This is a genomic window from Intestinimonas butyriciproducens (assembly GCF_016901775.1).
Lineage (GTDB): Bacteria > Bacillota > Clostridia > Oscillospirales > Butyricicoccaceae > Pseudobutyricicoccus.
In genome coordinates this window covers 1-42,787 of the sequence record NZ_JACJKW010000022.1, presented here as the reverse complement: position 1 = coordinate 42,787, position 42,787 = coordinate 1, and the positions used below count along the sequence as shown (strand labels likewise).

Sequence of the window (42,787 nt, the reverse complement as noted above, 5' to 3'; positions counted from 1 at the left end):
GAAGGAAGGAGGTATCCAATATGGCGGTATTCCGCATTGAGAAAACCCGCGATTACACGGTGATGTCCAACCATCACCTGCGGGACAAGTCGCTCTCGCTGAAAGCGAAAGGCCTTCTCTCCCTCATGCTCTCCTTGCCGGAGGAATGGGACTATACCACCAAGGGGCTGGCTCGGATCTGCAAAGATGGCGTTGACAGCATCTGCGCCGGGGTGCGGGAGCTGGAGGAACACGGCTATGTGATCCGCCAGCGGGTCCGCAACGCAAACGGTCAGCTCGGCGCCATCGAGTACACCATCCTGGAGCAGCCCAGACCGCCGGAACTAAAACCGGAAAAACCTGAACGGGAAAATCCAGTCTTGGATAATCTTGAACAGGCTTCCCCTGTCTTGGAAGAACCTGAACAGGGAAACCCCGCACAATTAAATACTAATAGATCAAGTAAAGAAAAATCAAAAAAAGATCTATCAAGTACGGAAGGATCAAATCCTATCCTATCAAGCCCCCAAACCCCCAGGGGCTCGGACCGGAAGGGACGGGACCGGATGCGGGAGCGGGAAAGCTATCGGGAATTGATTTTGGAGAACATCGAGTATGACTGCCTCATCCGAAACCATCCGCTTGACCGGGACCGTCTGGACGAGCTGGTGGAGCTCATGGTGGACACGGTGTGCTCTAACCGGGAGACCATCCGCATTGCCGGGGACGACTATCCGGCGGAGGTGGTCAAGTCCCGGTTCCTGAAGCTGGACAGCTCCCATATCGAGTATGTACTGGACCGGATGCGGGAGAACACCACCTATACTGTGGACTCCGCAAATTATGAACTGGTTTATGCCGCACCTCTTACCCCCGGCGAAACGCTGGAAACGATCTATCGGGATCTGAACATGGACCGGCCGGATAATTTTCACGGCCACTCTCTATCGGTTTCGGATGTAGTCGTACTGCGGGAGTATGGTAAGGAGACCGCTCATTACTGCGACCGCTTCGGCTTTTCGCAAGTGCCGGAGTTTCTGCGGGAGCAGCAGCGGGAACTTATTCCAGATGCCCTGGAGACCGGCGAAACGGTGTGAACCCCCAGGGGCACCTTCCATGTGACGGATATGAGCCGGGAGCAGATGGAGGCGGCCGGGTACGGCCTGCACCACCAGTCTGACGATGGAAAGTATCTTATCATGGACAACGGCGCCAGAGCTTTTGCTGTTCTGGCGGAGCATCCGGAAAAAGAGAACCCTCTGCGCACCGCCGAGATGACCCTGGAGGACGACTACGGGATGATCGACGGGGTGCTGAACAACGGCCGCAAAGGTGAGGAGCAGGAGAAGGCCCAGGGCGAAGCGCATAGGGGCGCCCCGGAGAAGCGCCCTTCCATCCGGGAGCGGCTGGCGGAGGCCAAACGGGAGTGCGGCGAGCGCAAGCCCCCGGACAGGGCCCAGCAGAAGAAGCCCCCGGAGCATGACCTGTGAGCCGGAGCAAGAAGTGGCGGCTGGAATGGTCCTTCTTCCTCGGGGAGAACGGCCGCCGCAGATATAACAAGATCTGCAAGGGTTGTGTCCATCCCTGCAAGCAGAGCTTCCGGGCAGTCCTCATCGCCTGTCCCCATTACCAGTCCGCACGCTCGAAAAAATGCGGGAATAGGGGTTGAAAACGGGCTGAAAAATCGCCTGTGGCGGCTTTTCCGGGAGCCGCCCTTATGATTTCCCCATGTGGGCCTCTCCCTCTGATTTGAGGGGGGACAAAGAGGCTGTTTTGAACACTTTTCCATAACAGAGTGGGAGCGCCGCCTTCGGTTTAGGCCGAGGGTGACGCTCCCGCTTCTTTTTTTGTTCTCTTTTTTCTCTTTCAATCAGGATCGGACGGGAAGGATATTCGCCGTAGTAGGCGCTGTGGGAATGTGCGTAAACGGTCATGCTTGCGGAACTGTGGGAAACGATGTTTGCGGGCTGTGGGAAAGCCGGCGGCTTTTCCATCGGGCCGTGAATATCTGTTTTCCATCGGCGGAGCGGCCGTTTTCCACATTTCCATAGTGCAAAATCGCAGGAAGGCATCAATGGTGCATTGCTTTTTCACGCGGGATAAGGTATACTGAATATATATCGGTTAGTTATTGCTAACCTTATGATTACTTACAAGTGAAAGGGGGATATATGTGAATTGGACACGCACCATCCTGGACGGGATTGCCATGGCGGCCTATTTTAACCTGTTCGCCGCGGCGGTGGCGCTGTATAGGCCCCGGCTGATGTTTCCCTGCTATCCGACCGCCATCATCAAGGCGGCAAAAGATCCGCCGACAAAGGCCGAAAACCGTTTTTACCGGCTTTGGATCTGCTTCGGGGAGTTGCTGCCCCTCCTTCTTTATGGTGCGGTCAGCACTGTGGAGGGCGGGACAACCGGCTTCTGGCGTTTGGCCCTGACGGGATATATCCAGTGGATGGTCGTCAATGTCTGTGATCTGCTTTTTCTGGACTTCTGGCTGATACAGAAAAAAGCAAAACGCCGTTTTATCATCTCAGGAACCGAAGGGCACCCAGGCTATGGGTTCAAAGCCTGGATGAAGGAATACGCTCTGCCGGAGCATCTGCTCCAGTGGCCGCTCTTGCTGTGCCCCCTCATGGCGGCGGCCCAGGCGGGATTGTGTCTGCTGCTGCAAAAAATTTGATCATAAGGAGATGGTTCAAATGAAGCAAAATCAAGTTCAGCAAAAAGAGATCCGCCTTGGGACGCATGGGGAGAATTACGGGAGCTGGATGTCAAACCCTGTTTTCTATGTGCTAGGCGCCCTTTTGGCGCTGTCTGTGGTACTGGCGGTGCTGTCATTTACAGTGTTCCATATCACGGTGCTTGGCGTGGTGTTTGTGATAGCCGCAGCGATCCTGCTGGCGCTGCTCCTGTGGTGCGCCTGGATACGGCGGCAGTATGCCTTTGGGGGGCGGCGGCATGATGGATCGGACTCACCTGGTTGTCCTCTCCCATCTGGATTTTGACGGGCAAGGGCAGCTTCTGGAAGTAGGCTGCGGCTCCGGGCCATTGTCCATCCGGGCGGCCCTGATGTGGCCGGAGGCAAAAGTAACGGGCATCGACTATTGGGGCGCGGCCTACGGCTACGGCCAGGCCATGTGCGAGAAAAACGCCGCAAGCGAGGGCGCGGCGGCCCGGTGCGTATTCAAGCATGGGGACGCGAACAAGCTGGACTTCCCGGACAAGAGTTTCGACGCCGTGGTGAGCAACTATGTCTACCACAATGTAATGGGTGCGGACAAGCAGGCTCTGCTGTTGGAGACCCTGCGGATGCTGAAAAAAGGCGGCGTGTTCGCCCTCAACGATGAGATGAAGCCCCACATGTACGGGAACATGGAGGCCTTCGCCCAGGAACTGCGGGACATGGGATATGCGGATGTACGGCTCATCGACACGGCCCAGGAGGCTTTCGGTTCCCGCCGCCGGGCGGCCATGATGATGCTGGGCGACTCCCGGATGCTGGTGGGGCGGAAGTAAGACGGAGGTTTGTCATGAACTATACATATTGTGAAAGGCTGATGTGGGTTGCCATCGCTCCTGCCGCATTTCGGTATCTGGCAAGGCAGGAGTTGGGATGGGATATTTCTGCGTTAAAGCAGCTCTCTAAGCAGATTTACCGGCAAATGGTATCCCGTACCCCGGATATTGGCTCCATGATGGAAAACCCGTTACGGGTCTGCCTGACTGGTGGAATTCTATGGCTGTCTATCTATAAGGCGGCAGAAGGAAAAATGAGTGAAAAGTGCTTTGAGGGCATGGTAAGTGCCAGTATGCGTTCTCCTCTGGTTGTGACCGCCTTCCGGGGCAAAGCCAAGACTGCATTTACATTGAAGGCTCAATATAAGCGAGCAGCGACTGCATCTTTGGCGGATGCAGATAGGAACCCCTTTCAGTGGAATGCCGAGGTCATCTTCGGCCGGGATGCAGAGGAATATACGATCCTTTACCACCAGTGCGGTCTGTGTGCCCTGGGCCGACAGGAGGGCCTTCCTCATCTGGTTCCCTATCTATGCGCTCTGGACACGATGTCCGTCGACTGGATGGGTGGGCGGCTCTACCGTACCAAAACACTGGCTGCTGGCGGAGACTGTTGTGACTTTTATATCTGCAAAAAGGGTTCCCGTTGGGACAAAGAACGGCAGGGAAAATAGAAAGAGGAAGATTTGATGACGCTTGCAGAATTTCGCCGGGTTTATCCAACCGCTGCCTTCACGGTCAGCAGCGGGAAACTCTTTACCTATCGCTACTATCAAAATCCCCAGGCCAAAGCCACGCTGGTCCTGCTCACGGGCGGCATTGGGCTGTCCGACCTGTTTTATAAGCACTTTGCCCGGTTCGCCAGGGATTTTTCGGTGCTGACCTTTGACTATCAGCTCCAGTTCGGGGACAACGGCGAGTTTGCCGATGCCGTGGCTGAACTACTCCGCCACCTGAAGGAAAAGGTCTGGCTGGTGGGACAGTCCCTGGGCGGCGTAGTGGCCCAGGTCATCGCCTCCCGCCACCCGGAAGTGGTGGAGGGGCTGGTCCTCTCCAACACCTGCTCGCTGTCCGGCAACATGAGCAAGGCCGGGTATCAGGATCTGATGAAGATAATCGAAAGCCAGCGGAAGTTCAAAAAATGGCTTGCCTTCCTGCCGTTTCCGCTCATCAAGCGGATGATGAGATGGGCGGTGATGAAAAAGAAAACCGATGGCTTTACAGCCCAGGAAAAGGCCGCTATGGAGGAACTGTGCGGCGCTATGATGGAACTGCTCACCAAGCCCTATGAACAGCACATGATTGACTTTCTCTGTGACGCAGAACACTACTTTGGCATGACCCGCAATGATTTTGCCCCGTGGGAGGGGCGGGTGCTGCTGATTTTGTCCGAGGACGACACCACCTTCACCCCGGCCTGCCGGGAGGACCTGATCGCCCTGATGCCAAGTCCCACGGTGGTCACCGACCTGACCGGCGGCCACCTGGCGCTGATGGTGCGGCTGGAACAGTATGCGGATCTGGTAACAAAATTTATTCTGGAGCGGACACCATGAGGAGAGCCGGCTGGTCAATGCCAGCCGGCTCTCTATCATTTGTCCATCTCAATATCCCACGATCAGGCGGTAGATGGTGAGGGGCACATACCATGCCGCCACCAGCAGGCGCCACACCAGGACGAAGCCGCCGATGATGCCGCCGATCACGAAGTTCAGAACAAACAGGGCGGCGCCGCCGCCCAGGGAGTCGCCGCCCGGCACGATCCACACGCACATCCGATGGATGCCGAAGGGCAGGCCGCAGAGTATCCAGAGCCAGAGAAGATCCAGCTCTCCATTCCTGATGCAGGCGGATTTGAAAATACAGTACAGCAGCCCGGCGATGGCGACGGGCAAAACTGCCTTCTTGAAAAATTCCTTAACGGCCTCGGTTCTCGTCATTGGCGGCACCTCCATTCCTGCCTCCCATTATACAGATAAAATCAGACCGCGCCCAGGGGCCTTTGAAAAGTCCGGCAAAGCGCACAATCCTACCTATTCCAGTTCGTGATTCCGCTGCCTCTGCGGTTCGGCTTCCCTTGGCTTTTCCAGCAGGGCCTCCACATTCTGGCGGAGGGTGTCGTACTCCCGCTCCTCCCGCTGGGCCTTCCGATATTCCGATTGCAGGGCGGTCCGCCTGGCGGTGAGTTCGTCCATCTCGGCCCGGAGCCGCTTGGTGGCGGGCAGTGGAACGGCATTCAGGCGTTTCAATTCCCTTGCCGCCGCCTCGAACAGGATGATCTCGCCCTCATGTCCCCGGAGGAACTTCTCCTTGTCCCTGGACTGGCGGTATTCCTCATACAGGGGACGGAGCTGGCGATAGGTGGCGGCGTGCTTCATGGTGAGGGTCAGCCGCTCCATTTCCTTCTCTGTTGCCCGGAGGTCTGCCTTCGCCCTGGCGGTGGCGGCCTCCGCCCCGTCGCACCGCTCGGACAGGTCTTCCAAACTTCCGATGCCATGCTCCGTCAGGAAGTTCAGCGTTTCCGCCGCCCGCTTCAAGTTCTCGATGGCCGTCCAATGCTTGTAGCCGGCGCTCTGCTGGGCTTTGATGTTGTTTTGGATGTCGATGAGCAGGCTGGGCTTCCCGGTGCGCTGCTTCGGCTGGCGGGAGGGGCTTGGCCTGCCGGCGATCCGGGCGGTCAGGGCCTCCTCGGCGTAGTCGGCACCCAGGGTCTTCAGACGGGTGAACCGCTCCTGGCCCGGCGCCCTGGCGGATATGTACTTGCCCCGTTTCAGTTCGTACCCTTCCCGCTGGAGGCGGCGGAGCAGGTCCTCCAGGTCAGAGCAGCCGGGCAGGAGCCGGTCGATGGCGGCGCGCAGCTTCGCCTTGTAGCTGGTGCCGTTCTGTTCTGCCTGGTGCTCGATGTAGCTCTTGCCCTTGTCACGGCCGGGATCGATGACAGATAGGCCATGCTCCTTGCAGATACGGTCGCTGGTGCGGCGGATAAAGTGGTAACTCCGCTTATTGGAGTGATAATGCTTGTGGTCCTGAAAGCTGACCGCATTGAAAATCAGGTGATTATGGACGTGATTCCTGTCTATGTGGGTGGTAAGGACAAATTCATATTTGCCGCCCAGGACCTCCCGCGCCAGCTCCATGCCGATCCGGTGGGCCTCCTCCGGCGTGACCTCCCCAGGTTCAAACGCCTGGATGAGATGTCGGCCCAGGTTCGTGCCCTTGTCGATGGCATGGCGGCGGGTCCAGGCAAATTCGATGTCGGCGGTCTCCGCAGTGCAGCCGAAGGAGGACACCAGCAGCTTCCCATCCGTCTTGTCGGGATTGCAGATATAGTCGATGGCCGCTTTCAGCGTTGACTTAATAGGATGCGTCTTTGTAACTGCCATATCTGCTCCAATCTCTCCAGGATCTCCTCCATATCGGCTTGATAGGTTGGGCCGCCGGCGTTCACCCTCTTGGCGATTTGATTGATGTTCCGGCCGATGGAGCCCAGGGCCTTTGTCATCTCCTTGATGTCGGTGGTGTCCACCTGAATAATGTATCCGTCAATCGCCATCTTCCGCAGATATGCCCCATACCGCTTTGTGGGAAGCTGCGCCATCTTCTCGTCGATGAGCCGCTTCTCCTCCTCCGTCACCCAGAACTTCATCTGGATGTTCCGCTTTCTGTTTACCATTCCGCTTCGCCTCCGTTTCTTATAAGGGTCTGGGACTATCCCAGCAAGCAATTTTCGTGTTTAGGGGCAGGGGTCCCCCTAAACCGAAAATCCGCCAGTGGGTACTCGCTGGCTGTGCTTGCTACCGAAACCCTACCCTCGTATTTACCCTCTACTAATACTACAATTTGAAATGGAGATTTTGGCTATTTCCATCTAAAAATCTTTAACGTCATGGGCCTTTATCAAAATTTGACACAGAAAAAATTATCACATATACTTAATAGCAGTTAGTTATGGCGAACTGAAGGGAGGAATGGGTAGTGCTGACCTATGAAAAACAAGCACTCTCTGGCGCGATTGAAGTATTATTGCGGTCTGAATTACCAGATGAATTTGAAGGAACAAAGCTATACGGCTCTCCCGAAGAAGATGAACTGCGGCAGGATTGCAAAATTTTCCGACTGTCGAATGAAACAGGGTATGGACGGATCACTGTTTATCATGTTTTTCCGGGTATCGAGCTTTACTACAACGATATGCACATAGGCTATTGCAATCAAAATCAGGCCACTGCAAAAAATATGATAGAGATTAACCACTGCCTGATTGGACGTTTCGAGTGCAGTTTCGGTGAAAATAGCTGCTGCTATATGGCGGAAGGCGATTTGTCGATCAGCTCCATGATGAAGAAAAAGTCAAATTCGTGTTTTCCGCTGAACCACTATCACGGTATTTCTATCATCATCAATCTGGATGAATTGCTGCCGGAAGTACGGCAAATCATGGAGCTATTGAATATTGATTTGCATTACATACAAAAATATATTTGCGAAGGAAACCGTTGTTGTATCATGCGGGCCAATCCATCTATTGAACATATCTTTTCTGAACTTTATCATATCAGGGAAAAAAGAAAACCGGGATACATGAAAATCAAAACACTCGAATTGCTCCTGTTTTTGAGTGATCTCAACACAGCGGAGGAAGTTTTGCAGACGGATTATTTCAACCAAAATCAAGTTGCATTGATTAAGGCAGTAGCGTCCTATATTACGGAGGACTTGACAGCACATCACACGATTGAGCAGCTTTCCCAGAAATTCGAGATTTCTACAACAGCATTGAAAAAGTGCTTTCGAGGCGTCTATGGAACCTCTGTCTATTCTTATCTTCGTACCTATCGGCTTCAAGTCGCCAAAAAATTGTTGCTGGAAACCGAGTTATCAGTAACGGAGATTGCAAGTAAAATCGGATATGAAAATCCGAATAAATTTACTTCTGCCTTCAAGGAAACGTATGGCAGTTCTCCAACGGAATTCAGAAAGAGTGTCCGTTTGGATAGAAACGAGTCCGTATGGAGTGGCGAAGAAATCTGAGTTGCATTAAAATATCCTTTGTCAGATAAAAGCAGAAAGATCGCTTGAAGCTGGCCTATTTTTTGAATAGTCGGTTAGGTATTGCTAACTTTCTGCAAGACAAAGGAGGATTTCCAAATGGAAAATGAAAAATCGACAGGCAGCAAGTACACTGTCAAAGACGCGGCAATCATCGGTATCTTCTGTGCGGTCATGTTCGTTGTATTTATGGTCTATTCGACCCTGACCGGCGCTTCACTGTTCTATTCCATGATTTTTAACGCCGCAGGTGCGGCACTTATCCTCGCACCGTTCTATGTTTATATGTGCATGAAAGTCGGCAAGCATGGCCCCGCTCTTGTCTACAATATCATGTGGGCAATTATCGCCGGATTGATGATGGGGCCATTTATGATTCCGTGGTTTTTGGGCGGCGGTATCATCGCAGAGCTTTCCATGTGCGGAAAGGATGCCTACCATGACATTAAGCGTGTGTCCATTTCGTGGGTAATCACGGCATTGGTTCGCGCTGCACATGGTATGTCAGAAATTTGGTTTTTCAAAGACGCATTTCTTGCCACCGGCGTCAGTGAGCAGCAGGTTCAGGTTCAGACCCAGTATTACACCGATCCGAAGTATGTTATTTTGAGCCTGGCTGTCACCGCTATCCTGGCCGTCCTTGGCTGCATGATTAGCAACAAACTGATTGTGAAGCACTTCAGAAAGAGTGGCGCGATTAAATAAACTATGAGCATAAAATTTGATTTTCGGACCAAATTGCTTGTCATAGTTCTCACTATGTCGCTTGTGGCGGTGCTCACAAGCGACATTTTGATATACACACTTTTGGGCGTTTTGAGCGTGTATTTGATTATTCAGGGCTTTGGCAGGCAGACAATAAAATATCTAATCGTCTGCGGTGTTTTTATCGTGTTAAGGCTGCTTTCAGGAGGACAGGGCATTACCATTCTTATGCCGGAAATGTTCTTGTTCATGGTGCTGCGTATTTTGATGATGGTTATGGCGGCGCAGCCTGTGATTGGTATGCCACCAGGAGAAGTAGTGGCCGTTTTCAAGAAAATCCATGCTCCCGATGGAATTGCTTTACCCGTAACCTTCATGCTGCGTTTCTTCCCTACTGTGCGCAGTGAATTTTCTGATGTGTTTGCCTCACTTCGGCTGCGGAAACTACTGTCATGGAAACATCCTCTGGACGCAATGGAGTATATTGTTACGCCTGTTATTTTCCGTTCATCCAGAATAGCTGAAGAACTCGCAGCTTCTGCTGAAAGCAGGGGGATTTCCAATCCGGGAAAACATACCTGCCGCAGGAAGATAGAATTTCAAAAAAGAGATTGGATTATGTGCGTGGTTGCTGTTTGCGTAACCGCACTCTATTTTGTGCTGGAAAGGACGGTAGCATAATGGTAAATGATAAAGCAAGGCGATCCGTTATCCAGTTTGAAGATGTATCTTTTGAATATCCGGGAGCCGAAACAGAAAGTATCCATCATATCAGCCTCGATATAAAAAAGGGCGAGTTCCTTGTTCTGACTGGAGGGAGCGGCTGCGGAAAGACAACTTTAACACGATTGATAAACGGGTTAGCTGAACAATTTTATGAAGGCACAGTGAAAGGGCGAGTCACACTGCTGGGACGCAGCATATCGGAATATCCTCTGTATGAAATTGGGAAAATGGTGGGATCAATTTTTCAAGATCCAAAGAGCCAGTTTTTTGCCAGTATTACAGAGGATGAAATTGCGTTCGGGTGTGAAAACTATGGCGTTCCGTATGAAGAACTGGATGGACGGGTTTCAAGTGCGATCAAATGTATTAACGGAGATATGCTGCGCGGGAAAGAAATTTATCCCATGTCCAGCGGAGAAAAACAGAAAATAGCGGTGGCCTCCGTCAATGCTGTTGACCCGGAAATTTATGTGTTTGATGAACCTTCGGCCAATTTGGATATGTATTCCGTTGAGGCGCTTAAAAATTTGATGGGTGGACTAAAAGCGGAAGGCCACACAATCATTGTTGCTGAACACCGGCTTTATTATCTTACTGACCTTGCAGACCGTTTTCTTTATATGGAAAACGGGAGCATAAAAGAAGAATGGACGGCGGGAGAACTGCTCTCTATTCCAGAAGAAAAAAGACGAGCCATAGGAATACGGGCGGCAGATTTACACCATATTGAAGTAGATATTCCCCCTACAAAAGAAAAAGATATGACGATGGAGGTGAAAAATTTAGCTTTTTCCTATCGCAAACATCCGGTTTTCCACGATATATCTTTTCGGGCGTATGCTGGCGACCTGATTGCGATTGTAGGCCATAACGGAATAGGAAAAACCACTTTGTCGAATATTCTTTGTGGTATGCAAAAGGAAAAAGAGGGTCAGGTCATATATAACGGGACAAAGGTATCTAAAGGCAAAAGGAAGAATTTTGCCTACTTTGTTATGCAAAATACAGATTGCCAGTTGTTTGGGGACAGCGTAGAAGAAGAACTGCTATTGAACGGAAAAGGAAGTACCCAGGAGCAGCGGGATAATCTGCTGAAATTGTATGGCTTGTTTGAATGGAAAGAACGGCATCCCGCTACTCTTTCCGGCGGGCAGAAACAGCGTCTTACTCTTGCAGTATCGGATTGGATAGATACCCCCGTTTTGATTTTGGATGAGCCTACCAGCGGTCTTGATTTCAAAAATATGATGAGAATATCGGAGCATTTGAAAGCTCTGGCGCAAAAAGGAAAGACCATTTTAATCATTACCCACGATTATGAATTTGCCGCTATGACTTGCAATCGGGTTCTGCATTTCGTTGATGAAGGTCATGTAGAAACATTTCCGTTACAGGAAAATTTGTCCCGCTTATATTCCTGCCTTATGTGTCAATGAATTATGTGTCTGATTGGATAGATACGCTCTGTATGGAGTGGCAGAAACAACCGAATGATTTTATGATAATAGACGGGTTAGAAGATGCTAACCCGTCTATTATTGCGAAAGGAGCCTTGCTTATGGATAAGCAAAAAAATGGAGAACTGTCCAGAATGTTCGGATATGCAGGGAAATTCCATGTTTTGACCGTTTTGGGATGTGTTCTCTCCGGGATCAGTACCATTTTATCTATGCTGCCTTTTGTTTGCATTTGGCTCGTCATCCGCGATTTAATCCAGGCTTTTGCTGCCGGGGATATATCTCTTGCAACGGGGAGCGCCTATTATGCGTGGATGGCGGTTGTGTTTGCAGCGGCAAGCATTTTAATTTATTTTATCGCCCTGAACTGTACTCATCTGGCGGCGTTTCGTACAGCCACCAATATGAGAAAATCTGCAATTCATCATATCGTGGCGCTGCCGTTGGGGTATTTCAGCCAAAATGCAAGCGGACGGCTCAGAAAAATCATTGATGATAATGCAGGACTTACAGAAGGGTTTCTGGCCCATCAGCTTCCCGATCTGACCGGAGCCGCAGTTATGCCGGTTGCCGTCATTATTTTGATTTTCCTTTTTGACTGGCGGCTGGGAATTTGCTGCCTGATACCTATGGGAATCAGTGTCATCTTTCTCAAACAGATGATGGGCGGAGATAATGCGCAGTTTATGGGCAAGTATATGACTGCACTGGAAACAATGAATAAAGAAGCTGTGGAGTATATTCGCGGTATTCCTGTTGTAAAAGTATTTCAGCAGACTATTTATTCCTTCAAAAATTTTCACGCTGCAATAGAAGAATACGAACAATTTGCTTCCGGGTATGCCTTAAAATGCCGTATTCCTCTTACTGGATTTACAGTAACACTGAACGGCACATTTGTTTTACTTATTCCAGTCGCCATGTTTATTTTGTCCGGGGTCAGCGGCCAGGCGGCTTATGAAAATGTTGTGCTGGATTTTCTGTTTTACAGTTTGTTTACTCCTGTCTGTGCAACTATGATGAACCGTATCATGTTTGCCAGCGAGCAGCTTATGGCGGCTAAAAGCGCAGTCAGCCGGGTGGATGAAATTTTGCAGGAACAGCCCTTGAAGGAGCCAGAGCAGCCCCTGATCCCGGCAGATGCTTCGATTGTGTTTTCGGATGTTTCCTTCGCCTATCCAGGGGCCAAAGAGAAGGCCTTAGACCATATCAGCTTTGAGGTTCCGGCAGGAAAAACAGTGGCGCTTGTTGGTGCCTCTGGCAGCGGTAAAAGTACAGCAGCAAGTCTCATTCCCCGATTTTATGATGTTCAGTCAGGTACCGTTACGATTGGCGGCGTGGATGTACGCAATATTGAGAAGCAGGAACTGATGGAAAGGGTTGCTTTCGTGTTTCAGAATACCCGTCTGTTCAAGGACACCTTGCTGAATAATATTAAGGCGGCCCGCCCGGACGCTACCAGGGAAGAAGTCCTGAAAGCGGCTGAAGAAGCACAATGCAAAGATATTATTGACCGCCTCCCGGATGGGCTTGATACGCTCGTTGGAACAGGAGGCACATATCTCTCAGGAGGTGAAAATCAAAGGATTGCTCTTGCAAGGGCAATCTTAAAAGACGCCCCTATTATTGTACTGGATGAAGCCACAGCATTTGCAGATGCCGAAAATGAACATCAGATACAGCTCGCTTTTGAGCGGCTGACCCAAAACAAAACGGTTCTGATGATTGCCCACCGGCTCTCTACGATACAAGACGCAGACCTTATCCTGGTGTTCAAGGAGGGGCAGATTGCAGAAAGAGGTACGCATGAAGAATTGGCAGCCTTAAATGGTATTTATTCTTCTATGTGGAAGGATTACCAGACCTCGATTGCCTGGAAGGTCGGAAAGGAGGATGAGCAGCATGATTAAGGCGTTAAAAAAGAAGTATGCGTTAAGCGATCAGGGTGCAAAAGACCTGATAAAAGGGATCGTTTATTCGGTGCTGGCCAATATCAGCCTTATGTTTCCTGTTATTCTTCTGGCTATCGTCCTCAATCAGCTTCTTGCGCCTGTTTTGGGAGCGAGTGCGCCAGAGATCAGTGCCGCCGTTTACACTGTGATTGGAATTGTGATTTTAGCTGTTGTTTTTATATTCCACTATTGCCAGTACACTGCAACATATCTCGGAACCTATGACGAAAGTGCAAGGAGGCGTATCGGTCTTGCGGAAAAATTGCGCACCCTTCCACTGACCTTCTTCCACCAGCGTGATCTTGCTGACCTGACAAGCACTATTATGGGAGACTGTGCAAACTTTGAGCACGCATTTTCCCATACGGTTCCACAATTCTTTGGAGCAGTTATCTCTACGGGGATTGTTTGTATCGGTTTGCTGATTTTCAACTGGCAAATGGGCCTGGCTCTTCTCTGGGTAGCCCCGATTTCATTTGCAATCGTTATTCTGTCACGGAAATGGCAGGAAAAACTCAGCAAAAAGCACATGAACGCAAGACTGGAGCTTGCAGAAGGCATTCAGGAATGTTTGGAAACTGTACAGGATATAAAAGCCTGCAATCAGGAAGAAGATTATCTTCGCAAATTGGACGCAAAGATGGATGCTGCGGAAAAAGCACAAATTTCATCCGAAATGACAACGGCAAGTCTGCTGACAACCGGCCAGATGTTTTTGCGGCTCGGTTTGGCAACGGTGATTGTAGTAGGTAATAGTCTTGTGGTAAGTGGAGATACCTCTCTGTTTACCTATATTCTGTTTTTGATTGCTGCCTCCCGCCTGTACGATCCGCTTTCCGGGGCGATGTCAAATATGGCAGAGCTGTTTTCTGTACAGCTTCAGGTGAACCGCTTGAAAGAAATAGAGGAATACCCGGAAGAAACCGGCGAGAAGAATATCCATACAAACGGGTACGATATTACATTCGATCATGTCCAGTTTTCTTACGAAAAGGGCAAACCGGTACTGAGGGATGTTTCGTTTACTGCAAAGCAGGGACAGGTCACAGCATTGGTTGGCCCGTCCGGCGGCGGCAAAAGTACAGTCGCAAAACTGGCAGCCAAATTTTATCCTCTGGACGGAGGAAGAATACTGTTGGGCGGAACCGATATTGCTCCGCTAAATTCAACCATGTTGATGAAAAACTTCTCTATCGTTTTTCAAGATGTTGTGCTGTTTAATAACACCATCATGGAAAATATTCGTGTCGGTAAAAAGGACGCAACGGACGAGGAAGTGGTTGCCGCAGCTAAAGCAGCGCAGTGTGATGAATTTATTTCAAAATTGCCGGACGGCTATCAGACGGTGATCGGAGAAAACGGTTCAACACTATCTGGCGGTGAGTGCCAGCGCCTTTCTATCGCACGCGCTCTTTTGAAAGACGCTCCTGTTATTCTTTTGGATGAAGCTACTGCCTCTCTTGATGTAGACAACGAAACAGAAATTCAAAATGCAATATCCAGGCTGGTAAAAGGCAAGACGGTTCTTATTATCGCTCATAGAATGAGGACGGTGGAGGCTGCCGATAGTATCGTTGTATTGTCAGATGGTATTGTAGCCGAAAACGGAACTCACGAAGAACTTATGAAAGAAAATGGCCTCTATCGTAGGCTGGTCGATTTGCAGACAGCTTCTGCAAATTGGAAGTTAAGCGTTTAATTCATAAAAGGAGGTACTGATGAAACTTCATGCGTCCGGGGAGGACTATCTGGAAACCATCCTTGTTCTCCAAAAGAAACTCGGTATGGTACGCTCCGTAGATGTGGCCCGGCACCTGGAGGTCACAAAGCCCAGCGTGTGCCATGCGGTGGCGACCCTGCGGGACGGGGGGTTCCTGACAATGGACAGCGACTATTTTCTGCACCTGACCGATGCGGGGCGAGAGGTGGCGGAGCGGATCTACGAAAAGCACCGCTTCTTTACTGACCGGCTGATTGAAGTCAGCGTAGACCCGGAAACAGCGGAACGGGACGCCTGCCGGATGGAGCATGTCATCAGCCAGGAATCCTTCGAGCATCTGCGCGATGCCTATAAAACAAAAAAAGAATGATATGCCCGCATAGCAGACGGGTAAAACAGTAACGCGGCCGGGCACATCGAACCCGACCGCGTTACTCGTCTTTCTGGAAGGTTTCCGCCTGTTTGCAGAGCGCGATAAATTTTTCGATCTCTGCTTCGCTTTTCCCGGCAAAGAAGTCCACAACTGTTTTCGAGACTGTCTGATTTACCATTTCCGGGAAGATGGCGGCGTCCACGCTGATATTCAATTCTTTGGTGACAAGGACCACCGTTTCAAATTTCGGATTACTCTGGCAGGTCTCCAAATCTATGATCGTGCGGGAGTTCATACCGAGGCGTTCAGCTAACTGCTTCTGCGTTAGATGCTGCCGCTTCCGTTCTGACCGCACCTTCCATGCAAATAGATCCAGCGGATTGTTTACTACACATCATCTCTACATCATTGTAGGGTGTGCTTCCGCTCATATAAATAACCATAGAACCCATATTAAATGAGTTATAACTCATGTTTTGGAGTAAAGGGAGATATGGATGAGAGCACCAACACAGAGGAGGTCAAAATAAGGCGGGATTTACCGCTTATGCGGCGGACGCCCATGTCACTACAAAAAATATTCTAATAACGCAGCAGCGAGCCATGCTCATGGAAGTGAGTTATGGCTCGCTTTTTATATATCAGGGCTCACCCATATTGTTTCCCGCTCTTTTGAGCGCCGGCGCCTGGGTGTGGGATGCCGCTCCCCGCCCCGTTTCGTTCCGACCCACTGGCCTGAACGAAACGAAAGGAGCTTATCTATGAGCGGCAAGAAATTTACATATAATCCCCCCACAGCGAAGCCAAAACGGCCCTCCGCTGAACGAGTAGTGAGCGAAAGGGGAAGAAAAGAACTGCCTCCCGGCACGAAGGGAGGTGAGAACTTGAAACCTGACCGCCACTACGAGCACAAGCAGCACGCCTTTGAAAGCTACTGCAAGAAGGTGCTGAAATACGAGGCGTACAACGGCTATCGTGAGATCAGGCGCCGCCAGAAGTGTGAGGCACTGTTCAGCGAACTGTCAGAGGAGGAATTGGCCCAGCTTGCAGTTTATGACCGCTACTCGTGGGAATACACGACCTTCCCTGTGGGAGGGGCCGTGATTCTGATCGAGGATGACCGGCTGGCCGAGGCGCTTCTGGCGCTGCCCCAGGAGGACCGGGACATCTTTATGATGCACTGGTTCCTGAACATGGTAGATCGCGAGATCGCCGAGTACATGAACATGGCCCGCCGGACGGTCAACACCCGCAGGCAAAAAGCCTATCGGCTGCTGAAGGAGCTGATGGGAGGTGAAGCGGATGACTAAATCTGCGAATATGCGGGCGTCACTGATCCCTTATCCGGTGATCGCCGCCGCTGTCGGAGGCAATCCCGAAGCGGTGAACCGGGTGATCCAGCACTATTCCGGCTATATTGCTGCGCTGTCCATGAGGACAAGCTATGACAAAAACGGCTTTCCTCACTCCTTGGTGGATGAAGATATGCGCAGGCGGCTGGAAACGAAGCTGATTATCTCCATCCTGGGCTTTGATCTAAACTAGGCTCATTCCAGCGATGGAAGGGAGCTTACCATCATGTCAGAGAAAAGACGCGATAGCAAAGGTCGAATTTTAAGGACTGGAGAGAGCCAGAGAAAAGACGGAAGATACGCTTACAAGTACACGGACGCCTGCGGTAAAACTCAATTCGTGTATGCCTGGAAACTGGTGCCCACCGACAAGACCCCCACGGGCAAGCGGGACGATGTTTCACTCCGTGAGAAGGTGAAGGAGATCCTGCGTGACATTAACGATGGGATCGACACCATTGGCAAGAAGATGACGGTCTGCCAGCTTTACGCCCGGCAGAACAGCCATCGGAAGAATATCAAGCGGAGCACCGAGAAGGGCCGGGAATACCTGATGTCCGTTCTGAAAGAGGACCCCCTGGGCTCCCGAAGCATTGACAGTGTGAAGCTGTCGGACGCCAAGGAATGGGCCATCAGGATGAGCGAAAAGGGCTACGCCTACAAAACCATCAGCAACTGGAAACGGTCTTTGAAGGCGGCCTTCTACACGGCGATCGAGGATGACTGCATCCGCAAAAATCCCTTCAACTTCGCCATAGCCGATGTCCTGGAGGATGACACGGAGGAAAAAGCCGCGCTGACCCAGGAGCAGGAGGACCGCCTCCTGGCCTTCGCCGGCAGCGATCCGGTCTACCGGAAGTATTGTGATGAGATCATCATTCTGCTGGGGACCGGACTCCGCGTTTCCGAGTTATGCGGATTGACAACGGACCTGGATTTTGAAAACCGCTGCATCCATGTGGACCACCAGCTCCTGCGGGACAGTGAGCTCGGCTACTATGTGGACGAGCCCAAGACCAAAAAGGGTGCGCGGCAGATCCCCATGAGCGAGAAGGTCTACCAGGCGTTGAAGCGGGCTGTGAAGAACAGAGGTAAGGCCGCCCCGGTCAATATCGGGGGCTACACCAACTTCCTGTTCCTCAACCAGAGCGGCCTTCCCAAAACGGCGTCCTGTTACGAGAGTATGTTCCAGGGGCTTGTCAGGAAGTACAACAAGCACCACAAGCCAGAAGAAGCCCTGCCGAACATCACGCCCCATACCATGCGCCATACATTCTGCACCCGCCTCGCCCACGCTGGGATGAACCCCAAAGACCTGCAATACATCATGGGACATTCCAATATCACCATGACGCTGAACTATTACGCTCACGCGGATTACGCCTCTGCGAAGGCGGCGATGGACAGGCTGGCGGCGTAGTAGTAAACCGCCGTTTCTACTACGGTTTTACTACTTTTCAACGCCAAGTGAGGCTCCGAAATGCCATGATATGCGGGGTATCTTCCGAAACGCAAAATGCCGGAAATGCTTGACATTCCAAGCCTTTCCGACATTTGCGGAGATTTGAAAAGATAATCAGAAAATCGGTAGAACTTTTCAAAATAAAAATCCCCGCCCCGAAGCAATGCTCCAAGGCAGGGAAATGGATTTTAATCCAGACCGATCAAAGAGTAAACTCCTGGTGACGGGTCACATGGCAGCCGATGTTGACGGCGCAGGGCAGGCCGGCAATATGGGTGCCGAAGGCCATGACCCGCACTTTCAGCGCGGTGACTGTGCCGCCCCAGCCCTGGGGGCCGATGCCCAGCTTGTTGGCCTTTTCGGTGATCTCCTTCTCCAGGTCGGCATAGAACTCGTCCTGGGCAGGCGCATCCAGGGGAGTGCACACCGCTTTTTTCGCCAGATAGGCCGCCTTTTCAAAGGTGCCGCCCAGGCCCACACCCACGATCATGGGAGGACAGGGATTGGAACCGGCCTTGGACATGGTATCCACAATAAAGCCCACCACATCTTCCCGTGTGGCGGCGGGGGTAAACATCTTGATGGCGCTCATATTTTCGCTGCCAAAGCCCTTGGGGGCCACGGTGATGTGGATCTGATCCCCGGGAACAATGCTGGTATGAATGATGGCAGGGGTGTTGTCGTTGGTGTTCACCCGGCGCATGGGGTCGGAGACCACGCTCAGACGGAGATAGCCGTCCACATAACCCCGGCGGACGCCTTCGTTGATGGCGGTTTCAAAATCGCCGTCCACAATGTGGCAGTCCTGGCCGATCTCGGCAAAAATCACCGCCATACCGGTATCCTGGCAAACAGGAACTTCTTTTTTGGCGGCCAGGGCAGCGTTGTCCAGCATCTTATCAAAAATCTGGCGGCCCAGGGGAGATTTTTCCTCCTCCTTGCCCTTTTTGAAAGACTCGATCACATCATCCGGCAGGCGGCAGTTGGCCGCGATGCAGGCTTCCTTCACCTTTTCTGTAATCAGCTTGGCAGAAATCTCACGCATAACTCACAATCGTCCTTTCCAGCCGGCAAAGCCGGTTTTTACATGACAAAATATGACAAAACTTCCTATGGACAACAATAGATGCCCATGGTAAGATAAAGCTGTGAGAAGGAGTTCTCACACACCGTTCATATCTTTATCCCCACAACCCTATTCGGCGCGCTTTTCTCGGAAAGGCGCGCCCCTTTTTTTGGGTTTTCAGGGCTCATGGGCTATTGGGCCGTGTTTTCGGTTGTCCCACAAGGGACGAGAAAACGGCCGCAAAAATCCGGTATAATAACCGCTTTGCGGTTTTATACCATGAAGCGAAGCGACATGGTATATTGGCCGTGTTTTCGGTTGTCCCACAAGGGACGAGAAAACGGCCGCAAAAATCCGGTATAATAACCGCTTTGCGGTTATTATACCATGAAGCGAAGCGACATGGTATATTGGCTGTGTTTTCGGTTGTCCCGCTTGCGGGACGAGAAAACGGCCGCAAAATCCGGTATAATAATCGCTTCGCGGTTATTATACCCCAAACAAAAAGAAAGCGCAACCGCTGGGGCCGCGCTTTTGGGGACTATCTGCCTCTGCGTCTGGAGCTGCGTTTTTCACCGAAGGCCCGGGAATCGGAGATTCTGCTCTCGCTGGCCTGCATGAAATGCTTGAGCTTATCTTCAAAGGAAAGATCGCTGGTTTTCTGCAATGTGCTGCGCACCGGAGCCGGCATGGTCTGCCGGGGGCGCTGGGACCGCTCAGGGCGTTTTTCCGGCAAGGCTTTTTTGATGGACAGATTGATCCGCCCCTGCTCGTCGATAGCGATCAATTTGACCTTGACCTCCTGTCCCTCTGTGAGGAACTGCTTGATGTCCTCCACATAGGTGTTGGCAATCTCCGAGATGTGGACCATCCCGCTTTTGCCGCCGGGCAGCGCCACGAAGGCGCCAAACTTGGTGATTCCTGTGACCTTTCCATCATAGATGGTTCCCACTGTTAACTCCATATCCGCTTTGTAACCCTCTCCGTTTTATTTGCTTGCAATGTCCACAAAGACCCGTTCGCCAGGGGAGACATAGCCCAGTTGGTCCCGGGCGATGCGGGCCACATACTGGTCGGAATCCTGACTCTCCAAAAGAGCCTCTGTTTCGGCGTTGCGCAGCTGCTGCTCTTCCACCTGTTGTTCCAGCTGGGTCTTTTCTTCCTTCTTCTGGCTGATCTGCAGCTGAAGGGACACCATGGTAAAGGTGGCATAGGCGGCAAACACCGCCACGGCGATCTTGGTCAGACCGCCCACTTTCTTTTTCTTTTTCATTGGCCATTCCTCAGTCCGGCCGGGGCCAAAGAGCTCCCGATGGGTGTATATTGCGTTCCGGCTCAGGGCCGCATGGAAAAAAGCGCATCCATCCTCCTTTGGAAGATGCACACTATAATAATAAAAAAAATTCACAAAAAAGTCAAATACTTTATTTGGATCTGCGCCGGTGTTTTCTCTGAAAATCCCCGGACTTCCGCCGGAAAAAAGCGAAAAATCCTTGGATTTTCCAAAGCATTCTGCGAACGGTGGGAGAACACAAAGCGGCATACAGCGCCCCGCCCAGGATCGCTCCCAAAGGCAGATATCCCCGGATGACGCCCCGGCTCTCGCCAAAGACCAACAGGAAAAAGCCCGCACTTCCCATCAGACAGAAAAACAGGTCCAGCAAAGCGGCGAGAAAGGCCCCACCGCCGCCCAGGCGGCGAAAAAAGGCCAGCACATCATACAAAAGCCCTAAAACCAGCCCCAGCACCGCCGCATGGAGAAAAGCCTGGGTCTGCTGGGCCAGCACCGCCTCCAGCATTTAAAACAGCCGGGACCAGAAGCCCCGCCGGCGCAGCTGCTCTTCCTCATAGACCATGGCCTCGATCTGTCCGGCAATGGAAATCTCCCCCATCTCCAGGTTGAGCTTTTCCACATGGAGCTGCTGGCCGCCCACGGTAAGAATGCCCATACTGGTCACCAGGGACACCTGGTTTTCGTCAAAGCTGATGACTTCCGATACCCCCGACACACTGAGGTGCTCCCGGTTTTCCAGGATCACATTGTGCGGTGCCAGGTCCATCCTTCTGTACTCTTCGTTTTTCATATACGGCCGCCCCTTTCCAGATTCATACCACAACTATATGGAAGGAAAGGGGCGTTTAGACCTTTTTTCTTTTTACTGGATCTCCTGATACAGCAGCTCGGCCTGGTCCTTGCCCACATGCTCCGGCGTCTGGAGCACCTTCACCTTCAGGGTGCGCTGGCCAAAGGCCAGTTCCAGCACATCCCCTACCTTCACCTGATAGCTGGCCTTGGCCGGCTTGCCGTTGACCATCACCCGCCCCACATCACAGGCATCGTTGGCCACAGTGCGCCGCTTGATCAGCCGGGCTACCTTGAGATATTTATCCAACCGCATTTTTCTTTCTCCTCTCTGTGCAAAAAGGCAGCCCGGTTTCCCGTGCTGCCTCAGCGTGTCAAAAAAGGGGCAAAACCACTTTTTGCGTTTTTGCAGGTTCTTATTTGGCCACCTGATCCTTCAGAGCCTTGCCGGCCTTGAAAACAGGATACTTGCTGGCAGGGATCTTGATCTCTTCCCGGGTCTTGGGGTTGCGGCCCACACGGGCGGCCCGCTCCTTCACTTCGAAAGAACCAAAGCCGATCAGCTGGATCTTGTCGCCCTGGACCAGAGCTTCGGTCACAGACTCCACCATGGCATTGAGAGCGGCTTCGGCATCCTTTTTGGAAAGTTCAGCTTTTTCGGCAATGGCCGCGATCAATTCTGTCTTGTTCATTTTAAAACTCCTCCTTTATGCTTCCGTCTGCCTCTCGGTCTTACAGACGGTGCTCCCTGTCTCCTGCCACAACCGGGCCAGTTCCTGGGAAGAAAGCTGGCTCAGAGGGGCCGGAGCAATGTTTTCCAGTTCCTCAAATTTTTCCATAAACCGCCTGGCTTCACAGGTCAGCGCTTCTTCGGCGGAAAGCCCCTGCTCTCCGGCCTGAAGGGCCGCTGCAAACAAGAGCCGGCCCAACGCCTGGTCTGTTTGCTCTCCTTTCCCCAGCTGCTCCATCGCCTGCTCCATTTCCTCCATGGGGCTTTGGACGGATGCCAGGGAGAAGCCGCCTTTTCTGGCCCGGCTCTGAAGCTTCTGGACATACATCAGGGCCGGCAGGGCCTGGGGAACCTGACGCAGCGTGTCGGACGCACTGCTCTGTCCCTTTTCCTGCCGCTTGATGGCGTCCCAGTTTTTCAGCACCTCTTGGGAAGTATCGGCCGAAACGGTGCCAAAAATGTGGGGATGACGGCGAATCAGTTTCTGACAGACCTCATCCAGCACATCCTCCAGCCCGAACAGCCCTTCCTCCCGGGCGATCTGGGCATGGAAGACCACCTGCATCATCACATCCCCCAATTCCTCCCGAAGATTGGCTGTGTCCTTATGGTCGATGGCATCCACCGCCTCATAGACCTCTTCGAGAAAATTATTCCGGATGCTTTCGTGGGTCTGCTCCCTGTCCCAGGGGCATCCCTCCGGCGAACGGAGAATTGCCATGATCTCCACCAGATCTTCAAAGCCATAGCGGTCTTTTGGTTTAAAATTTATCATATTATGCCTTCCTTTGCAAGCATTATTTCCTGATTTTACTGTTTTTTGCCGATTTTATACGGTTTTTCACAAAAACCCGATCAATGGTCCCCCGTTTATTTGAGCCGCAGGATTTTTGCCATCTTTTTCCCGCCGGGAAGCAGCAGGATATCCTCTCTGGGCAGCGCTCCCACCGCCAGCAGCATCAGTCCATAAAAAGCCGCCCCCGAAAGAGTCAGGGCACCAAATCCCCATTTGGGGCCCAGGGCCCCCTCCACAGGCAGACGGAGTAAAATCAAAAACGCCCCCATCAGTCCTGCAGCCAGAGCCGGACGGAAAAATACCTTATCCCAGGAAACGCCCATCCCGGCCCGGCGGAGGGCCCGCAGATTGAGCAGAGTGATGAGCCCATAGCAGCACACGGTACCCCAGGGAGCGCCGCCGATATGAACCGTGGGTTTTGCTGTAAGCACCCATGTGACCCCCAATTTGCACAAAGCTCCGGCTGTCAGGGTATAAACCGGGGTGCGCATCCGTCCCATGGCCTGCAGGATGGCATTGGTCATGGTGGTCATGGCCACGAAAAATACCCCCGGGCTGAGGATGGTCAAAAGAGGCGCTCCCAGAGCGCAATCCTGGGGCCGGGCAAAATAGATCAGCTCCAGCAAGGGCCGTCCCAGCAGACAGAACCCCACTCCGGCCGGCAGGGAGAGCAGGGCGGCAAATTCCAGAGCCGAATCGGAAAGCCTGCGGGCCAGCATCCTGTTTTTCCGGGAAAGAGCTCCGCTGAGGGGCGGGATCAGGCTGACTCCCAAAGCCGTAATCAAGGTCTGGGGCAGGTGAAACAGGGTGGCCACCATGTTATAAGTGCCATAAAGCCCGCCGGAAGCCTGTTGGGAAAAACCGATGTCCTGAAGCCTGTTCATCACAATGGCCATATCCATCAGATTGGAAAGACTGAGCACCAAAGATCCGGCCATCACCGGCAGGGAAATGGCCAGAAGCCGCACCAGGCACCTTCCCGCAGACAGCCCATGGCCCTTGTTTTCATCCCCTTCCTCCCCAGGATGAAGGAGCAGATACAGGCACCCCAGCAGACTGCCCACCGTCACGCCGCCGATGGCCCCGGCAGAGGCCTGGGCGGGAGAGCAGCCCCGGTTCAGCAAAAATACCGCCGCTCCATAGCCTACCGCCAATTTGCCCACAGCCTCCAGCACCTGAGATACCGCCGTGGGCACCATATCCCCCAGCCCCTGGTGATAGCCCCGGATCACCGCGGCCACCGACACCAAAAACAAAGAAGGAGCCACTGCCCGCACCGCCGGGGCGGCCTGGGGACTGCCCACCAGCGCCGCCACCTTTGGCGCTGCTGCCCACAGTCCGGCGGAAAGCAACAGTCCCACCAGGGAGAAGGTACCGAGAGCCACCCGAAAGATCCGTCTTCCCTCCCCGGGGCACCCCCGTCCCCGGGCTTCGGCCACCATTTTGGAAATGGCCACCGGCAGCCCGGCGGTGGACAGGAGGAACAAGGCAGAATAAATCTGATAGGCAACGGTGAAGGCCCCCATGCCGCTGCCTCCCAGAAGATTGCCCAAGGGGATCTTGAAGAAGGCCCCGATGATCCGCGTGACCACACCGGACACCCCCAGGATCAGTGCCCCTTCCACAAAGCTGCTTCTTCTTTTTGCCACAGCCACCACTCCCCCGGCCACCATCAGGCCTTTTTCACCATTCATAGTCCCGGGGGCTTGTTTTTTATGCCTGGCGGCCGGTCATGCGGGGCAGGGCGTAGCTTTTCATCTCCGCCATAGCCCGCTCCACATCGATGGTTTTGAACTCTCCCTTCTCATAGAGGATGCGTCCCCGCACCATGGTCAGGATGACCTCCCGTCCGGTGGCGCTATAGCACAGGGCGGATACCGGAAAATGAACCGGCTGAGTGGCAACGCCCGACAGGTCCACCAGAATCAGATCGGCGTCCATGCCTTTTTGCAGCATACCGCATTCCTTTTCCCGTCCCTGGGCGAAAGCGCCGCCCCGGGTGGCCCAGGACAGAGCCTGCCCGGCCGGCACCAGCCGGGGATCGCCCTGGATGCCCTTTTGCAAAAGGGCGCTCAGTTTGATCTCTTCAAACAGGTCGTGGCTGTTGTTGCTGGCCACTCCATCGGTGCCCAGGGCCACATTCACCCCTTTTTCCGCCATTCTGGCCGCCGGAGCCACACCGCTGGCCAGTTTCAGGTTACTCACCGGGTTATGGGCCACCGTGGCCTTTTTCTCCGCCAGAAGGTCCATATCCTCTTCTGTGATCCATACCCCGTGGGCGGCAGTGACCCGACTTTCAAACACGCCGTGATCGGCAAGAACCCGGGCCGGGGTCTTGCCCCACCGGGCGATGCACTCTTCCTGCTCCTTCTTGGTCTCCGACAGATGGAGATGGATGTTGAGCCCATGCTTCTGGGCATAGGCGGCATTTTGCTCCCACACCGCCGGGCAGGAGGTATACTCTCCGTGAATGCCCACATCCAGCCGGATGCGGCCCTCATCGGCCATGTGCCAGCTTTTCAGCATTTCCTCCATTTCCAGGGTCTCTCCGGCCTTGTGGAAGTCATAGGACGCCGGATCAAAGCACATGGCCCCATTGCACAGATTGGCCTTGATCCCGGCCTGGAAGCAGACCTCCGCCATAGTGGGCATCTTGAAATACATCTCGGTCACCGAAGTGGTGCCGAAACGGATGGATTCAGCCAGTCCCAGCATCATGCCGGCCTGGACGCACCGGGCATCCAGCCGCCCTTCCGCCGGGAAAATGTGGTCCTGAAGCCACTCCTGAAGGGCATAGTCGTCGGCATAACCCCGCAGCAGGGTCATAGGCAAATGGGTGTGGGCATTGACCAGCCCGGGCATGGCGGCGCAGCCCTGGCCATCCACCACCCGTCCGGCCTTCTCCCCGGGCTCTTTTTCTGAAAGCCAGCAGATCTTTCCCTGATCAATGCCGATAAAACAGTTTTCCACCACCGGATTTTGGGGGTCCATGGTGACGGCGGTGACATTTTTGATCAAAAGTTCCATTTTCCGCTTCCTCCTTTTCCCCTTTTACAGCCGGGGCAGACAGGCCCGCACCAAAGCGGAGAAACCGTCCCGGGCCCGTTCTGCCGCCTGGAGCACATCCACGCCATCCAGGCGCTGATCCAGCACACCGGCGGCCATATTGGTCACCAGGGAGAAGCCCAGCACCCGAATGCCGCAGTGGTTGGCGCAGATCACTTCGGGCACGGTGGACATTCCCGCCGCGTCTCCCCCCAGCACCCGGGCCGCCCGGATCTCCGCCGGGGTCTCAAACTGAGGACCGGGGAAATAGAAATAGACCCCTTCCCGGAGGGTCATGCCCAGCTTGTCCGCTTCCTCTTTCGCAATCTTGCGGCAGGCCGGGTCATAGGCATAGGTCATATCGCAGAACCGGGGGCCGAACTCCAGCAGGTTGGGCCCCACCAAAGGATTGGGATCGAACAGGCGGATGTGGTCGGAAATGAGCATCACATCCCCCACCTGATAACCGGTGTTGATGGCGCCGCAGGCGTTGGTGACCACCATGGTCTGCACCCCCAGCAGCTTTGCCACCCGCACCGGGTAGGCTGCCTGATAGGCGTCATAGCCTTCGTAGATATGGAAGCGGCCGTCCATCACCATCACCCGGCGTCCGGCCAGCGTGCCGCACACCAGCCGTCCGGCATGATCCGGCGCCGTGGAGCGGGCAAAATGGGGGATCTCCCCATAGGGAATGACCACGGCCCCTTCCACTTCACCGGCCAGAAAGCCCAATCCGGAACCCAGAATGAGCAGCAGCTCCGGCTGAAACTCCCCCAACCGTTTTTGGAGAAAAGCCGCGCTTTCCTGATACTGTTCGTATGTAAACATCTTTTTTCTCCTTTTTATAGTAATTTTCTCTTCCAAAACAGAAGAGCAGGGCGCCCCGGAAAGGCCGGGGGAACCGGTTCTTTCCCCTTTGGGGCGTCCTGCTCTCTATGGATTTTCGATTACAGCCGCTGGCCGCAGAAGCGGCAGAAGGCATCTTCCGGCTGGCAGGCTTTGCCGCAGGCGGGGCATTTTTTCCCCGGACGCTGCTGTTCCAGCTCTTCCTGCAGGCAGCAAAGACGGGCCACCTTGTCATCGATCTGGGCGATTTTGCCGTCGATCTCCTGGGGGTCCACGGTCTCTCCGGTATGGGCCATGTAAACGCTGCGTCCCACCTCTTTGTACAAAGCTTCGATGTCGTTTTTCAGCTCGAAGATCTGCAAATTCACCTTGGTGGAGCTGACCAGCTCATTGGTCTTTTTGCTGGCAACATCGGCGGCCTTGCCCATGGCCTGGGCAGCCTGGGCCGCGGTTTGGCGCATTCTTTCCAGAACATCATTGACTCTCGGATCCATAACCATCGGTCACTCCCTTCCACAAAACCGAGGGGGCCTCCCCTCTCCTTTTATCCTATTCTCAGTATACCAGAACGGTCCGTCTCTTTCAATCAGACAGCAGGGCAAACTCCAGCTCCAGCTTCTGTTTCCCTTTGCAGATTTCGTCGCTGTGTTCGATATACTCCTTGGGATATTTGGGGTTTGTCAGCCGGGTGATGTTCCGGCCGCCGTCTGCACAGATCTTGGTGACCCCTCCGGCCCCCAAAGCCACCACCGGGCACAGCTCTTCCATCATCAGAATGTTATACCGGCAGATGGTGTCCCCTTTGGCAAAGCCCACATTTTCCAGATTCCCCGCAATATACTTCTGCCGGTACAGATAATAGGGGGCATAGCCCGCCTGTTCCAGCATGGCATAGGCGGCGTCCAGGGTCCGGGCGGGAAGCTGACCCTGAGGGCCAAACCGCAAGGGCGACCCTTTTTTCCGGGCCAGGCAATGGATGGTGATGTTTTCCGGCTGCAAATCAATGAGCCGTCTCACGCTTTCCAGCAGCCCCTCTTCGTCATCCCCGGGAAGCCCGGCGATCAAGTCCATGTTGATCTCAAAATTCCCCACCTGCCGGGCCATGCGGTAGCATTCCTCGATCTGCTGCACCGTGTGAAGCCTTCCCACATTCTGAAGCACTCCATCGTGCATACTCTGGGGATTGATGCTGATGCGTCCCACGCCGTGGCGGTGGAGCACCTCCAGCTTGTCCCGGGTGATGGTCTCCGGCCTTCCGGCCTCCACGGTAAATTCCCTGGGATGGGGCAGATGCTGCTGCACCGCTGTCAGCAGCCGGTCCAGCTGAGCTGCCGTCAGGGTGGTGGGAGTACCGCCTCCCATATAGATGCTGTCCAGCTTCCAGCCGTTTTGCCGGAAGCCCTCCCCGGCCGCTTCCACTTCACGGCACAGGGCATCCAGATAGGGCGGGATCAGATGGCCCCATTGAGCGGTGCTGCCGCTGACAAAGGAGCAATAGACGCATTTGCTGGGGCAGAAGGGGATGCCGATATAAAGGGCCCCCGTTTGTTCCTGCAGGCTGCGCTCCAGCTGCTGAGCCATCCGGGCGCAGCGAATGGCCAGCTTCCGCCGGGAGGGAGAGATGAAAAACCGCTCTTTTAAAAAGGCATCGGCCGCTTCTTCCTCAATCCCCTGGGGAAACGCCTGGCGCAAAGGCTTGGCCGGTTTGACACCGCTCATAGCGCCCCACACAGGCGGCTGGGGCAAAAAGCCCACCACCGCCCGATAAACGGCGGTTTTCACCGCCCGGGTCTCCACCCGCTTTTGTTCCAGCGGGCTGTCCCCTTCCGGCGGCAGGCGGCATTCTCCCGTTTTTTCTTCGCCGCCCCGTACAGCCTGTACCCGACAGAGGAAGTCTTCCCCCTCCCGTGTGAGGGAGACAGTGACCCTTCCCTCCTGGGCGCAGTCTTCCGCAAGGCCATGGCGCTCTTCCGGGAGCAGGCAGACCAAAGTTTCATGCACCGCTGTCTCCAAAGCGGTGCCCTGTAAGATCATTTGCATCGTTTCAGTGCATAGGTCATGACCGGATTGGTCTGGCGTTCGTGCTCCAGGGTGGTGGCTTCCTCATGGCCGGGGAACACCCGGAAGTCCCCTTCCAGAGCCGCCAGGCGGCGGAGACTGTCATACATCTGATCGGCGTCGCCCCCGTCCAAATCCCACCGGCCGCAGCCGCCGCAGAACAAAGTATCTCCGGCAAACATGGCGTCCTCACACAGATAGACGCAGGAGCCCTGGGTGTGGCCGGGAGTGAGCATTACCCGTACCGTCAGATTGCCTACCTGCACAGTGTCCCCATCTTCCAGCATCCGGTCGGCCAAAGCCTGCCGGTATCCCCGGGCCGCCAGAGCCTTCCAGGTGCTCTGGTATTCTTCGGTGAGCATGGGAGCGTCGTTTTTGTGAATGCAGATTTCTGCACCAGTCTTGTCCTTCACATCCCGCAAAGCCATCACATGGTCAAAATGGCCATGGGTCAGCAGGATCTTGGTGCATTTCATGCCGAACTCCTCCAGAGCCGGGAAAATTTTCCGCTCGGCCTGGGCGCCGGGATCGATAATGGCGCACTCTCCCGTTTCCTCATCCCCCAGCAGATAGCAGTTGGTAGCCAGCGGCCCCACCGGAATCACTTGTATCTTCATGGGTATCCCCTCCCTTTTATTTCTTCTTCATCATCTGGTCGGTGTCCATAATGATGGTCACCGGCCCGTCATTCACATGGTCGATCTGCATATCGGCGCCAAAGACGCCGCTTTCCAAAGGCACCTCCAGCCGCCGCAGCTCCTGGAGGAAAAACTCATACAGCGGCTCCGACTGGGAAGGCTTGGCTGCCGCCAGGAAATCCGGCCTTCTGCCGTGGGAACAATCGGCATACAGAGTGAAATTGGACACCACCAACATCTGCCCGCCCACATCTTTCAGCGACAGGTTGAGCTTTCCATTTTCATCCTCAAAAATCCGCAATCCTGCGCATTTCTCCGCAAGATAGGTGGCTTCCTTCTCTCCGTCCGTCTGGGTCACGCCCAGGAGCACCACCAGCCCCTGGCCGATCCGGGCATGATCCTGCCCGTTCGCCCGCAAACTGGCTCCGCTTGTTCGGATAACAACCGCTCGCATGGTTTCCTCCTCTATTCTGTGCTTAGTTTTTCTCCGCCATGGTGCGGCTCACTTCAATGACGCCGCTGACTTTGCGGATCCGGTTCATGATACTTTCCAGCTGCTCCCGGTCAAAGACCTCCAGGGTGCAGAAATAGTTGCCCTGGCCCTGGCTGTCCCGCACATTCATCTCGGTGACATTGATCTTCATCACGCTGCACACCTGGAGAATGTCTGCCAGGATGCCCACCCGGGCCTTGGCCCTTATCTGGATACCGGTGCTGAATTTAAACTTGGTGTAGGGGTCCCAGGACACCCGCACCCAGCGGCCATATTCCTCGGTGTTCTCCATGCCTTTGGCCACATTGCGGCACTCGGTGCGGTGGATGGACACGCCATAGCCCCGGGTGACAAAGCCCACGATGTTGTCGCCGGGAATGGGGGTGCAGCACTTGGAGAATTTTACCAGGCAGTTGTCCACCCCTTCCACAATGACGCCGCTGTCGCTGGTGGCCCGCTTCCGCTGCAAGGTCACCTTGTTGGGGTCGTTCTTGTTTTTCTGGCGGTTGATGCGCTCCACTTCTTCCTGCACCTTGGTGAGGATCTTGGCGCAGCTGACGCCGCCATAGCCGATGCTGGCATAGAGGTCGTCCTTTGCGGCAAAATTGAACCGGCGAAGCACCGGGCCGTAAACCTCTTCCCGCTGGAAATCGTTGTAGAGCAGCGTCAGCTTCAGCTCCCGGTCCAGCGCAGCCTGGCCCTGCTGGATGTTCTCTTCCCGCCGCTCTTTTTTGAACCACTGTTTGATCTTGTTGCGGGCTTCGGCGGTTTTGGCGATCTGGAGCCAGTCCCGCTTGGGACCGGCGGTCTCCTTGGAGGTGACTGCCTCCACAATCTCGCCGTTTTTCAGCTCGTAGTCGATGGGCACCAGCCGGCCATTGACCTTGGCCCCCACCATCCGGTTGCCCACCGCCGAATGGATGGCGTAGGCAAAGTCGATGGGAGTGGCTCCGGCCGGCAGATTGATCACATCCCCCTTGGGGGTAAAGACAAAGACCTCGTCGCTGAACAGATCCACCTTGATGTTCTGGATAAAGTCCTCGGCCTGGGTGTCCTGCTGGGATTCCAGCAGCTGACGGATCCAGGCAAAGGTCTCTTCGTTCTGCTTGCCTTTCAGCCCGTCTTTGTACTTCCAGTGGGCGGCCACGCCGTATTCCGCCGTGCGGTCCATCTCCCGGGTGCGGATCTGCACCTCAAAGGGGATGCCCTCCCGGCCGATGACCACAGTGTGCAGCGACTGGTAGCCATTGGGCTTGGGGGTGCTGATATAATCCTTGAAGCGCCCCGGCACCGGCCGGTACAGGTCGTGGATGAACCCCAGCACATTATAGCAGTCGGCCAGCTCTTCCACAATGACCCGAACGGCGCAGATATCGTAAATTTCCGAAAGATTCAGATTCTGGGTGTACATCTTCCGGTAAATGCTGTACACATGCTTGACCCGGGCCTTCATCTCGCAGGGGATGCCCATGCTCAGTAGTTTTTCGCTGATGCGCTTTTTCACCCCCTGGAGAAAATCCTCGTACTGCTGGCCCTTGTCGGCCATCTGGCTCATGATCTCCCCATAGCCCACCGGATCCAGGTACTTGATGGAAATGTCCTCCAGCTCCCACTTGATGTTCTGGATGCCCAGACGGTGGGCCAGAGGGGCGTAGATCTCCATGGTCTCCAGCGCCTTGTCCCGCTGCTTCTGCTCAGGAAGATACTGGAATGTACGGGCATTGTGGAGACGGTCGGCCAGCTTGATGATGATGACCCGGATGTCCCTGGCCATGGCGATGAACATCTTCCGCAGGTCCTCCATCTGGGCCTCTTCCTTGCTGCTGTAAACGATCTTGCCCAGGCGGGTGACGCCGTTGACCAGATCGGCCACCGAACGACCGAACTCCTTTTCCAGCGTGGTATATGTGGCGCTGGTGTCCTCCAGGCAGTCATGGAGCAGGCCGGCCACGATGGAATCGGTGTCCATGCCCAGCTCGGCCAGGATGCCCGCCACCGTCACCGGATGGATGAAATAAGGCTCGCCGCTGCGGCGCTTCTGTCCCTCATGGGCCTTTTCCGAAAAATGATAGGCCTTTGTGATTTTCTCCATATCAGAAAGAGGCGAATGTTCCTTCACCTTTTTCAGCAGGGTCTCCAGGCTGTAATCCACCTGGCCCAACGGCTCCTGGCCGCCTTCCAATTCACTTTGAAAAGGGGCGAATCCCCCATTGTTCCGATCCATTTCACTCATATTGCAACCACCTGCTCTATCCCTGTGATTTGCTGGCTTCGGCCAGCCGCTTCAGTATACGGGAGCCGTTGATATCGGCTTTGTCTTTGCGCTCCAGCACCCGGATGTCCATCTGTTCATCCCCTGAGGTGCAGGAGAAAATGTCAAATTCCTGGAACACATCCAGGCAGATGAGCAGCTTGCCCAGATTCATCCCCCGGCAAGCCTCATAACGCACCTGGCGGTACAATGTGCGGGGAGAGCAGCGCAGACCCCGCTCCCCGGCATGGGCCTTCACATGGCGGAACACCGCCACCAGGTCCTGGCGGGTAGGAATCAGCCCCAGGGCCTGATATGGCTCCAGCACTCCTCCTTGCTGAAAGGTCTGGTACACCTCCCGGAAATCCCGGTCGGCCCGGTCCTCTTCCCCGGACCAAAGGAGATCCCGCAGCACCAGCTGCACACTCTCCCTGCCCCGGTACCGGTTGATCTCCACCGAAAAGGCGCCGTCCACCTGATCGCCGCAGACAAAGGGACAGTTGGCGCTGCCCATGCCGAACAAAAAGGCACAGAAGCTCTTTCCATCCCGGCCCAGCTGGAGTCTGGTATGCCGGTCCTGGCTGATGGGAGTGATTTCCTCAATGGTCAGTCCCCGCATACAGAACATAGGCTGGGGATTTCCCATGCCGAAAGGTTCCAGCACTTCCAGGGATTCCACCGCCCGGGTGGTCAGATCCCCCGGTTCCACCAGGCAATCCACCTGCAAAACAGGCTGCACCTGATTTTCTTCCATCTGCCGGACCGCATAGTCCTCAAACCGTTTTTTGAACTCTTCCAACCGGCTGCGGTGTACCGTCAATCCCACCGCCAGCTCATGTCCGCCGTATTTTTCCAGCAGATCGCCGCATTCTTCCAGCCCGCCATAGAGATGAAAACCAGGGACGCTGCGCCCGGAGCCCTTGCCCATATCTCCATCCAGCGAGATGAGGATGGCGGGCACGCCGTACCGGTCGGCCAGGCGGGATGCCACGATGCCCACCACGCCATTGTGCCAGTTTTCCCCCCACAGGACGATGGATTTATCCCGCTGGGGATCAAACTGAGTGGAGAGCCGCTCCAGAATTTCCTGGAAGATCTGATTTTCCTCCTGCTGGCGCTGCCGGTTCAGCTGGCACAGTTCCCCGGCCAGTTCCCCGGCCACCCGGCAGGAATCGGTCAAAAACAGCTCCACCGCTTTGTCTGCCCCGCCCATTCTGCCGGCGGCGTTGATCCGGGGAGCCATGGTGAAGCTGATGGCTCCGGCAGAGACTCCCTTGTCCTCCACCCCCAGCTTCTGCATCAGGGCGCGCAGGCCGGCATTTCTGGTATTTTCCAGATATTGCAGTCCCCAGTGGACGATGCTCCGGTTTTCCCCCACCAGGGGCATTACATCGGCCACCGTCCCCACAGCCACCAGATCGGCGTATTGCTTCATCAGTTCTTCCAGGGGACGGTTTTTTTCCATGGCGCAGATCAGCTTGAAAGCCACACCCACGCCGGCCAGTTCCCGGAAGGGATAGGGGGAATCGCTGCGCCGGGGATTGACCACCGCCAGAGCCTCTGGCAAAATCTCCTTGCATTCGTGGTGGTCGGTGATGACCACTCCCATCCCCAGGTTCCGGGCCAGCAGGGTCTCCTCCACGGCGGTGATGCCCGAGTCCACCGTCACCATCAAACGGCAGCCATCCTCCGCCAGTTTGCGGATGGCTCCGGTATTGAGCCCGTAGCCCTCGTTCATCCGGTCGGGAATATAATACTGGCAGTCCGCTCCCCGGGAGCGGAGATACCGGATCACAATGGCCGTGGCGGTGACGCCATCCACATCATAGTCCCCATAAACGGCGATCTTTTCGCCCCGTCCGATGGCTCCTTCCAGGGCGGCCACAGCCTTATCCATATCAGGCAGCAGGAAAGGATCTCCCAACCGGTCCAGAGAGGAATCCAGAAACCGGGCGGCATCCTCTCCCCGGATTCCCCTGGCAGCCAGCACCTGGGCCGCCAGAGGAGAAAGCCCCAGCGCCTGTTCCAGATGCCGGGCCTCCTCCGGACAGGGCGGGGCGATGTTCCATTGTTTGCTTCTCATAACCGCTCCCCCTTTGAATTTTTATTAAAGAATATTATAGCAATTTTAGATGCTTCTTACAACATATCCCTGACAAAATCCTGTAAAAAACCGGTTTTCGCCGGTGAAAAAAGGCTTTTTCCTTACAAAAGAAAAAATTGCGGCACGGAATACCGTGCCGCCTGAGCGTACCGGAAAAGTGGCCCCGGTCTTCTTTTCCGGATTTTTGCAAATCTATGAAGGACAGAGCCGGCGCGCCCCTTCCCGCCAGATCGTCTTTTATATTTTATTCACAAAAAGACCGCTGCTTATTCCAGTCCCGGTTCCCGGTGCCCCATCACCTCGGAAAAGACAATCTGGGTCTGGGTCTTACCGAATTTCTGCACTTTGGCCACAAAGGCATCCAGCTGCTGGGTGTCAGGAAAACAGACTTTCAGCAGCATGGAAAAGGCTCCTGCCACATGATAGCATTCCATCACCCCCGGGCAGGAACGGACACAGGCATAAAAATCCTCCTGCCGCTCCGGCGGCAGCACCACATTGACAAATGCGGTGATATGATAGCCCAGTTTTTCCTGGGCCACTGTGACCCGATAACCGGTGATGATGCCGCTGTTTTCCATCCGCTCAATGCGAGCCGAAACAGCCGGCGGCGACAAAAACACCTGCTCGGCAATCTTTTTCAAGGGGATCCGGGCATTCTGGCCCAGAAGAGATAAGATTTTTTTATCGATAGCGTCCATAACTCGCTCCCGTTGCCTCTGGTTTGGGGAAGATCTTCCCTTTTGCAACAGTATATCAGTTTCGCCTAATAAAATAAAGTCTCATTTTTGTTTTGCTTTGCAAAATGAAGCCCAGGCCCTGTTTTTTTCGATTTCTTCCGTATTTCCTTCCCCCTCTTTACCCCGGGGTGCAAATCGTGTATCCTTGTGCCCGAAAAGAAAAGCCGCCCTGGCGGCCAATGAATAAAGTGAGGGTCTTTTTTATGAACACTAGAGTCGAAACCGATTCCATCGGCACCCTGGAAGTACCTGTTGACGCTTACTATGGCGTCCAGTCCCTGCGCGGCCATCAGAACTTCCCCATCACCGGCCATCCCATGCATGAGCTGCTGATCGTCAGCCTGGCTCAGATCAAGAAGGCCTCTGCCATGGCCAACAAGCATGCCGGCACTCTGGATGCCAAGATCGCCGACGCCATCATCGCCGCCAGCGATGAAGTCATCAACGGCAAGCTCCATGACCAGTTCATCGTCGACGCCATCCAGGGCGGCGCCGGCACCTCTGCCAATATGAATGCCAACGAGGTCATTGCCAACCGGGCCATCGAGATCCTGGGCGGCCAGAAGGGCGACTATTCCATTGTCCATCCCAATGACCATGTGAACATGGCTCAGTCCACCAACGATGTGTATCCCACCGCCGGTAAGCTGGCCATCCTGGCTCTGCTGCCCCGGGCTCTCCAGCAGCTCAACCGTCTGTATGAAGCCCTGGAGATCAAGGCCAAGGAATTTGACGATGTGGTCAAGATGGGCCGCACCCAGCTGCAGGACGCCGTGCCCATCCGTCTGGGCCAGTCCTTCCACGCCTATGCCAGCGCCATCCAGCGGGATATCAAGCGCCTGCACAAGGCTTCCAAGGATATGTGCGTTGTGAACATGGGTGCCACCGCCATCGGCACCGCCATCAATGTTTCCGCCGACTACCTGGATCACATTGTGGACGATCTGCGGGAAGTGACCAAGTTCCCCCTCATCCAGTCCGAAGACCTGATCGACGGCACCCAGAACCTGGACGGCTTTGTGAATGTGTCCGGCATCATCAAGACATGCGCCGTCACCCTGTCCAAGATGTCCAACGACCTGCGTCTGATGTCCAGCGGCCCCCGTACCGGCCTGGCTGAAATCAACTTGCCTCCCAAGCAGAACGGCTCCTCCATCATGCCGGGCAAGGTCAACCCTGTCATCCCCGAAGTGATGAGCCAGGTGGCCTTCAACATCATCGGCAACGATATGTGCATCACCATGGCCGCCGAAGCCGGTCAGCTGGAGCTGAACGCCTTCGAGCCTGTGCTGTTCTACAACCTGTTCGAGTCCATCGAGACCCTGACCGGCGGCGTCAAGACCCTGATCGACAACTGCATCCTGGGCATCACCGCCAACAAGGAACACTGCCTGGAGCTGCTGGAGCACAGCGTGGGCATGATCACCGCCCTCTGCCCCTTCATCGGCTACAAGCGGGCCAGCGAGATCGCCAAGGAGTCCCTGAAGACCGGCGTGCCTGTGCGTAAGCTGGTGGTCCAGAAGGGCATCGTCTCTGCCGACGAAGTGGATGAGATCCTCAACCCCTTCAAGCTGACCTTCTCCGAGAAGGAGCGGGAAGAGCTGGAGCAGTTCACAAAGAAGCACCAGAACAAGTAAGTACCCGCTGCAAAAGCGATCAAAGCCCGGAAGCCACGCTTCCGGGCTTTCTTTTTACCTGCATCGAAAAAGCACAAAAGGGCCGGGAGAAAATTCTCCCGGCCCTTTTTCACTTTATGATGCTTGCTCCGATACCGGACTTATTCTTCGGTATCCACGAACTTGCTTTCTTCGATGACCTTCTGCTGTACTGCAGGAGGAGCTTCCTCGTAGCGCTCAAATTTGTAAGTAAACCAGCCCCGGCCCTGGGTGATGGAACGGAGGGTAATGGCATAGGAACCAACTTCCGCCATGGGCACTTCGGCCACCACTTCCTGCTCGCCGCCCTCGGTGGGATTCATGCCCAGGATACGACCGCGGCGCTTGTTCAGATCGCCGATCACATCGCCCATGCAGCTGTCGGGCACATAGACCTTCATCATGCCCATAGGCTCCAGGATGCAGGGGTTGGCCTGGGGAATGCCGGCCTTGTAAGCCAGACGGGCCGCCATCTTAAAGGAAAGCTCGTTGCTGTCCACATCGTGGTAAGAACCGTCGGTGAGGATGGCATGGAGTCCCACCAGGGGATATCCGGCCAGAACGCCGTGCTCCATGGCTTCCTTGATGCCCTTGTCCACAGCGGGGTGGAAGTTCTTGGGCACGCTGCCGCCGAAGGTGCGCTCTTCAAAGAGGTAATCACCCTCAGCATAGGGCTCAAAGGTCATCTTGACATGACCATACTGGCCGTGGCCGCCGGACTGTTTCTTATGCTTGCCTTCCACGCTCACCGACTTGCGGATCTTCTCCCGATAAGGCACCTTGGGATCCTGGAGGTCCACTTCCACGCCGAACTTGCTCTTCAGCTTGGAGCAGATCACATCCAGATGGATGTCACCGGCGCCGGAAATGACCATCTGATGGGTCTCGGTGTTGTTCTGCACGGTAAAGGCCGGGTCTTCATCCCGCAGCTTGTTCAGACCAGCAGCCAGCTTGTCTTCTGTGCCCTTCACCTTGGGAGAAATGGCCTGGGAATAGCAGGGTTCGGCAAAATCGATGCCGTCCAGGGTGACGCCCACCGAAGGATCGGCCAGGGTGTCGCCGGTTTTGGTATCCGCCAGTTTGGAAACCGCTGCAAAATCGCCGCAGCACACTTCCTTCACTTCGGTGTTCTTCTTGCCGTTGACGGTATAGATGTGGCCCATTTTTTCCATGGTGCCTGTGCGCTGGTTCTTCAGCTGCATATCGGCTGTGATCTTGCCGGAGACCACTTTGAAGAAGGAGAAGCGGCCATACTGGTCGGCAATGGTCTTGAAGACGATAGCCAGAGGCTTGCCGTTTTCGTCAAACTGCACTTCGGTCTCTTCGCCGTTTTCGTCCACGCCGTGCTCGGCCAGGCCCTCGTAGGGGATGGGGGCGTAGTCGATCAGCGTCTTGATCAGCTGCAGAGAACCCACGCCGGTAAATGCACTGCCGCAGCAGACCGGAGTAATGGCGCCGTCCAACACGCCCTGATGCAGGCCGTGGATCAGCTCTTCCTCGGTAAACTCCTCACCGGCAAAGTATTTTTCCATCATCTCTTCGGAATTGGTGGCAACACTTTCCACCAGGGAATCACGGAGACGGTCCACCTTGTCCATCTTCTCCTTGGGCAGCTGGACTTCCACGATCTTGCCGTTTTCCGCTTTATATGCCTTCCGGGTGACGATATTGATAACGCCTGCGGGACGGTTGCCCTCTTCAAAGAAGGGGAACACGAAGGGAGCCACGCTGTTGCCGAACTGGCCGCGCAGGTTCTCATACACATTGTCGAAGTTGGCGTTTTCCTCGTCGATCTTGGACACATAGAAGAAGCTGGGCAGCTTCTTGCCACGAACCATGCGCCATGCTTTTTCGGTGCCCACATTGACGCCGTCCTTGGCGGAGACCACGATCAGGCCGCAGCCTGCCACGCGAAGGGCCTGGGCCACTTCTCCGGCGAAATCAAAATAGCCCGGGGTGTCCAGAATGTTCAGCTTGTAGCCCTGGGTCTCCAGGGTGACCAGTGTGGTCTGAATGGAGATCTTCCGCTTTATCTCTTCCGGGTCGTAGTCGCACACCGTAGTGCCATCGGCGATCTTGCCCAGACGGTCGGTGTTCCCGGTCATATACAACAGGCTCTCCACCAAGGAGGTTTTGCCATCCCCGCCGTGTCCCAGCAGGCAGATATTCCTGATTTTTTCAGTTGTGTAGGCCATAATTGAATCTCTCCTTTATGTGAATATGAACTGCTCATGTTAGTCATTATACAGTATATTTAACACTTTTACAATGAATTTCTTTGGGCATTTTCACATAAAAACAGAGCGAATTTTTTAATATCTGGACAAAAGGGCGCTGTAAAGCCACACAGGGATATACCACAAAATCAGGTACAAAAGCACATTCCAGGGTCCTGCGGCATGAAGATTGCCTGTGCTGGACAGATAATACATCAGTCCGATGCCAATGACGGCGCACAAAAGAGACACCGTCAGATTGAACCGGACAGCCCGATGGAGACGCCGTGCTCCTGTAACACATTCGCAAAAACTCAGCATGGTATTTCGTGACAAAAGCGCCAGGGGTTTTCCTTTGCCCCTTCCTTCTTCCTGGGCCAGGGCCACCCGTTCCTCCACATCGGGAAAATCGGTGCGGCCGGGGCGGAGGTCAAATTTGTCCTCCACCATCAGGGGAGTCATATTGAAATCCCGGGTAGCCAGCAGCGGACGCAGCCGTCCCACCCGCAGCACCCGGAAGGCGGAATAGCTTTGGGGCGGAGTGCTGTACTTCAAGGCGAACACCCCGGCAAAGGCTCCGTTCACCGCCACAAAGACGCCGCTTTTGATGCTCCGGCCTTCGCTGACATGGATACCCATGCGCATCAGGAAGCTGGCCGTGCCGCACAAAACGCTGTCCGGGCCGATCTGGGCCGAGAGGCCTCCCGTCTCAAAATACTGCACCCGGGCCGGCTCCGGCACAAAGATATATTGCTGCTTGGCAAACTCCAAAAAAGCATGGCTCACGCCGCCTCCTGCCGCCCGCAAAGCGCCGGCAGCAAAGGCCACCACCTTTTCCATGCTCATGCTCCGGGCGATTTTCATACCGCTGATGGCCACGCTGCCCGGCGGGAACAGATCGCTGTCGGTGATCACCGCCAGTTCACCCCAGGCCAACTCTCTGGCGCTGCGGGCGCTGAGCAGGGCAGAGCCGCCGGTAAACAGCTTTTTGGAAATGCGCACCCCTGGGGTGGCCGTGGACAAAAGCAATCCTACGGGAGCCAGCATGGCTGTGATTGCTCCCAAAGCAGGAAAAAACCGTTCCGGTGCGCCGGTGCCGAAGGTGGCCATTACCGAAAGAACCAATACGGCCACAATGGCCAAGGGGGCATAGACCCGGGAAAATACCATGGTGGCATCGGGAGACTCCACCTGAGACAGATCGGCCTCCTTGGCTCCTTTGACTTTATAAACCAATGTACGCTCTTTCCGGTTTTCCTTGGTGCATACGGCAGCCGGGTCGGTGCTCAAACTGGCCGCCTTATAAGTGCGGCGCAGCATCAGAAGCCGTCCCCGTTTACTGAGGATGGCAAAAAACAACGCCCCCTGCGCCACGCAGATATAGGGCATGGCGGCATTTTTCTGCCCGATGCACCACAGGCCATGGGCCAGGGCCGCCAGGGCCGAAACCAGCACCGCTGAATCCAATGTGGGACGCAGGCGGCACAGCCGGTACAGGCCGGCAAAAACCACATCCCCGGCGGCGATCATGGACAAAACCAGAAGCACGCACAGGGCGATAAAATAAAAATGAGGGACTGTCCCGAAGGAATAGGCTTCCGGGATAGGAAGGGCCAGGGAGGGCAGCGCAGTAACTCCCAACCCCAAAGCCCAGAAAAAGAAGGCCAGCACCGACCGCAGCCGCAGCCGGCGCAGCTTTTTCCCCAGGTTGCTCAGGGTTTTGGGCAGATCCTCCAGATCGGCCGCAAAGAGAAAATCATAGGGAATGGGCTCTCTGGGCGCTTCCTCTTCATATTCAAAGTCTTCATAGTCCTCGTATTCGGGATATTCCGGATACTCCGGCTCTTCTGCCTTCTTTTTTCTCCAGCCTTTGAAGGGAGAACGCTTCTCCCTGGCCTCTTCCGGCGGCAAAGAAGGTTCTTCCGCCGGAATATCTTTTTCCCGCCGCTGGGGCTTTTTCTTTTTGGCCGCTTCCGGCTGCTCTTCCATCTGGTGCACGGGCGCCCCGGAGGGTTTTCTTCCCCCAACGCGGGATGCCTTCCCCTTTTTTTCCTCCTGCTGCACCCTGGCCGCCACCCGGCTGGTGATATCGATCACCCGGCTCTCTCCCGGCTGAAGAGGGGGAATGGAGGGGGCTTTTTTCGTTTCTTCCTTCTCTTGGGCAGCTTCGGCTTTTTCTTTTTCCTCCTGCCCCTCTTCCTTCCTCTCCCGGCTTTCTTCTTTCAAAAGCTCCGGCCGGGTTTTCTCTTCTCCTCTGGGAGGCATGGGAATGGGAGAAGGGACCTCCTCTTTCTGCAAGGTGTCCTCGTCAAAGGCAGGGGCATCCGCTTCCCTCTCCTTTGGCTCCCGCAGCTGGGCATTTTTAAATTCGGCGATGATCTCGTCTACCGAATATTCTTCCTCTTCCGGTTTCCAGCTCACACTTCGCTCCTTGTCTGCTCCGCGCGCTGCCGCACCGCTTCATACAGCAAAATTGCGGCAGCGTTGGAGGCATTGAGAGATGAGATCCTCCCTTTCTGGGGGATCCTCACCACATAATCACATTCTTTTTTCACCAGGGCGGAAATACCTTCCCCCTCACTGCCGATGACAATGGCCGCAGGCCCTTTCCAATCGGCTTCATACAGCGTCCGGTCCCCGTCCATATCGGCGGCAAAGAGGAAAATCCCCTCTTCTTTCAGACGGGAGATCACCGAAGGCAGGTTGTTGACCTTGGCCACTGGCAAATACTCCAGCGCCCCGGCGGCCGCTTTGGCACAGGCGCTGTTCAGTGTGGCGCTGCGCCGGCGAGGGATGATGACCCCATGAGCGCCGGCCACCTCGGCCGTACGGATAATGGCTCCCAGATTGTGGGGGTCAGTGATGCCGTCGCACAGCACCAGCAGCGGATCCTCCCCCCGCTCCCGGGCCAGAGCCAGCATATCCTCCACGCTGCGATAGGGCACAGCGGCACACAGGGCAATGATGCCCTGATGGGAACCGGTGATGCTCATGGCATCCAGCTTCCGGCGATCGATTTCCTGGGCAGTGATGCCCTGCTTCCGCGCCTGGGCCACCAGATGCCCCAGGGTACCGATGGCTCCTTGGGCAAAATAGATCTTGTCGATTTCCCGGCCGCTGCGCAGAGCTTCGGTGACGGCGTTGCGCCCCTCCAGCATATTCTCATCGGAGGCGCCGGCGGGGGCTTTCGGTCCCCCACGGAAGGGACGGCCTTTGTTTCCTCCCTTGCCGCGCCAGGCGGGGGCTCCCCGTCCATCCTGCCCTTTGCGTCCTTCCGGCTGTTTATTCATGCCTCTTTCCTCCATCATTTCTTCTAATTTGTTCCATTTCTCAAAAGGTTCTTTCCCTAGTATTCCTCATTATAACAGAAAGACCGAAAAAAAATAACCGGTTGCCCCGGGAATTTCGACAAATTTCACATTTTCGTTTTATCCCGGGATCAAAAAAGCCCCGGAAGGATACAAATCCCTCCGGGGAGAACATGTCGAAAAAGTGGCGAAAGCCACTTTTCCGAGTTTTTGCAAGGGGCTGCATGCACGCCTTCGGCGCACACTGGCCCCTTGGGAGGTGTAAAAACCGACGCACAAGTCGCCGGTTTTTACAAATTGATAAGGGAAGGTCAAATAGTTCCCCTTAACCAAATAAGTTTTTCGGCAGCCGAAGGGATCATACGCCCAATGGGCACGGGCCCGTGGGCCCGTTAGCGGGCCATGCTGTCCTTTTCACCGAAAAATTTATCATGTAGTGCCTGCATGCTTTCCCCATGGGA

43 protein-coding genes are annotated in these 42,787 nt (G+C 54.7%); 18 read left to right on the top strand and 25 right to left on the bottom strand.

Translation table 11 applies throughout. The features are described 5' to 3' along the window. Positions 1-20 precede the first annotated feature (20 nt). The 7 genes from H6A25_RS11095 to H6A25_RS11070 all read left to right on the top strand — a co-directional run bounded on the left by H6A25_RS11095 (position 21) and on the right by H6A25_RS11070 (position 5,057). Positions 21-1,076 carry a DUF6017 domain-containing protein gene (locus H6A25_RS11095; RefSeq protein ID WP_430651175.1) on the top strand — a complete coding sequence of 352 codons (1,056 nt, stop codon included), beginning with the start codon at positions 21-23 and terminating at the stop codon, positions 1,074-1,076. 30 nt (positions 1,077-1,106) lie between these two features. Then, the gene (locus H6A25_RS13200; RefSeq protein ID WP_243423346.1) at positions 1,107-1,469 is read left to right on the top strand and encodes a DUF4316 domain-containing protein; all 363 of its coding nucleotides are present in this window, start codon (positions 1,107-1,109) and stop codon (positions 1,467-1,469) included. A 683-nt stretch (positions 1,470-2,152) separates the two neighbouring features. After that, on the top strand, positions 2,153-2,665 hold the full coding sequence (locus H6A25_RS11090; RefSeq protein ID WP_204752186.1) for a hypothetical protein: 513 nt from the start codon (positions 2,153-2,155) through the stop codon (positions 2,663-2,665). 19 nt (positions 2,666-2,684) lie between these two features. Further along, positions 2,685-2,990: a hypothetical protein gene (locus tag H6A25_RS11085; RefSeq protein WP_204752185.1), complete on the top strand. Its 306-nt coding sequence runs from the start codon at positions 2,685-2,687 to the stop codon at positions 2,988-2,990. Next, on the top strand, positions 2,944-3,501 hold the full coding sequence (locus H6A25_RS11080; RefSeq protein WP_243423340.1) for a class I SAM-dependent methyltransferase: 558 nt from the start codon (positions 2,944-2,946) through the stop codon (positions 3,499-3,501). Before H6A25_RS11085 ends, H6A25_RS11080 begins: the two co-directional genes overlap by 47 nt. 14 nt (positions 3,502-3,515) lie before the next feature. Continuing rightward, a complete protein-coding gene (locus tag H6A25_RS11075; RefSeq protein WP_204752183.1) occupies positions 3,516-4,175 on the top strand; it encodes an L-2-amino-thiazoline-4-carboxylic acid hydrolase in 660 nt (219 codons plus the stop codon). Positions 4,176-4,190: 15 nt separating this feature from the next. Beyond that, positions 4,191-5,057: an alpha/beta fold hydrolase gene (locus H6A25_RS11070; RefSeq protein WP_087238580.1), complete on the top strand. Its 867-nt coding sequence runs from the start codon at positions 4,191-4,193 to the stop codon at positions 5,055-5,057. A gap of 48 nt (positions 5,058-5,105) precedes the next feature. On the opposite strand, the gene H6A25_RS11065 is transcribed toward H6A25_RS11070, so the two are convergent. The 3 genes from H6A25_RS11065 to H6A25_RS11055 all read right to left on the bottom strand — a co-directional run bounded on the left by H6A25_RS11065 (position 5,106) and on the right by H6A25_RS11055 (position 7,174). After that, positions 5,106-5,441 (bottom strand): DUF6050 family protein, encoded by a 336-nt coding sequence (locus H6A25_RS11065; protein WP_087293322.1) that lies wholly within the window; start codon positions 5,439-5,441, stop codon positions 5,106-5,108. A gap of 93 nt (positions 5,442-5,534) precedes the next feature. Next, on the bottom strand, positions 5,535-6,884 hold the full coding sequence (locus H6A25_RS11060; RefSeq protein WP_204752182.1) for a relaxase/mobilization nuclease domain-containing protein: 1,350 nt from the start codon (positions 6,882-6,884) through the stop codon (positions 5,535-5,537). Then, positions 6,845-7,174 carry a plasmid mobilization protein gene (locus H6A25_RS11055; protein ID WP_025654200.1) on the bottom strand — a complete coding sequence of 110 codons (330 nt, stop codon included), beginning with the start codon at positions 7,172-7,174 and terminating at the stop codon, positions 6,845-6,847. The genes H6A25_RS11060 and H6A25_RS11055 overlap by 40 nt, the downstream gene beginning before the upstream one ends. Before the next feature lie 302 nt (positions 7,175-7,476). On the opposite strand from H6A25_RS11055, the gene H6A25_RS11050 reads away from it, so the two are divergent. From H6A25_RS11050 to H6A25_RS11020, 7 genes are all read left to right on the top strand, one after another. Beyond that, entirely contained in the window at positions 7,477-8,532 is a 1,056-nt protein-coding gene (locus H6A25_RS11050; protein ID WP_345941609.1) for a helix-turn-helix domain-containing protein, read from the top strand. 117 nt (positions 8,533-8,649) lie between these two features. After that, positions 8,650-9,255, top strand: coding sequence for an MptD family putative ECF transporter S component (locus tag H6A25_RS11045; protein ID WP_204752181.1), 606 nt, complete (start codon positions 8,650-8,652; stop codon positions 9,253-9,255). A 3-nt stretch (positions 9,256-9,258) separates the two neighbouring features. Continuing rightward, a complete protein-coding gene (locus tag H6A25_RS11040; protein WP_204752180.1) occupies positions 9,259-9,936 on the top strand; it encodes an energy-coupling factor transporter transmembrane component T family protein in 678 nt (225 codons plus the stop codon). Then, positions 9,936-11,417, top strand: coding sequence for an ABC transporter ATP-binding protein (locus H6A25_RS11035; protein ID WP_204752179.1), 1,482 nt, complete (start codon positions 9,936-9,938; stop codon positions 11,415-11,417). Before H6A25_RS11040 ends, H6A25_RS11035 begins: the two co-directional genes overlap by 1 nt. Positions 11,418-11,539: 122 nt before the next feature. Continuing rightward, positions 11,540-13,348 carry an ABC transporter ATP-binding protein gene (locus H6A25_RS11030; RefSeq protein WP_204752188.1) on the top strand — a complete coding sequence of 603 codons (1,809 nt, stop codon included), beginning with the start codon at positions 11,540-11,542 and terminating at the stop codon, positions 13,346-13,348. After that, a complete protein-coding gene (locus H6A25_RS11025; RefSeq protein ID WP_204752178.1) occupies positions 13,341-15,089 on the top strand; it encodes an ABC transporter ATP-binding protein in 1,749 nt (582 codons plus the stop codon). Before H6A25_RS11030 ends, H6A25_RS11025 begins: the two co-directional genes overlap by 8 nt. Positions 15,090-15,108: 19 nt before the next feature. Continuing rightward, positions 15,109-15,480 (top strand): metal-dependent transcriptional regulator, encoded by a 372-nt coding sequence (locus tag H6A25_RS11020; protein ID WP_204752177.1) that lies wholly within the window; start codon positions 15,109-15,111, stop codon positions 15,478-15,480. A 61-nt stretch (positions 15,481-15,541) separates the two neighbouring features. Here the strand turns inward: H6A25_RS11020 and H6A25_RS11015 are convergent, their stop codons facing one another. Next, positions 15,542-15,838, bottom strand: coding sequence for a helix-turn-helix domain-containing protein (locus H6A25_RS11015; protein ID WP_204752176.1), 297 nt, complete (start codon positions 15,836-15,838; stop codon positions 15,542-15,544). 529 nt (positions 15,839-16,367) lie between these two features. Here H6A25_RS11015 and H6A25_RS11010 point away from each other — a divergent pair. The 3 genes from H6A25_RS11010 to H6A25_RS11000 are packed head-to-tail and all read left to right on the top strand — an operon-like array spanning position 16,368 to position 18,255. Beyond that, positions 16,368-16,793, top strand: coding sequence for an RNA polymerase sigma factor (locus tag H6A25_RS11010; protein WP_243423339.1), 426 nt, complete (start codon positions 16,368-16,370; stop codon positions 16,791-16,793). Then, positions 16,786-17,028 (top strand): helix-turn-helix domain-containing protein, encoded by a 243-nt coding sequence (locus H6A25_RS11005; RefSeq protein ID WP_204752174.1) that lies wholly within the window; start codon positions 16,786-16,788, stop codon positions 17,026-17,028. Before H6A25_RS11010 ends, H6A25_RS11005 begins: the two co-directional genes overlap by 8 nt. 33 nt (positions 17,029-17,061) lie before the next feature. Then, entirely contained in the window at positions 17,062-18,255 is a 1,194-nt protein-coding gene (locus H6A25_RS11000; protein WP_204752173.1) for a site-specific integrase, read from the top strand. Positions 18,256-18,499: 244 nt separating this feature from the next. On the opposite strand, the gene H6A25_RS10995 is transcribed toward H6A25_RS11000, so the two are convergent. From H6A25_RS10995 to H6A25_RS10910, 18 genes are all read right to left on the bottom strand, one after another. Next, positions 18,500-19,342 (bottom strand): fumarate hydratase, encoded by an 843-nt coding sequence (locus H6A25_RS10995; protein WP_204752172.1) that lies wholly within the window; start codon positions 19,340-19,342, stop codon positions 18,500-18,502. Between the two features lie 562 nt (positions 19,343-19,904). After that, the gene (locus H6A25_RS10990; RefSeq protein ID WP_204752171.1) at positions 19,905-20,327 is read right to left on the bottom strand and encodes a S1 RNA-binding domain-containing protein; all 423 of its coding nucleotides are present in this window, start codon (positions 20,325-20,327) and stop codon (positions 19,905-19,907) included. Between the two features lie 24 nt (positions 20,328-20,351). Beyond that, the gene (locus H6A25_RS10985; protein WP_204752170.1) at positions 20,352-20,636 is read right to left on the bottom strand and encodes an FtsB family cell division protein; all 285 of its coding nucleotides are present in this window, start codon (positions 20,634-20,636) and stop codon (positions 20,352-20,354) included. A gap of 151 nt (positions 20,637-20,787) precedes the next feature. After that, positions 20,788-21,162, bottom strand: coding sequence for a spore cortex biosynthesis protein YabQ (gene yabQ, locus H6A25_RS10980; protein WP_204752169.1), 375 nt, complete (start codon positions 21,160-21,162; stop codon positions 20,788-20,790). Further along, entirely contained in the window at positions 21,163-21,423 is a 261-nt protein-coding gene (gene yabP / locus H6A25_RS10975; protein WP_243423338.1) for a sporulation protein YabP, read from the bottom strand. A gap of 96 nt (positions 21,424-21,519) precedes the next feature. After that, positions 21,520-21,762, bottom strand: a complete 243-nt coding sequence (locus H6A25_RS10970; RefSeq protein ID WP_118427777.1) for an RNA-binding S4 domain-containing protein — start codon at positions 21,760-21,762, stop codon at positions 21,520-21,522. A gap of 100 nt (positions 21,763-21,862) precedes the next feature. Beyond that, positions 21,863-22,138 carry an HU family DNA-binding protein gene (locus H6A25_RS10965; RefSeq protein WP_204752167.1) on the bottom strand — a complete coding sequence of 92 codons (276 nt, stop codon included), beginning with the start codon at positions 22,136-22,138 and terminating at the stop codon, positions 21,863-21,865. 15 nt (positions 22,139-22,153) lie between these two features. Next, a complete protein-coding gene (gene mazG / locus H6A25_RS10960) occupies positions 22,154-22,951 on the bottom strand; it encodes a nucleoside triphosphate pyrophosphohydrolase (protein ID WP_204752166.1) in 798 nt (265 codons plus the stop codon). A 95-nt stretch (positions 22,952-23,046) separates the two neighbouring features. Continuing rightward, positions 23,047-24,621 (bottom strand): oligosaccharide flippase family protein, encoded by a 1,575-nt coding sequence (locus H6A25_RS10955; protein ID WP_204752165.1) that lies wholly within the window; start codon positions 24,619-24,621, stop codon positions 23,047-23,049. 64 nt (positions 24,622-24,685) lie between these two features. Beyond that, the gene (locus H6A25_RS10950; protein ID WP_204752164.1) at positions 24,686-25,999 is read right to left on the bottom strand and encodes an amidohydrolase family protein; all 1,314 of its coding nucleotides are present in this window, start codon (positions 25,997-25,999) and stop codon (positions 24,686-24,688) included. 24 nt (positions 26,000-26,023) lie between these two features. Further along, positions 26,024-26,845 (bottom strand): purine-nucleoside phosphorylase, encoded by an 822-nt coding sequence (locus H6A25_RS10945; RefSeq protein WP_204752163.1) that lies wholly within the window; start codon positions 26,843-26,845, stop codon positions 26,024-26,026. Between the two features lie 119 nt (positions 26,846-26,964). Then, positions 26,965-27,357, bottom strand: coding sequence for a hypothetical protein (locus H6A25_RS10940; RefSeq protein WP_204752162.1), 393 nt, complete (start codon positions 27,355-27,357; stop codon positions 26,965-26,967). Between the two features lie 88 nt (positions 27,358-27,445). Continuing rightward, entirely contained in the window at positions 27,446-28,897 is a 1,452-nt protein-coding gene (gene hemZ / locus H6A25_RS10935) for a coproporphyrinogen dehydrogenase HemZ (protein WP_204752161.1), read from the bottom strand. Next, complete coding sequence (locus H6A25_RS10930; protein ID WP_204752160.1) at positions 28,894-29,538, bottom strand: MBL fold metallo-hydrolase; 645 nt, start codon at positions 29,536-29,538, stop codon at positions 28,894-28,896. Before H6A25_RS10930 ends, hemZ begins: the two co-directional genes overlap by 4 nt. Before the next feature lie 16 nt (positions 29,539-29,554). Next, complete coding sequence (gene dtd, locus H6A25_RS10925) at positions 29,555-30,013, bottom strand: D-aminoacyl-tRNA deacylase (RefSeq protein ID WP_204752159.1); 459 nt, start codon at positions 30,011-30,013, stop codon at positions 29,555-29,557. A gap of 22 nt (positions 30,014-30,035) precedes the next feature. Then, entirely contained in the window at positions 30,036-32,144 is a 2,109-nt protein-coding gene (locus H6A25_RS10920; protein ID WP_243423342.1) for a RelA/SpoT family protein, read from the bottom strand. A gap of 157 nt (positions 32,145-32,301) precedes the next feature. Then, positions 32,302-34,386: a single-stranded-DNA-specific exonuclease RecJ gene (gene recJ / locus H6A25_RS10915; RefSeq protein WP_204752158.1), complete on the bottom strand. Its 2,085-nt coding sequence runs from the start codon at positions 34,384-34,386 to the stop codon at positions 32,302-32,304. A 287-nt stretch (positions 34,387-34,673) separates the two neighbouring features. After that, positions 34,674-35,108: an Lrp/AsnC family transcriptional regulator gene (locus tag H6A25_RS10910; RefSeq protein WP_204752157.1), complete on the bottom strand. Its 435-nt coding sequence runs from the start codon at positions 35,106-35,108 to the stop codon at positions 34,674-34,676. A 242-nt stretch (positions 35,109-35,350) separates the two neighbouring features. Here H6A25_RS10910 and H6A25_RS10905 point away from each other — a divergent pair, with 242 nt between their 5' ends. Continuing rightward, complete coding sequence (locus H6A25_RS10905) at positions 35,351-36,784, top strand: aspartate ammonia-lyase (RefSeq protein ID WP_204752156.1); 1,434 nt, start codon at positions 35,351-35,353, stop codon at positions 36,782-36,784. A gap of 140 nt (positions 36,785-36,924) precedes the next feature. Here the strand turns inward: H6A25_RS10905 and H6A25_RS10900 are convergent, their stop codons facing one another. The 3 genes from H6A25_RS10900 to rlmB form a co-directional block, all read right to left on the bottom strand. After that, positions 36,925-38,997 carry an elongation factor G gene (locus tag H6A25_RS10900; protein ID WP_204752155.1) on the bottom strand — a complete coding sequence of 691 codons (2,073 nt, stop codon included), beginning with the start codon at positions 38,995-38,997 and terminating at the stop codon, positions 36,925-36,927. A 117-nt stretch (positions 38,998-39,114) separates the two neighbouring features. After that, entirely contained in the window at positions 39,115-41,439 is a 2,325-nt protein-coding gene (locus H6A25_RS10895; protein ID WP_204752154.1) for a hypothetical protein, read from the bottom strand. Then, complete coding sequence (rlmB, locus tag H6A25_RS10890; protein WP_204752153.1) at positions 41,436-42,308, bottom strand: 23S rRNA (guanosine(2251)-2'-O)-methyltransferase RlmB; 873 nt, start codon at positions 42,306-42,308, stop codon at positions 41,436-41,438. The genes H6A25_RS10895 and rlmB overlap by 4 nt, the downstream gene beginning before the upstream one ends. Positions 42,309-42,787: the final 479 nt, after the last annotated feature.

Coding starts and splice junctions, on each gene's coding strand:
- H6A25_RS10905 (WP_204752156.1), top strand. CDS start 35,351: ATGAACACTAGAGTCGAAACCGATTCCATCGGCACCCTGGAAGTACCT.
- H6A25_RS11030 (WP_204752188.1), top strand. CDS start 11,540: ATGGATAAGCAAAAAAATGGAGAACTGTCCAGAATGTTCGGATATGCA.
- H6A25_RS10965 (WP_204752167.1), bottom strand. CDS start 22,138: ATGAACAAGACAGAATTGATCGCGGCCATTGCCGAAAAAGCTGAACTT.
- H6A25_RS11075 (WP_204752183.1), top strand. CDS start 3,516: ATGAACTATACATATTGTGAAAGGCTGATGTGGGTTGCCATCGCTCCT.
- H6A25_RS11065 (WP_087293322.1), bottom strand. CDS start 5,441: ATGACGAGAACCGAGGCCGTTAAGGAATTTTTCAAGAAGGCAGTTTTG.
- H6A25_RS11005 (WP_204752174.1), top strand. CDS start 16,786: ATGACTAAATCTGCGAATATGCGGGCGTCACTGATCCCTTATCCGGTG.
- H6A25_RS11025 (WP_204752178.1), top strand. CDS start 13,341: ATGATTAAGGCGTTAAAAAAGAAGTATGCGTTAAGCGATCAGGGTGCA.
- H6A25_RS10930 (WP_204752160.1), bottom strand. CDS start 29,538: ATGAAGATACAAGTGATTCCGGTGGGGCCGCTGGCTACCAACTGCTAT.
- mazG (WP_204752166.1), bottom strand. CDS start 22,951: ATGATAAATTTTAAACCAAAAGACCGCTATGGCTTTGAAGATCTGGTG.
- H6A25_RS10910 (WP_204752157.1), bottom strand. CDS start 35,108: ATGGACGCTATCGATAAAAAAATCTTATCTCTTCTGGGCCAGAATGCC.
- H6A25_RS11080 (WP_243423340.1), top strand. CDS start 2,944: ATGATGGATCGGACTCACCTGGTTGTCCTCTCCCATCTGGATTTTGAC.
- H6A25_RS11055 (WP_025654200.1), bottom strand. CDS start 7,174: ATGGTAAACAGAAAGCGGAACATCCAGATGAAGTTCTGGGTGACGGAG.
- H6A25_RS10985 (WP_204752170.1), bottom strand. CDS start 20,636: ATGAAAAAGAAAAAGAAAGTGGGCGGTCTGACCAAGATCGCCGTGGCG.
- rlmB (WP_204752153.1), bottom strand. CDS start 42,308: ATGAATAAACAGCCGGAAGGACGCAAAGGGCAGGATGGACGGGGAGCC.
- H6A25_RS10990 (WP_204752171.1), bottom strand. CDS start 20,327: ATGGAGTTAACAGTGGGAACCATCTATGATGGAAAGGTCACAGGAATC.
- yabQ (WP_204752169.1), bottom strand. CDS start 21,162: ATGCTGGAGGCGGTGCTGGCCCAGCAGACCCAGGCTTTTCTCCATGCG.
- H6A25_RS11095 (WP_430651175.1), top strand. CDS start 21: ATGGCGGTATTCCGCATTGAGAAAACCCGCGATTACACGGTGATGTCC.
- H6A25_RS11040 (WP_204752180.1), top strand. CDS start 9,259: ATGAGCATAAAATTTGATTTTCGGACCAAATTGCTTGTCATAGTTCTC.
- dtd (WP_204752159.1), bottom strand. CDS start 30,013: ATGCGAGCGGTTGTTATCCGAACAAGCGGAGCCAGTTTGCGGGCGAAC.
- H6A25_RS11060 (WP_204752182.1), bottom strand. CDS start 6,884: ATGGCAGTTACAAAGACGCATCCTATTAAGTCAACGCTGAAAGCGGCC.
- yabP (WP_243423338.1), bottom strand. CDS start 21,423: ATGGACCTGGCACCGCACAATGTGATCCTGGAAAACCGGGAGCACCTC.
- H6A25_RS10970 (WP_118427777.1), bottom strand. CDS start 21,762: ATGCGGTTGGATAAATATCTCAAGGTAGCCCGGCTGATCAAGCGGCGC.
- H6A25_RS10900 (WP_204752155.1), bottom strand. CDS start 38,997: ATGGCCTACACAACTGAAAAAATCAGGAATATCTGCCTGCTGGGACAC.
- H6A25_RS10995 (WP_204752172.1), bottom strand. CDS start 19,342: ATGCGTGAGATTTCTGCCAAGCTGATTACAGAAAAGGTGAAGGAAGCC.
- H6A25_RS10950 (WP_204752164.1), bottom strand. CDS start 25,999: ATGGAACTTTTGATCAAAAATGTCACCGCCGTCACCATGGACCCCCAA.
- H6A25_RS10940 (WP_204752162.1), bottom strand. CDS start 27,357: ATGGATCCGAGAGTCAATGATGTTCTGGAAAGAATGCGCCAAACCGCG.
- H6A25_RS11000 (WP_204752173.1), top strand. CDS start 17,062: ATGTCAGAGAAAAGACGCGATAGCAAAGGTCGAATTTTAAGGACTGGA.
- H6A25_RS10945 (WP_204752163.1), bottom strand. CDS start 26,845: ATGTTTACATACGAACAGTATCAGGAAAGCGCGGCTTTTCTCCAAAAA.
- H6A25_RS11035 (WP_204752179.1), top strand. CDS start 9,936: ATGGTAAATGATAAAGCAAGGCGATCCGTTATCCAGTTTGAAGATGTA.
- H6A25_RS11085 (WP_204752185.1), top strand. CDS start 2,685: ATGAAGCAAAATCAAGTTCAGCAAAAAGAGATCCGCCTTGGGACGCAT.
- H6A25_RS10920 (WP_243423342.1), bottom strand. CDS start 32,144: ATGGAGAAAATCACAAAGGCCTATCATTTTTCGGAAAAGGCCCATGAG.
- H6A25_RS11045 (WP_204752181.1), top strand. CDS start 8,650: ATGGAAAATGAAAAATCGACAGGCAGCAAGTACACTGTCAAAGACGCG.
- hemZ (WP_204752161.1), bottom strand. CDS start 28,897: ATGATCTTACAGGGCACCGCTTTGGAGACAGCGGTGCATGAAACTTTG.
- H6A25_RS11020 (WP_204752177.1), top strand. CDS start 15,109: ATGAAACTTCATGCGTCCGGGGAGGACTATCTGGAAACCATCCTTGTT.
- recJ (WP_204752158.1), bottom strand. CDS start 34,386: ATGAGAAGCAAACAATGGAACATCGCCCCGCCCTGTCCGGAGGAGGCC.
- H6A25_RS13200 (WP_243423346.1), top strand. CDS start 1,107: ATGAGCCGGGAGCAGATGGAGGCGGCCGGGTACGGCCTGCACCACCAG.
- H6A25_RS11070 (WP_087238580.1), top strand. CDS start 4,191: ATGACGCTTGCAGAATTTCGCCGGGTTTATCCAACCGCTGCCTTCACG.